At 59.5% G+C, this 57,671-nt stretch carries 51 protein-coding genes (1 of these 51 running past the window's edge); 37 read left to right on the top strand and 14 right to left on the bottom strand.

Annotation, left to right across the window (positions count from 1 at the left end):
* The 5 genes from KHO31_RS31925 to KHO31_RS31905 all read right to left on the bottom strand — a co-directional run.
* Window positions 1-1,602 carry the 5' portion of a hypothetical protein gene (locus KHO31_RS31925; RefSeq protein ID WP_236071611.1) on the bottom strand. 414 nt of this gene lie to the left of the window's left edge, so the window shows 1,602 of its 2,016 coding nt (coding positions 1-1,602); it begins with the start codon at window positions 1,600-1,602; its stop codon lies beyond the left edge, outside the window.
* Window positions 1,599-3,131, bottom strand: a complete 1,533-nt coding sequence (locus KHO31_RS31920; protein WP_211625182.1) for a tyrosine-type recombinase/integrase — start codon at window positions 3,129-3,131, stop codon at window positions 1,599-1,601. The genes KHO31_RS31925 and KHO31_RS31920 overlap by 4 nt, the downstream gene beginning before the upstream one ends.
* Window positions 3,132-3,133: 2 nt before the next feature.
* Window positions 3,134-4,351, bottom strand: a complete 1,218-nt coding sequence (locus tag KHO31_RS31915; RefSeq protein ID WP_211625087.1) for a tyrosine-type recombinase/integrase — start codon at window positions 4,349-4,351, stop codon at window positions 3,134-3,136.
* 129 nt (window positions 4,352-4,480) lie between these two features.
* The gene (locus tag KHO31_RS31910; protein WP_211625085.1) at window positions 4,481-5,452 is read right to left on the bottom strand and encodes a hypothetical protein; all 972 of its coding nucleotides are present in this window, start codon (window positions 5,450-5,452) and stop codon (window positions 4,481-4,483) included.
* A 216-nt stretch (window positions 5,453-5,668) separates the two neighbouring features.
* Complete coding sequence (locus tag KHO31_RS31905) at window positions 5,669-6,643, bottom strand: helix-turn-helix domain-containing protein (protein ID WP_211625083.1); 975 nt, start codon at window positions 6,641-6,643, stop codon at window positions 5,669-5,671.
* A gap of 93 nt (window positions 6,644-6,736) precedes the next feature.
* Here KHO31_RS31905 and KHO31_RS31900 point away from each other — a divergent pair, with 93 nt between their 5' ends.
* The 3 genes from KHO31_RS31900 to KHO31_RS31890 all read left to right on the top strand — a co-directional run bounded on the left by KHO31_RS31900 (window position 6,737) and on the right by KHO31_RS31890 (window position 10,379).
* Window positions 6,737-7,981, top strand: coding sequence for a DUF1479 domain-containing protein (locus KHO31_RS31900; protein WP_211625081.1), 1,245 nt, complete (start codon window positions 6,737-6,739; stop codon window positions 7,979-7,981).
* Window positions 7,982-8,059: 78 nt separating this feature from the next.
* Entirely contained in the window at window positions 8,060-9,307 is a 1,248-nt protein-coding gene (locus KHO31_RS31895) for an ABC transporter substrate-binding protein (protein WP_211625079.1), read from the top strand.
* Between the two features lie 55 nt (window positions 9,308-9,362).
* On the top strand, window positions 9,363-10,379 hold the full coding sequence (locus KHO31_RS31890; RefSeq protein ID WP_211625077.1) for an aldo/keto reductase: 1,017 nt from the start codon (window positions 9,363-9,365) through the stop codon (window positions 10,377-10,379).
* 94 nt (window positions 10,380-10,473) lie between these two features.
* Here KHO31_RS31890 and KHO31_RS31885 read toward each other — a convergent pair whose 3' ends face one another.
* Genes KHO31_RS31885 through KHO31_RS31860 form a run of 6 tightly spaced genes read right to left on the bottom strand, consistent with a single transcriptional unit; the run spans window position 10,474 to window position 15,767 of the window.
* The gene (locus KHO31_RS31885) at window positions 10,474-11,442 is read right to left on the bottom strand and encodes a Gfo/Idh/MocA family protein (protein ID WP_211625075.1); all 969 of its coding nucleotides are present in this window, start codon (window positions 11,440-11,442) and stop codon (window positions 10,474-10,476) included.
* Window positions 11,443-11,480: 38 nt separating this feature from the next.
* Window positions 11,481-12,332 (bottom strand): sugar phosphate isomerase/epimerase family protein, encoded by an 852-nt coding sequence (locus KHO31_RS31880; RefSeq protein ID WP_201087072.1) that lies wholly within the window; start codon window positions 12,330-12,332, stop codon window positions 11,481-11,483.
* Window positions 12,247-12,666, bottom strand: coding sequence for a Dabb family protein (locus KHO31_RS31875; protein WP_201087071.1), 420 nt, complete (start codon window positions 12,664-12,666; stop codon window positions 12,247-12,249). Before KHO31_RS31875 ends, KHO31_RS31880 begins: the two co-directional genes overlap by 86 nt.
* 2 nt (window positions 12,667-12,668) lie before the next feature.
* Window positions 12,669-13,838, bottom strand: a complete 1,170-nt coding sequence (locus KHO31_RS31870) for a dihydrodipicolinate synthase family protein (protein ID WP_201087070.1) — start codon at window positions 13,836-13,838, stop codon at window positions 12,669-12,671.
* 7 nt (window positions 13,839-13,845) lie between these two features.
* Window positions 13,846-14,625, bottom strand: coding sequence for a 3-ketoacyl-ACP reductase (locus KHO31_RS31865; protein ID WP_201087069.1), 780 nt, complete (start codon window positions 14,623-14,625; stop codon window positions 13,846-13,848).
* Window positions 14,622-15,767, bottom strand: a complete 1,146-nt coding sequence (locus KHO31_RS31860) for an acyl-CoA dehydrogenase family protein (protein ID WP_211625073.1) — start codon at window positions 15,765-15,767, stop codon at window positions 14,622-14,624. The genes KHO31_RS31865 and KHO31_RS31860 overlap by 4 nt, the downstream gene beginning before the upstream one ends.
* Before the next feature lie 213 nt (window positions 15,768-15,980).
* Here KHO31_RS31860 and KHO31_RS31855 point away from each other — a divergent pair, with 213 nt between their 5' ends.
* Window positions 15,981-17,513, top strand: coding sequence for an acyl CoA:acetate/3-ketoacid CoA transferase (locus KHO31_RS31855; RefSeq protein ID WP_211625180.1), 1,533 nt, complete (start codon window positions 15,981-15,983; stop codon window positions 17,511-17,513).
* A 53-nt stretch (window positions 17,514-17,566) separates the two neighbouring features.
* Here KHO31_RS31855 and KHO31_RS31850 read toward each other — a convergent pair whose 3' ends face one another.
* Window positions 17,567-18,250 carry a TetR/AcrR family transcriptional regulator gene (locus tag KHO31_RS31850; RefSeq protein WP_201087067.1) on the bottom strand — a complete coding sequence of 228 codons (684 nt, stop codon included), beginning with the start codon at window positions 18,248-18,250 and terminating at the stop codon, window positions 17,567-17,569.
* Window positions 18,251-18,462: 212 nt separating this feature from the next.
* Between KHO31_RS31850 and KHO31_RS31845 the strand changes: the two genes are divergently transcribed.
* The 23 genes from KHO31_RS31845 (at window position 18,463) to KHO31_RS31735 (ending at window position 43,023) form a co-directional block, all read left to right on the top strand.
* Window positions 18,463-19,971, top strand: coding sequence for an aldehyde dehydrogenase family protein (locus tag KHO31_RS31845; RefSeq protein ID WP_201087075.1), 1,509 nt, complete (start codon window positions 18,463-18,465; stop codon window positions 19,969-19,971).
* A 104-nt stretch (window positions 19,972-20,075) separates the two neighbouring features.
* A complete protein-coding gene (locus tag KHO31_RS31840) occupies window positions 20,076-21,749 on the top strand; it encodes a GMC family oxidoreductase (RefSeq protein ID WP_211625071.1) in 1,674 nt (557 codons plus the stop codon).
* 126 nt (window positions 21,750-21,875) lie between these two features.
* Entirely contained in the window at window positions 21,876-22,955 is a 1,080-nt protein-coding gene (locus KHO31_RS31835) for a sugar ABC transporter substrate-binding protein (protein ID WP_211625069.1), read from the top strand.
* A 62-nt stretch (window positions 22,956-23,017) separates the two neighbouring features.
* Window positions 23,018-23,971: an ABC transporter permease gene (locus tag KHO31_RS31830; protein ID WP_236071609.1), complete on the top strand. Its 954-nt coding sequence runs from the start codon at window positions 23,018-23,020 to the stop codon at window positions 23,969-23,971.
* Between the two features lie 16 nt (window positions 23,972-23,987).
* Window positions 23,988-25,487, top strand: coding sequence for a sugar ABC transporter ATP-binding protein (locus tag KHO31_RS31825; protein WP_211625065.1), 1,500 nt, complete (start codon window positions 23,988-23,990; stop codon window positions 25,485-25,487).
* 7 nt (window positions 25,488-25,494) lie between these two features.
* A complete protein-coding gene (locus tag KHO31_RS31820) occupies window positions 25,495-26,454 on the top strand; it encodes an ABC transporter permease (RefSeq protein WP_211625063.1) in 960 nt (319 codons plus the stop codon).
* 59 nt (window positions 26,455-26,513) lie between these two features.
* Window positions 26,514-27,263, top strand: a complete 750-nt coding sequence (locus KHO31_RS31815) for an electron transfer flavoprotein subunit beta/FixA family protein (RefSeq protein ID WP_201087061.1) — start codon at window positions 26,514-26,516, stop codon at window positions 27,261-27,263.
* Between the two features lie 22 nt (window positions 27,264-27,285).
* Window positions 27,286-28,218: an electron transfer flavoprotein subunit alpha/FixB family protein gene (locus KHO31_RS31810; protein ID WP_211625061.1), complete on the top strand. Its 933-nt coding sequence runs from the start codon at window positions 27,286-27,288 to the stop codon at window positions 28,216-28,218.
* Between the two features lie 23 nt (window positions 28,219-28,241).
* Complete coding sequence (locus KHO31_RS31805) at window positions 28,242-29,249, top strand: Gfo/Idh/MocA family protein (protein WP_211625059.1); 1,008 nt, start codon at window positions 28,242-28,244, stop codon at window positions 29,247-29,249.
* Complete coding sequence (locus tag KHO31_RS31800; RefSeq protein ID WP_211625057.1) at window positions 29,249-30,046, top strand: shikimate dehydrogenase family protein; 798 nt, start codon at window positions 29,249-29,251, stop codon at window positions 30,044-30,046. The genes KHO31_RS31805 and KHO31_RS31800 overlap by 1 nt, the downstream gene beginning before the upstream one ends.
* Window positions 30,047-30,246: 200 nt before the next feature.
* A complete protein-coding gene (locus KHO31_RS31795) occupies window positions 30,247-31,263 on the top strand; it encodes an aldo/keto reductase (RefSeq protein ID WP_211625055.1) in 1,017 nt (338 codons plus the stop codon).
* 132 nt (window positions 31,264-31,395) lie between these two features.
* Window positions 31,396-32,418, top strand: a complete 1,023-nt coding sequence (locus KHO31_RS31790) for a zinc-dependent alcohol dehydrogenase (protein WP_211625053.1) — start codon at window positions 31,396-31,398, stop codon at window positions 32,416-32,418.
* A gap of 40 nt (window positions 32,419-32,458) precedes the next feature.
* Window positions 32,459-33,937 carry a sugar ABC transporter ATP-binding protein gene (locus KHO31_RS31785; RefSeq protein ID WP_211625051.1) on the top strand — a complete coding sequence of 493 codons (1,479 nt, stop codon included), beginning with the start codon at window positions 32,459-32,461 and terminating at the stop codon, window positions 33,935-33,937.
* Window positions 33,938-33,939: 2 nt separating this feature from the next.
* Entirely contained in the window at window positions 33,940-34,932 is a 993-nt protein-coding gene (locus KHO31_RS31780; RefSeq protein ID WP_201086663.1) for an ABC transporter permease, read from the top strand.
* Between the two features lie 24 nt (window positions 34,933-34,956).
* The gene (locus KHO31_RS31775; RefSeq protein ID WP_211625049.1) at window positions 34,957-35,898 is read left to right on the top strand and encodes a substrate-binding domain-containing protein; all 942 of its coding nucleotides are present in this window, start codon (window positions 34,957-34,959) and stop codon (window positions 35,896-35,898) included.
* A 76-nt stretch (window positions 35,899-35,974) separates the two neighbouring features.
* The gene (locus KHO31_RS31770; protein WP_201086665.1) at window positions 35,975-36,490 is read left to right on the top strand and encodes a VOC family protein; all 516 of its coding nucleotides are present in this window, start codon (window positions 35,975-35,977) and stop codon (window positions 36,488-36,490) included.
* A 115-nt stretch (window positions 36,491-36,605) separates the two neighbouring features.
* Window positions 36,606-37,619 (top strand): zinc-binding dehydrogenase, encoded by a 1,014-nt coding sequence (locus tag KHO31_RS31765; protein ID WP_211625046.1) that lies wholly within the window; start codon window positions 36,606-36,608, stop codon window positions 37,617-37,619.
* A 142-nt stretch (window positions 37,620-37,761) separates the two neighbouring features.
* Window positions 37,762-39,060: an MFS transporter gene (locus tag KHO31_RS31760; protein WP_211625044.1), complete on the top strand. Its 1,299-nt coding sequence runs from the start codon at window positions 37,762-37,764 to the stop codon at window positions 39,058-39,060.
* A 13-nt stretch (window positions 39,061-39,073) separates the two neighbouring features.
* On the top strand, window positions 39,074-39,496 hold the full coding sequence (locus tag KHO31_RS31755) for a MaoC family dehydratase (protein WP_328822746.1): 423 nt from the start codon (window positions 39,074-39,076) through the stop codon (window positions 39,494-39,496).
* Window positions 39,497-39,643: 147 nt separating this feature from the next.
* The gene (locus KHO31_RS31750) at window positions 39,644-40,150 is read left to right on the top strand and encodes a heme-degrading domain-containing protein (RefSeq protein WP_211625178.1); all 507 of its coding nucleotides are present in this window, start codon (window positions 39,644-39,646) and stop codon (window positions 40,148-40,150) included.
* Window positions 40,151-40,180: 30 nt separating this feature from the next.
* Complete coding sequence (locus tag KHO31_RS31745; RefSeq protein ID WP_236071616.1) at window positions 40,181-41,047, top strand: enoyl-CoA hydratase/isomerase family protein; 867 nt, start codon at window positions 40,181-40,183, stop codon at window positions 41,045-41,047.
* A gap of 229 nt (window positions 41,048-41,276) precedes the next feature.
* The gene (locus KHO31_RS31740) at window positions 41,277-42,599 is read left to right on the top strand and encodes an IS5 family transposase (protein ID WP_200574010.1); all 1,323 of its coding nucleotides are present in this window, start codon (window positions 41,277-41,279) and stop codon (window positions 42,597-42,599) included.
* Window positions 42,600-42,729: 130 nt separating this feature from the next.
* Entirely contained in the window at window positions 42,730-43,023 is a 294-nt protein-coding gene (locus KHO31_RS31735; protein WP_201086672.1) for a hypothetical protein, read from the top strand.
* 450 nt (window positions 43,024-43,473) lie between these two features.
* On the opposite strand, the gene KHO31_RS31730 is transcribed toward KHO31_RS31735, so the two are convergent.
* Both KHO31_RS31730 and KHO31_RS31725 read right to left on the bottom strand, forming a co-directional pair.
* On the bottom strand, window positions 43,474-44,001 hold the full coding sequence (locus KHO31_RS31730; RefSeq protein WP_211625040.1) for a hypothetical protein: 528 nt from the start codon (window positions 43,999-44,001) through the stop codon (window positions 43,474-43,476).
* Between the two features lie 155 nt (window positions 44,002-44,156).
* Window positions 44,157-45,071, bottom strand: a complete 915-nt coding sequence (locus KHO31_RS31725) for a GlxA family transcriptional regulator (RefSeq protein WP_236071607.1) — start codon at window positions 45,069-45,071, stop codon at window positions 44,157-44,159.
* A 294-nt stretch (window positions 45,072-45,365) separates the two neighbouring features.
* Here KHO31_RS31725 and KHO31_RS31720 point away from each other — a divergent pair, with 294 nt between their 5' ends.
* The 10 genes from KHO31_RS31720 (at window position 45,366) to KHO31_RS31675 (ending at window position 57,420) form a co-directional block, all read left to right on the top strand.
* Entirely contained in the window at window positions 45,366-46,184 is an 819-nt protein-coding gene (locus KHO31_RS31720; protein ID WP_211625038.1) for an SIR2 family NAD-dependent protein deacylase, read from the top strand.
* Window positions 46,185-46,355: 171 nt separating this feature from the next.
* Window positions 46,356-47,285, top strand: coding sequence for a hypothetical protein (locus KHO31_RS31715; RefSeq protein WP_211625036.1), 930 nt, complete (start codon window positions 46,356-46,358; stop codon window positions 47,283-47,285).
* Between the two features lie 95 nt (window positions 47,286-47,380).
* Window positions 47,381-48,400 (top strand): helix-turn-helix transcriptional regulator, encoded by a 1,020-nt coding sequence (locus KHO31_RS31710; RefSeq protein WP_211625034.1) that lies wholly within the window; start codon window positions 47,381-47,383, stop codon window positions 48,398-48,400.
* A gap of 158 nt (window positions 48,401-48,558) precedes the next feature.
* Window positions 48,559-48,834, top strand: a complete 276-nt coding sequence (locus tag KHO31_RS39775) for an H-NS family nucleoid-associated regulatory protein (RefSeq protein ID WP_201086677.1) — start codon at window positions 48,559-48,561, stop codon at window positions 48,832-48,834.
* Window positions 48,835-48,901: 67 nt separating this feature from the next.
* Entirely contained in the window at window positions 48,902-49,906 is a 1,005-nt protein-coding gene (locus KHO31_RS31700; protein ID WP_211625032.1) for a dynamin family protein, read from the top strand.
* Between the two features lie 2 nt (window positions 49,907-49,908).
* Complete coding sequence (locus KHO31_RS31695; RefSeq protein WP_201086679.1) at window positions 49,909-52,164, top strand: dynamin family protein; 2,256 nt, start codon at window positions 49,909-49,911, stop codon at window positions 52,162-52,164.
* A gap of 13 nt (window positions 52,165-52,177) precedes the next feature.
* Window positions 52,178-53,098: a hypothetical protein gene (locus KHO31_RS31690; RefSeq protein ID WP_201086680.1), complete on the top strand. Its 921-nt coding sequence runs from the start codon at window positions 52,178-52,180 to the stop codon at window positions 53,096-53,098.
* Window positions 53,099-53,103: 5 nt separating this feature from the next.
* Window positions 53,104-56,415, top strand: coding sequence for an ATP-binding protein (locus KHO31_RS31685; RefSeq protein ID WP_211625030.1), 3,312 nt, complete (start codon window positions 53,104-53,106; stop codon window positions 56,413-56,415).
* Window positions 56,412-56,999: an HNH/ENDO VII family nuclease gene (locus KHO31_RS31680; protein ID WP_236071605.1), complete on the top strand. Its 588-nt coding sequence runs from the start codon at window positions 56,412-56,414 to the stop codon at window positions 56,997-56,999. Before KHO31_RS31685 ends, KHO31_RS31680 begins: the two co-directional genes overlap by 4 nt.
* A gap of 13 nt (window positions 57,000-57,012) precedes the next feature.
* Entirely contained in the window at window positions 57,013-57,420 is a 408-nt protein-coding gene (locus tag KHO31_RS31675; RefSeq protein WP_201086682.1) for an SMI1/KNR4 family protein, read from the top strand.
* Window positions 57,421-57,671 lie beyond the last annotated feature (251 nt).

Raw genomic sequence — 57,671 nt, 5'->3', positions numbered from 1 at the left:
GCCAAGCCCGATGCCAATAAAGCGTGGATCCGGGCGGCTCACTGCCATGAAACGCGTAACGTCGCAGAGCCCGTCGTTCCGTTCTTCAGCAAGCGAGCGCTTCGGCTGAACGAACAGGAATTCCCACGGTTGCAAGGCCCCGACTGCAAGTGGCAGCGGCGTTGTATCTGAGACCTTCGTCGGTGTCGTGGAGCGGATATGTTCCTCGAGCTCGTCGATGCGAAGGTAGGTGTGATGCCAGCCCATGCGCTCACGGACTCCGATGACCAGGCCATCAGCACGTCGGAAGCGCAATGCGATTTGCCCCTCGCGCATCCTGTCGAGCAGGCGTTTTCCGAACTGATATACCGCCATATCCAGCGCGACCGGACCATTCCGGGGTCTTTCTGCCTGATATCGCTGCAGGTCGATCAGCACATCAGGATCGAAGCTTTTCCGATAACGTTCGATGAACGGCTCGCGCTCGATGTCCAGCCAGAACGGGTTGCCCATCAGCCGCACATACGCTTCCGTGAACGGCACGAGGTCATCGGCCCGATACCAGGGCAGTAGCCGACCGGTCTCGCACTGCAACTTTAGCGTCGCGCGCAGCGGCTCCGTTAGCTTCGCGACGTGATCGAGCGTGTCGGTAAGCAATTGCCGGAACATGTCTGGCACAGGCTGGGCATTCTCGAACAGAACACGGCTATCCGACTCCTCGATCTGTTGCTTTTCGGCGAGGTGGCGAATCATGAGCGACGTTGAGATGCCACCGGATTCACTGGCAGGGCGCCCCTTCAAGTCGACGTAAGTTCGCTCACGCTGCCAATCAACCGGTAGCAGCGCGGCTTCACCTATACGAAGCCCCGTCACGATCATTGTCCGTATCGCGGCGAACCGCAGATCGTCCATGAACGTGCGCGGCTTTTCGGTCATCACGATGCGGGTCAGCTCCCAGAACGCCCGGCGCTCCGGCAACCGCTCCTCACGCTTGCGCGCCTCGAGGTCGGTGCGCAACTCCTCCTGCGACCAGGTATGCTTCGCCCTGATCGCACTTTTCATTTTCATGCGGGGAACCGCGAGCGACGAGTACAACTGACCAGCGTCGCAGAGATGCTGGCCGTCGAACACTATCTTGATGATGCCGGCCACCAGGTCTCCCAGCTTCCCTGTGGCCTGGATCTCCTTTCCGACGCGGATCGCCAGACGCAGATCGTCGACGGTCAGTTGCCATGGCTCCCTGTCCACGCATGTAGCGATTACACGCAGCGGACGTGCGATGGACTGCGAGACATACCCGGTGGTGTTCCGTTTGAACAGCAACTGTTCGGCGACTGCTGCCTTGACCAGGTCCTGCCATGAGGGAGACAGTGGTTGGCGTGCCAGTGGCGTCAGGTCGCGCTCGGCGCGCTCTGCGTTGATGATCGCCAGCGTCTTCGCATCAGCGCCAAGGTCTCGCAGATAATGCGTCGGTGGCGGCACGTCATTGGCAATAGCGGTCAGGTTCCAGCCGACACCGTCGCGTGCGACGCCTGTTTCATCGAGAGGCACGTCCCACGACAGGCCTTTCTCACGGGCTAGCGTTTTGCCTAGCTCGATGAACGCGCAGTAGTGTGGGTTCATCGGTCGTTGTCTTCCAGTTCTTCGATGACCGTCTGTATCTCGGCGATCGTGCGTTGCAGTTGAAGGTAGGCCGGCGATCTGGTGTCGCCACGGGAACTCTGGTCGAAGAACACAACCACTTCACGCATGGCGGCCAGCACCTGCTCATGCATCGACCTGTCGTGCAACGGCATGAACTTCCTGCATCCGTAGCACGACGTGACCGGGTTATAGGGGCAGGCCGGCTGTCCCGAAGAGCATCCGCCGATACCTGCAATCGGAATGCCGTGAGGCACACCAGCAATCTGTTGTTCACCTTTAAGAATGGTGAGCTCTTCCGGGAGGATGAACCGGTCGTGCGCAATTTTCGCCACGCGCCGGTATATGTCCGACGCGCCGAGCGCCCGGTTGACCCGTTCCGCGTGGGTGGCCGATGTCTCGTAATACACGAGTCCGGTCTGCACATGCGAATGGCCCATGAATTCGGCGAGTTCTTCGTGGCTTGCGCCGGCGTCAACGAGCCGCTGCGCAGCGGTATGACGAAGGTCCATGGCGCGAGCATCGTCGCCGATCAGACGTTCCAAACGGCGAGCGATGCGGGATCCGGCTTCATGATTCGAACTGACGCCGAAGACACGATCATTAGCATTGCGGCCCTGAGAGTCTGCATATGCAACCAACGCAATGAACAGCACCCCCCATTCCTGCTTCACACGACGGACCATCGGCCTCTTTCGAAGCTTTCCCTGTTGTTTGACCATCAGGAACGTGAGATGCACGGTCGGTTCGGTGTCGGGTTCCGGTTTCCAGATTCGTATGTCACGCATCGTCAGCATCGCGACCTGAATCGGACGCATTGCAAACTGATAGGAACAGAGCACCATCGCCGCGTCGCAGAGCGCCTCATACGCGAGCCTTGACCAGCCACTTGCCCTTACGAGGTCAGACGTTTCATCCAGATAGCGAACAATCGCGGCTTCCTCGTCGGCGGACAGGAACACATCGCCTGATCGCACACGGGCGTACTTGTCTGTTGCGGGGCCGGGCAGGGAAGTACTGACATAGGTCAGGTAGGACTCGGACCATCCACATAGTCGATGCCGGCACAGGAGACGCAGCACGGCCTTAACGAAGCGATAGGCGTGAACTGGGAGCTGACGGGCGCGCAGTGCCAACCATATCGCTGAGATGCCTGTCGGTCCGGCTTCGACGATGTGTTCGACGTCATGCACATCAAGATGCATTGCTGCGTTCAGAACATTGAAGCAGGTCGAGATATGCAGATCTTCGCCCAGCAGGAAGACCAGCAGGTGCTTCTGGAGAGCACTGTATGGCGGAGGGTAGCGGCTAAAGTCAAGCCGGAACAGTCGACCGTTGATGTGAAGCCCCAAGGCATCGCCTTGGCGAACTTCAGACAAGGAGCGGAGTTTGTCGTCGAAGTCGTCGTAGTAACGCACAACGGGCGGCAGTTGCGGCAACGAACTCAGCATGTGTTCGAGCGTCGATGGTTCGATTCGGGGGCGGATCTGGGCCGATGGAGCTTTCGGCATGTTCAACGGCCCTTCGGAAGCGAGCGCAACACGGCCACACGATCATCGAATTCGTCGCTCCATACGCTCGCGAGCCTGTTTTCGAAGACAGCCCGGGCATAGCGCGATGGCATGTCAGATCTTTTCGACCAGCCGAAGAATGTGCGCATCTTCTGTAGCGCTTCGGCCATCGCGTCGCCGCGCTCCAGTAACTGGTGAAGCCTCAACACGGCGCAGGTGTGGCGGAGATCGTGGCACGTCACAGTCCTTTTCCCGGTGCGATCGTAAAGTTCCTGCCGTATCTCGGAGGGCAGCGCTTTCGATATCAATGTAAAGATCTTTGTCAGCGACTCGGTGGACAGAGGGCCGCCAGTCTGTGCATTCAGCATGAACGAATGGGAAGGCCGGCCCCGATAATTTTCGCAATAGACCTGCACGAGGCGGGCAGTCGCGTCGGTGACAGGAATCTGCCTGATCGAATGAATGGTCTTGATGCTGGGTTTCGAGTAGCGGCTATCGCCGTCCGCTTCTTCATATCCATTCTGTCGGACGTTCAGCCAGTACCGTGTCTGATCAAGCTTGCGGTCATGGCTGCTCTTGATGGCATCCGCGGTCAGCAGCAACAGTTCGCCTCGCCGTAGTCCCTGATGGAGCATCAACACGAACGCGATGAAGACCCGCCAGCGCGTATGAGAACGTCGGAACGGATTGGTATCCGATTCCGGATCCAGTATCTGATAGAGGCTTTCGACCACGCTGGCAGGCAGCGATCGAAGAGTCTCAGTACGGCCGCCTTGCCGTATGTGCAACTGGCGGTAAAGCGTCGACAGCCGATGGATCCGCGCTTCAATCTGCTGCATGTTCGCGTCGTCAGACTTCGAAAGCCACGTGACCATTGACGTCACGAAACCCAGTCCGGTCCGCCACCGGTCCTCGTTGCTGCTGCCTGCGACAGGCTGGTTGCGCAAACTCACGAACCACGACTCGAGAATGTCGGCAAGCCGCGCTTCATCAAGACCGGCTAGCGCGTCATCGAGCGCATTTGCCTTGAACGATCGATCCGCGTGTTCGTACAGATTCTCGATGTACCGCAGTCGCATCGTCTGCGTCGACGTAGCCCACTGTGACGCAGCGATGACCAGCCAGACCGCGGCCCAGTATCGAGGAACATGATTGCTGTCGACCAGCAGAACGCCTTGGAGTGCTCGCGGCACCACGACGGCACCGATCTGAACGAACATGGAAATCCCCGCAACAGAATGCGCTCGCAAAACCTACCATATGCGCATGTCACGATTGCGGTATGTAACGTCGTGAGACCGTGCGCTGAGCAACGGCCCAGAACATACCAAAAGTGTTGCTAATTTCTTTTATGGAAAGTCCGGGATCAATCGGCGGGCAATGACTCTCCGCCTTTTTAGCAGCAAGGTGTGGCTGTGTTTCGACGGCGGCAAAAGGGCAGCCTCACCGGTGCGATTCAGGGGAGAATCTGAAGGGCAACGGTTCATCGCGATGTGGAACCAGTCGAGGATCCGGCCGCGAGCCAGCTGACTGCCCTCGACGGCCTTTGCAAATTCACCGGCCTCGTCGCTGATCACGGTCACGCGTTCATCGCTCGCCACACCGTTCCGGCTGAGGAACTGATCGAGTCGCGCTGCAGCCGAGGTGACTTCCCTGTACACATACGCATACAGTTTTGAAGGACCATCGGTGAACTTCGCCCGCCCGGCGACGATGTTCACGTGGCGGCCAGGGCCTCTCTCGGAGTCGCAATGCCGCAGCCACGCCGAGTCGACGCTCACGGCAGCGACATGGCTGGATTCGCGAACCTGTACGTCTGCAGCGGCCTGGAGCAACTTCGAGACGTCACGCTTGATGTCAGCGTCGAGCTGTTTTCCAGGAGTGTGAATCCGATCCCGGGTGCCGCTGAACGAAATGCCCTTGTCCAGCGGCAGCACTTCCTTGAGCATGGCCGTGGCCTGCCGGTATGGCAGATGGGCTGCCCACTTCGCCTGGAGGTATTCCAGCTCCGGCGTGACGCGCCCGGTTAGGGCTTTGGACAAGGGATGCACCACGCGCCGCGGCGTCCGCGCAGTCCGCTGGCAAGCACACAACCACAGCCGCGGACTCTTCACCGTCACTTTGCCGTACACGGTGCATAGCACGGTCGAGCGACTGTCCTTGTGGCTCAAGGCCGGGCCGCAGCGCCGACAATCGGTCTGGCCCGAGAGCCACCACTCCACCTGTTTCGAAACCAGCTCGGCCTGCATCTTTGCCAGCAGCGACCGCCCTTCCGCAAGAGTCACGCCCAGTTGGGCGAAAACTGCAGCCTCGGCGCTCAACCACCGCCAGAACTCCGTCACCGTCCCTGACCGTGTCGCTGTCCCCTTCGGCCAACCTTGCTTCGATGATCAACCGCATGGTTCGCTCCCACCATTGCGATACCGATCAGCGTACTCCACACGAAGCCGGTGCCGCGCCCGGATGCTCGAGCAGCCCTCCCTGGAAGACTCCCCAACTTTTGCTCGCTCTCTCATTTCACGTCAGCACATGCGCGACTAATGAGCGCTCGCTTCGCCATTTTTCTCGCCAGATGATTTCCGCTTTCTTTGAAGAGAAGGGGGCCGTTCGGTTAAGCGGGCCGCTGCGTCCTGATCCGGCGAACCCGCAGCCGCGAACTGCCGCCGATATTCAGCCGGCGTCGCTTGCTTGGCGGCCTTGAACTGCCGATTGAAATTGGCGACATTCGCGAAGCCCGAACGGGCAGCGATGACGGCAACAGGCAGAGAGGTGTCGGCCAGCATCCGGCACGCGTGCCCGATTCGAACGCGGGCGATATACCGTCCCACGCTCTCACCGATATGTTGAACGAAGTAACGTGTAAGCGTGCGTTCCGACAGGCTGGCCGCCGCACAGAGTTCTGATAGCCGCAGCGGTTCGGCAAAGCGCGCGTCGATCATCGAAAGGACACGGTTGATCTGCTCGGGCTCGTGGCCGGATGGGCCCATGGTAGCCTGATTGAAGGCACTCGGCGAGGCAAGCGGCTGGCCTGGTGCATCGGCGAGCGTGCACAGAATATCGAGCGCGGCACCCAGACGCTCGCGCGCCACTTTCGATAGCAATTGCTCCAGGCGGCCACGCATCCATTTACCCGCAGGCCGCTCGAAGGCCAGGCCACACGCGGCTCTGCGCAACAGTTTGCGCAGCGGTTCATATTCGAGGCAACAATCCGCCATACGCCGCGCCCAATCACCGTCGAACCAGATAACGATGGCGACCTGCGGCGCGGATGGCTCGATCGAACGATTCGACGCCCACGTATGCGGCAAATCCGGCGGCACGAGGACAAGATCCTCGGCTTCATAGTCGTTGACTGAGTCGCCGATGTAGCGCTTGCCATGACTGTTCATCGTCAGCGTTAACTCGTACTCCGGATGGTGATGCCATTCGAACGGAATACGCGGAAGTCGCCGATGGTAAACCCGGACCGAACAGTCCTTGCCAAACTCGACGTGCTCATAGGCTGGTTTCATGGCCGAAAGCGCAAATTAATCGACTGAATAGTATCACTATGGCACGTATGCGCATCATATGCTAGCGCATACGAATTTCATACGGAGACAATCATGGCACTGAAAATCGACGACTTGCCGAGCGCAATCCGGCAGGCAAAAAAGGCGTTGCGCGCGGCGTTGCCGAATTACCGGGAGGTCTTCGCCGAAGTGGAAGAAGCGCTCATTGCCGAAGCAAAGCGAATCGCGGCTCAGCGGGATCGTGGCGAAGACGTCATTCCCGAGATTCGGTTTTCCGACATTGCCGAACAACGTGTCACGGCGGATCAGATTGCACTCGTCAAGGCGCGCGGCGCATGCGTGATTCGTCAGGTCTTTCCTCGCGCACTCGTGCAAGGCTGGGATCAGGATATCGCCAACTATGTCGAGACCAATAACCTCGACAAACGCCTCGAAAACCGCGCCGAAGACAAATACTTTGGCCACTTGGCGTCCAGCAAGCCGCAAATCTATGGCGTGTACTGGTCGAAGCCACAAGTGCTGGCCCGTCAGTCGGAATCGCTGACCGCGGCGCGCGTGTTCCTGAACAAACTGTGGCGCAATGAGAGCGACGGACGGGTTCACTTCGATCCGGAAAATGTGCCTGTCTATGCGGACCGTCTGCGTCGCCGGCCACCGGGCTCGGCGTCGCTCGGCTTGTCGGCGCATTGCGACGGCGGGTCGGTTGAGCGCTGGATTGAAAGCAATTTTCGCAAGGTGTACCGCCGCGTGTTCGCCGGGAACTGGCGTGATTACGATGCGTTCGACGCGGCTTTCCGGCCTGACGTGGAAGAGATCGCGTCGCCAGCCGTCTGTTCGATGTTCCGCACATTTCAGGGCTGGACAGCATTGACGCCGCAAGGTCCGGGCGACGGCACGCTGCAACTCGTACCCATTGCGAATTCGATGGTGTACATCCTGCTGCGCGCGCTCCAGGACGATGTCGCCGAGGACGACCTATGCGGGGCCATGCCCGGACGGGCGCTCTCGATCAAGCCGGAATTTCATGCGCCCTTGTTCGAGGCGTTGTCGTCGATTCCCAAAATGGAAACGGGTGACACCGTATTCTGGCACAGCGACGTCATCCATGCGGTCGAAGACGAGCATAAAGGGGTGGGTTACAGCAATGTGATGTATATCGCCTCGGCGCCCGCGTGCGCCAAAAACGACGCTTACCTGAAGCGTCAGTTGCCGAGCTTCCTGAAGGGTGAGAGCCCGCCTGATTTCCCGACTGACCATTTTGAAGTCGATTTCACCGGCCGCGCGACGGCCGACGACCTGACACCGCTTGGCAAAGCACAACTCGGGTTTGATCTGTAGTTGAAATGGGCACGCACGCGCGGTCGCTCTGATTGCGAATGCGTTCCTCCATCCATAACGAAAAATTCGGAGACTGCAATGAAACGATCACTGACATCGGTTGCGACGGCTGTCGCGCTGCTCATGGCGGGAACGCATGCGGCACTTGCCGCCGAACAGCTTTCGGTACTGCACTGGTGGACGTCCGGCGGCGAATCGAAAGCGATCCGGGTGCTCAAGGATGATATGAGCAAACAGGGCTACGAGTGGAAAGACTTCGCTATCGCAGGAGGCGCGGGCGCGGCGGCCATGACAGCGCTGAAGACGCAGGTCATCTCGGGCAACGGGCCATCCGCAGCGCAGATCAAGGGTCCGCTGATTCAGGATTGGGCGGAGCAGGGCTCGCTGGTCACGATCGATCAGGCCGCGACCGATTGGAAAATGCATACGCCCGCCCAAATAGACAGTGCCATGAAGGCAGGCGGTCACTATGTGGCCGCACCTTTCTCGGTGCATCGAATCAACTGGTTATGGATCAACAAAGCGGACCTCGACAAAGTCGGCGGGACGCCGCCCACGACGTGGCCGGAATTCCTCGCACTCGCCGACAAGTTTCGTGCAGCGGGCATCACGCCGGTCGCGCACGGTGGTCAGCCCTGGCAGGACATGACTATCTGGGAGACAGTCGTGCTCTCCCAGGGCGCGGACTTCTACCGGAAAGCCCTCGTCGATCTCGATCAGAAAACGCTGACCTCGCCACAGATGGTGCAAGTGTTCGAGACCGTCCAGAAGATCCGGACTTACTTCGATAAGGGCTATCACGGCCGCGACTGGAACCTCGCGACCGCGATGGTGATTTCCGGCTCGGGCGGCATGCAGTTCATGGGAGACTGGGCGAAAGGGGAATTCGCCAACGCGAACAAGAAGGCAGATGTCGACTATATCTGCGCGGCTGCTCCTGGAACATCGAACGCTTATACGTACACAGCGGATGCATTCGTGTTCTTCCAGCAGAACGGCAAAAAGGACGCGACTCCAGGGCAGCTTGCGCTTGCCAAAACGATTATGTCCGTTGATTTCCAGCAGCAGTTCAGTCTCTACAAGGGTTCAATACCGGTTCGGCTCGACGTGCCCATGGACAAGTTCGATAGCTGCGCCAGGAAATCCCGCGCAGACGAGCAGGCCACGATCAAATCGGGTGGGTTCCTGCCGTCGTTGGCCTTCGGCGAACTTCAGTCCTCGGTCACCGCTGGCGCGATCACCGACGTCGTTACGAACTTCATGAACTCGAACGAGGATGCAAAAGAGGGCGCGCGCAAGCTTGCCGCTGCCGCGAAGGTCAAGTAAGAGCTGCGTGTTAGCTCATTGTGAAACGCAGCTTTACTCATGAAAGGGGACAAGTATGGATCCGGTAGCAAAGCGTAGATGGCCGCGCTCAGGGCTCGAGACAACCTTGATGGGCTTCGGCGCCGCGCCGATCGGCAACATCTTCAGGTCGATCAGCGAGGAAGATTCGGCTGCGTTGATCAAGGCAGCGTGGGACGCGGGCGTACGCTACTTCGATACCGCCCCGATGTATGGCCATGGGTTGAGCGAGGCGCGTTGCGGGCAGGGGTTGCGCTGGTATCCGCGTGACCAGTACGTGCTGTCGACCAAAGTCGGGCGCATTCTGAAGCCGCACAAGCGCGCCGAGATCAACTTCGAGCCGTGGGTCGACGGGCTGCCGTTCGAACCTGTTTTCGACTACAGCTACGACGGCACAATGCGCTCGATCGAGGACAGTCTGCAGCGTCTGGCGCTGGAGCACATCGATATCGCGCTGATTCACGACATCGACGTCTTTACGCACGGAGAGCGCCAGCCTGAGATGTTCAAGGCCGCGATGGCGGGTGCGTCGAAAGCACTGCTGAAACTCCGGGACGAAGGGGTCGTGAAAGCGGTGGGGCTCGGCGTCAACGAGTGGCAGGTCGCGCACGAAGCGATTCGCCAGCAGGATTTCGACTGCCTGCTGCTGGCCGGCCGCTACACGCTGCTCGAGCAGGACGCGCTGGACGGCTTTCTGCCGATGTGTGAAGAGAAGCACGTGTCAGTGATTCTCGGTGGCGGCTACAACAGCGGCATTCTCGCGACGGGTGCCGTGCCCGGTGCGAAGTACAACTATTCGCTCGCGCCGGAGCCGATCCTTGAGCGCGTACGCCAGATCGAGCAGGTATGTCGGGAATTCTCGGTGCCGCTCAAAGCCGCAGCACTGCAATTCGTCCTCGGCCACCCTGCGATCCCGACCAACATTCCGGGCGTACGTACGGTTGCGCAACTGGAAGACAACCTGCAGACCTTCCGGGTCGACATTCCACCGGCGTTCTGGACCGAACTGAAGCGCCGCGAGTTGATCCGCCAGGATGCGCCGACGCCTCAATAGCGTTTGCCGGCAGGCTACGCCTGGCGGTAGCGAATGCTGCCAGCGCGTCGTTCGCGATTACCCGTCGCGTCGCAATGTCTCGGTTACGCGCTGCTCAAGAAAGTATCTGATCGATGACCCACTGATTACCGAGTGAGTTTTCAAGCGTGAAAGCCAGGTTCGCGTTTTGTCCGAGCACTGTTCTCGCAAAGTCTTCGACCATCAACTGATATTGGTCTACGTCACCGAACTCAATGGTGCGTGTTTGACCTGTTTCATCGGACCGATGGCGAATTTGCGCCGGGCCATAGGTGCCCGGATTGAACGGTGCATCAACGCGTAACCAGCCTTTGGTTCCATGAAAGATCATGTGCTGCCGGCGCGACAGTTGCGTGCCGCAGTAGAACGTCATCGAGAATTCGGGGAACTCGGCGGTGCATCGCGCGAACCGGTCGGTGCCGAAGCGGGGATCGAGCAAGACCTCTGCATGGACGCGAGCCGGTTCAAGTCCTGTCGCGAGCCGCGTGGTCACGACCGGGTAGACGCCGATGTCGCGAACCCCGCCGCCACCGAGTGAAAGATTATTCTTGAGTGCATTGGGATCGTCGTTGAAGTAAGTGAACGACCCTTCGATCAGCGTGAGTTCGCCGAGCATTCCCTGAGCGAGGCTGTCGCGAACAAAGGCCCATTGTGGGTGATGCGCCACCATGAATGCTTCGCCGCATACAAGCCCTGTCCTATCGCGCAAGGCGATCAACTCGAGCACCTCGTCGGCATTCATTGCAATCGGCTTCTCGCACAGCACGTGCTTGCCACCGAGCAAGGCTTTCTTGCACCATTCGACGTGGCTGGCCGTTGGCAGCGGGATATAGATCGCGTCTACGTCGTTGCTTTCGATCACCACGTCATAGCTTGTCAATACATGGTCGATGCCATGCTTAGTCGAGAAAGACTGTGCGCGGTCGCGGTCGCGGCTGGCGACGGTGGTCACCCGTCCGTTGGACGAGCGTTGGATAGCCGGCACGACAAAGTTGTCGGCAATCTTTGCGGCGCCCAGTACACCCCAGCGAATCTTTTCAGTCATTTTTGTCTCCGTGTGTTCGTGTCGTTTGACGCGCACTGTCAGCAGACAGTCCGCAGACGTTCAGCGCATATTGCGAGTACTTCGTCCGGTGCGCGTTGCCACCAGTTTTGTGCGGAAAAAATCTCGGTTTCCACCAGTCCGTCGTATCCAGCGCCTTCGACGCATGACCGCACCGCCGGTAGATCGATGACACCGTCGCCCATCATTCCACGATCCAGTAGCATGTCACCGGTTTCGTGCAGCCAGTCGCACACGTGATACGCCAGAATGCGGCCCGCCTGCCCAGCTGCGGCAATCGACGCCTTCAGCTCCGGGTCCCACCAGCAGTGGTAAACATCAACTGCAACACCGATAAGTCCTGACCGGTCCGGGTCCACGGTTTCACAAATATTCACTGCCTGTGCGATTGTGTTGACCACGGCACGATTGGCTGCGTACATTGGATGAAGTGGCTCGAGTGCGAGCGGCACACCGCACTCGCGTGCAGTCTCCAGCAGCATTGAGATCCCGTCGACCGCCTGAGATCGCGCGCCTTCCAGATCGCGGCTACCCGGCACAATTCCACCGACCACTATCACGAAGCAACGCGCTCCGAGCACTGCCGCATCACGCAATGCGGCCCGGTTTGCTTTGACGTTCGCGCTGAATTCCGCGGAAGTCGCTGCCGGAAGATAGGTCGAGCGACAATAGCCGGTCACGGTCAGATCGAGCGCTCTGATCTGGCGGGCGAACTGCGCGACGTCGCCATCCTCGACCTCGCGGCGCCATGGCGCTATGCCGCCGAAGCCCGCGCGGGCAATACGATCAATCGTACGACTGAGTGGCTCCCGATGGCCCAGTGTTGCGGTATTGATGGAGCACAGGTCGAGTCTTCCCTGAAGGTTTCTCATGAGTTTCCAGATCGATATCGAAGACGAGCAGGCCTTGCGCACCGTCTTCAAGTGTCTCAAGAAGACGTGCGCCAATGGCCTGATGCGTGGGGTGCGCCAGATAGGCAAAGCAGTCGTCGCGGCTCGCGAAATCCATCATGAAGCCGTCAGAAAACGTCATGCCATAGCCTTCCGGCGACACGTTGGGCCCGCTCTGAAAGTTGGTGAAGGCAATGCCGGGCACTTCCGTTAATCGCCGGATCTGCTCAAAGAACGCGAGGCGGCGTGCCGGTGGCACTTCGCTACGGAACCGGCAAAACACCATGTGCCGCACGGGTCCCCTGGATCGGGCCATGATCAGTCTCCGCATCCTAGTGGCGCCATGACCTTCCGAATGCGACTGATCGCATCGCCCGGATCGCGCAGCAAGCCGGCCTGGTCTGCGAGGCGGAATACGTCGGCCAGATAAGCTGGCGGCCGCATACCGTGGTGACCGCCCGGCATGAAGAAGTGATCCTGGAAGCCATTCAGGTATGCAAGGAACACTACGCCGGTCTTGTAGTACTGCGTTGGCGCGCGAAAAATGTGGCGCGAAAGCGGGACCGTCGGCCCCAGCAACAGGTTATACGTATCGAGGTCACCCGCAGAGAGGGCTGTCAGCGCTTGAGACGCCGCTGGCGCAATGGCGTCGAAAATGCCGAGAAGCGCATGTGAGAAATGCGTGCCATCGCCGGCGATCAGCGCGGGATAGTTGAAGTCGTCGCCTGTGTACATCTTCACGCTTTGCGGCAGACGACGGCGGAACGTGATCTCCTTCTGCTCGTCGAGCAACGAGATCTTGATGCCATCCACTTTGGCCGAATTGGCCTCGATGATATCGAGGCAAACTTCGGCTGCATCCGGAAATCCGCTTGCGCCCCAGTAGCCCGCGAGTTCAGGGTCGAACATGTCGCCGAGCCAATGCAGAATGACCGGCTGATCGCACATGGCGAGCACTTCGCGATAGACGCGCCGGTAATCGTCCGGCGAGCGTGCCACTTTCGCGAGCGCGCGACTCGCCATCAGGATCACGCGTCCGCCCACGCGCTGCACGGCTTCAAGTTGCTCCGCATATGCACGAATCACCTGATCGCAGTTCGTCACCGAAGCGGGCGTCATGTGGTCAGTGCCGCAACCCGACGCGATGGCCGCCCCGGCAATATCGCGTGTGCCTTCGATGCTGCGTGTGATCAGTTCAAGTGCCGTGCTCCACGGCAAACCCATGCCGCGTTGCGCCGTGTCCATGGCTTCTGCGATGCCCAATCCCTGTTGAAGGAGATAGCGCCGGTAAGCGATCGTGCGGTCCCAGTCGATGGCGGGCTCGGCGTTTAGCTCCCCCGCGCGGAGCGGATCGGCGACCACGTGAGCGGCCGAGTACGCAATGCGGTTGAATTCACGCGCAGGCGGTCGTACCTCGAGTGGCGTGCCCTGCACGAGATACGTTTCCAGTGTGCCGGACGCAGCCGGAAGTCTGATTGACAGGTTCATAGGTAGCTCAGTATTTGGTGACGAGGAGGCCGCCGTCGATACGGATCGCCTGGCCGACGCTGTAGGGAAGGCCGCCGGTGGCAAGCGTTCGCACGGTGATTGCAACTTCCTGCGGCGTGCCCCAGCGTTTGATGGCGGTCAGTCCCTGTTCGATCTGCGTGTCGTAGCGTGCGCGGGACGGCGCGGTCATTTCGGTTTCGATCAGGCCGGGCTGCACCTCATACACGCTGATGCCGTGCTCCGCCAGACGCAACGAGAAAAGCGTGTTCGCCATCGAAAGCCCGGCCTTGGATACGCAATATTCGCTGCGCAAGGGCGAGGCCGCGATCGCGTTGGACGACGTGATGGTGATGATCGACGGATGCGGTGCAACGGGAGGTCCCGAGCGCGCAAGGCAGTGTTTCGAGAATGCCTGCATGAGAAAGAACGTGCCGCGCGTATTCACCGCGATGCAGCGGTCGAAACTTTCCGCTGTGACGTCGAGGAGGTCGCCGCGTGACATCACGGAAACACCCGCGTTGTTCACGAGGCAATCGATCTGGCCGTCGAGCGAGGCTTCGATAGCGGATAACGTGGCCGGATGCGAATCGATGTCGGCGAGGTCGGAGAGCGTTGCGATCGCGCGTGCGCCGGTTTGCTGAACCTCGCGAACGGCATCGTCGAGTTCATCCGACGCCACCGCATCGGTCAGCGCGATGTCGAAACCGGCGCGACCAAGTTCGATCGCGATCGCGCGGCCGATGCCACGTCGGCTACCTGTGACAAGTGCGATTGGGCGAGCGCTCATAATGAGGCTCCATTGGCAATCAGATCGCGTGCAATGATCGTGCGCTGGATCTGGTTCGTGCCTTCGTAGATCTGCGTGATCTTGGCGTCCCGATACAGGCGTTCGACTTCGTAGCCGCGAATGTAGCCGCTGCCGCCGAAAATCTGCACGGCGTTAGCGCTGTGCTTGACGGCGGTATCGCCGGCAAAGCACTTGGCCATTGAGCAGGCAATGCTGGGGCGATCGCCCGATTCGAGTCGTTCCGCGGCGTCGAGGACGAGCAGGCGCGCGGCCTGAATGTCCTTCGCCATATCCGCGAGCATCCATTGAATGCCTTGCAACTCGGCAATATGACTGCCGAACTGCTTGCGGGTTTGCGAGTATTCGAGTGCCGCTTCGAGCCCCGCCTGCGCGATGCCCACGGCAAGCGAGGCGATACCCACACGCCCCTTGTCGAGCGCGCTCATCATCATGTGAAAGCCGCGGCCTTCGGTGCCGAGCAGCGCATCGCGCGGCAACTTTACCCGGTCGAAATTCAGTTCGCCGACCTGCGACGCGCGCTGCCCCATCTTGTGCTCTTTGGGACCTTTCGATACTCCGGCCAACGAGCAGTCCACGATGAAGATACTCATGCCGCGTTTTCCCGCCGCGGGGTCGGTCCGGGCGAGCACGAATGCGACGTCGGCAACCGGGGCGTTGTGAATCCAGAGCTTGGCGCCGTTGAGTTCCCAGCCCTCGGCCGTACGGGTCGCGGTGGTACGGATGCCGGAGACGTCAGTGCCTGCGTCAGCCTCAGTGATGCAATAGGCCGGCCGTAGTTTCGCGCGCAAGAGCGGCTCCATGTAGGTCGCACGTTGCTCGCCGGTGCCGTGTGCGGAAAGAAGGGTGCCGACCAGTTCAAGGAGACCGCACTGGTCAGCGACGGAAGCGTAACCGCGCGACAGTTCTTCCATCACGAGTGCGTAGGCCGTGACGTCGAGTCCTGCGCCGCCGAATTCTTCCGGCACGGTGATGCCGAACAGGCCCAACTCGCCCATCTGGGCGTAGATCTCCGCTGGGAAGCGTTCCTCGCGATCCAGTTCCTCGGCGACTGGGCGAATCACCTCCTGCGCAAAGCGCCGGGTGGTTTCACGAATCTGCTGATGCGTTTCTGAGAGTTTCATGCTGTCTCCGTCCTCATGATCGGTACCTGTTTTATGCCTGGTTTGCGCTGGTGAAGGTAAACCCGAGCCTTGCGCATCACCGCTTGAATTACGTGATTTCCTGTGCCAACATTGGCATCAAGTAACCATCTGGATGGTTATTTAAAACCAACGAATGACCGATGTCAACGAGCTTTGTGGCCGATTTGATTGGAGGGTAGTTTGAAAAACTGGATGCAAGCCGAAGATGCGGTTGAGCAAATCTTCGATGGGGCGACCATTGCGCTGGCCAGCAACGGCGGCGGGATGCTTGAGCCGGACGCCGTGCTCGCGAAACTGGAGCAGCGATTCCTCGAGACTGGGCATCCGCGCGATCTGACGGTGGTCCACGCACTCGGAATCGGCGACGGCAAGGGCAGCGGTCTTGGGCGCTTCGCGCACCCGGGTATGGTGCGACGCGTCATCGGTGGACACTGGAGCTGGTCGCCGGCCATGCAGCAAATGGCGAAAGAGAATGCGTTCGAAGCGTATAGCTTCCCGGCGGGCGCAATCTCCACATTGCTGCGCGAGATCGGCGCAGGGCGGCCGGGGCTCGTCACGCACGTCGGTCTGCGTACGTTCGTCGATCCGCGCATCGACGGCGGCAAGATCAATGCGCGCGCTACCGAAGACCTCGTCGAACTGATTGAACTCGATGGGCGCGAGTACTTGCGCTACAAGCCGTTCAAAGTCGATTTCGCAATCGTCCGCGGTTCGTCCGCGGACGCGGCCGGCAATGTCACGTTACGTCGCGAGCCCGTTGACCTTGACACGTACGCAGCGGCTCTTGCTGCTCACAACTGTGGCGGCCATGTGATTGTGCAGGTCAAGGAGCGCGAGCCGGCAGGCTACGTGCCTGCGCGACTGGTGCGAATACCGGGTGTTCTCGTTGACACGCTCGTCGAGACGCCGGCGGCACCGCAGTGTGCGATCGCCGACTACGACTCCACGCTAAGTGGCGAAACGGTCGGAACCATTGCCGATGGCTTCTATGAAGTGCCCATGGGTATACGTCGCATCGTTGCGGCACGCGCCGCGGAGGAACTGCACGAAGGGCATTCGGCGAATTTCGGTTTCGGCATCCCAGGCGGTATTCCGGGTTTGCTGGCGCAACAGGGACGACTCGGCACGTTCTGGGGAACAGTCGAGCAGGGCATCCACAACGGCGCCATGGTCGACGGTCCCATGTTCGGCTCTGCGCGCAACGCGGAAGCGATTCTCTCAAGCGTCGATCAATTCGATTTCTACAGTGGGGGCGGGGTCGACATTTCGTTTCTCGGCATGGGCGAGATGGATGGAGACGGGAATATCAATGTCTCGAAACTCGGCTCGACGGTGGTAGGGCCAGGCGGCTTTATCGACATCACCCAGGGTGCGCGCAAGATCGTCTTCTGCGGCAGTTTCGAAGCAAAAGGCCTGCAGGTCGAGCAGGTGGGCCAGCGCGTGAATATCGTGTCGCCGGGCAGTGTGCCGAAGCTCGTCGAGCGCGTGCAGCACATCACGTTTAGCGGCGTGCAGGCGCGTATCGCGAAGCAGGACGTGCTGTATGTGACAGAGCGGGCGGTCTTCCGGCTCGAAGAGGATGGGGTTCGTCTGATCGAAGTGGCGGAAGGTGTGGATGTTGAGCGGGACGTGCTTGCGCGGATGGGGTTTCGCCCGCTTGTCGACGACGCATTGCTTGCGCGCGGTAAGGGCGCGGCGGACAAGCGGCGCGAGCAGCCGGCCTGATGAACGCTCACGCAATCGGGAGCGCCGCTGCTCGGCGCTCCGCAAGTGACCACTCAGGCGTGCACGAGCCTGAGAATGGTCTCGATGTTGAAGTCGAGCCTGGCTTTCAACGCCTCCTTGCTCATGAAGTCGATGTCGAAAATGAGGCCGCTGGTGTGGCGATTGGTGAGGTAGTAGTAACCGATCGCAGCCATCGTAATGTGCAGTTGCCGGGCGTCGACGCCGCTGCGGAATACACCCGCTTCGACGCCACGGTCGAGTATGCGTTGCAACATCGAGATGAAATCATGATGCAGTTCCTTGAATCGTTCGGACTTCTTCAGATGACGCGCCTTGTGCAGGTTCTCGCTATTCACGAGTGTCATGAATTCCGGGTTCTTCAGGTAGTAGTTCCACGTATGCGTGGCGAGCGCGACGATCGCATCTTCGGGAGAAAGATGATCGAGGTTGAGCTTCAGTTCGGCGGTGCGGATGTCGGCATAGGCGTCCTCGAGCACGGCAACGAACAGCTCCTCCTTGCTCCCGAAGTAGTGGTAGATCATCCGCTTGTTGGCCTTCGAACGTGTCGCGATGGCTTCCACGCGTGCGCCGGCAAGACCGAGTTTCGCGAACTCCATTTTCGCGGCTTCGAGAATACGCGCCCGGGTCACCTCGGGATCCCGCTGCCTCGGCGGCTGCGTCGCGCCCGTCTTGGCGGTTTTGGATGCCCGGCTGGGAGGCGTGGTCACAAGAGTCATGGTCGGTGATCGCTGCAAAGAGAGTCAGTGGGAGCGGCGTCATTCGCGGCCGCGTTGTGTCAGCGACTATAGACCAAAAAGGCATTGTCAGGAAGTAACCGGATGGTGCAGAATGGGCGCAAAAACGGGCAGCACATCGCATGGCCCACACAATTTTCCGCACGCACGACGCGCTTTCCGTGTCCGTGCAAAAGCAGATTCTGGAGGCAGGAATGAGTAACCTGAATGAACTCGCAGCAACGCTTCGTCTTCCGTCGGAACCTCTGCGCACGCCGATGTTCATCGACGGCAAGGACTATGTCGGGCTCGCTGGCGAATTCATGACGCGCAAGAGTCCGGGCCACGGCGTGCCGGTGACATCCACGGCGCGCGCATCTGTCGACGATCTGAATGTGGCGGTTGCTTCGGCGCGCCGGGCGTTCGACGACGGGCGCTGGTCGCGTCTGTCCGGTGAGCAGCGTGCAACGGTGCTGCTCAAAACCGCGAGTCTTATCCGGGACAACGTGGAGACGCTCGCGTACCTGGAAACGCTGGAAAGCGGCAAGCCGATAGGCCAGTCGCGCGGCGAGATCAACGCCGCGGCGGGCATCTGGGAGTACGCGGCGGGTCTTGCGCGTGTCGCGCACGGCGATTCGCATGACACCCTCGGCAGCGACATGTTTGGTCTTGTCGTGCGCCAGCCGGTCGGCGTGGTGGGCATCGTCACGCCATGGAATTTCCCGTTCTTCATTCTGTCCGAGCGCCTGCCGTTCGTTCTGGCGGCGGGATGCACCGCGGTTGTCAAACCCGCCGAACTCACCTCGACCACGACACTCAGGCTCGCCGCGCTTCTGACAGAGGCCGGCTTGCCGGACGGCGTCGTGAACGTGGTGACTGGGCTCGGCTCGAAGGTAGGTCAGGCGCTCGCGGAGCATATGGATGTCGACATGGTGTCGTTCACCGGCTCGACGCCAGTGGGCCGTTCGGTGCTGACGGCAGCGGGCGGCAACATGAAGAAGGTCGGGCTCGAGCTGGGCGGCAAGAATCCGCAGATCGTGTTCGCGGACGCCGATCTCGCCGATGCCGCGGACGCCATCGCCTTTGGCATCTGTTTCAACGCGGGCCAATGCTGTGTGTCGGGCAGCCGTCTGGTCGTGCATCGATCGGTGGAAGATGAGCTTGTCGCGCGGGTCAAGAGTGTGCTCGAGAAGGTGCGGGTGGGCGATCCGCTCGACGCGTCGAACCACGTTGGCGCTATCGTTGAAGCGCGTCAGTTCGACAAGATTTGCAGTTTCATCGAAGCGGGCAGCCGCGACGGCGCACAACTGGTGCATGGCGGCACGTCGAGCCAGGATGGCGAGCGCTTTTTCATCCAGCCCACCATGTTCCGCAACGTCGAACCGCACAGCGCGCTGGCGCAGGAAGAGATTTTCGGACCCGTGCTGTCGGTCACGCCATTCGACACCTTCGAGCAGGCGATCCAGATTGCGAACGGCGTGCCGTATGGTCTCGCGGCCAGCATCTGGACGCGCGATCTGCAGGGCGCGATCAAGAGCTTTCGCGACGTTCAGGCGGGCCGGATCTGGGTCAACTGCACCATCACCGGCGGCCCGGAAATGCCGATCGGCGGTGTCAAGCAATCGGGCATTGGCCGCGAGACGGGGCGTTACGGCGTCGAGGAGTACACCGAACTGAAGTCGGTTCATGTCCAGTTAGGCAACCGGCCGCGCTGGATCGCTTAACGTGGTCTGGTTCGAATCAAGCGGCCGCCAGGAGCCGTAAGCGCCTCATGAATTGCGGAGTCACGCGCAGCGTGTGACTGCAGAACACAGTATCGGAGACAGCAATGTATGACTATGTGATCGTAGGTGGCGGCGCGGCGGGTTGTGCGCTCGCGGCGCGTCTGAGCGAGGATGCGGGCAACCGGGTGCTGCTTCTCGAAGCTGGACCTGCCGATACGGATCCGTACATCCACATGCCGGTTGGCTTCTTCAAGATGACGGGCGGCCCGCTGACTTGGGGCTATCGCACGGCTGCGGCGGCCGAAACACAAGGGCGGCAGATTCCATTCGCGCAGGGCCGCGTGCTCGGGGGTGGCGGCTCGATCAATGCCATGGTCTACACACGTGGGCAGCCGTCGGACTATGACGGCTGGGAGCGCGATGGTTGCACCGGTTGGGGCTTTCGCGATGGCGTGCTGCCGTACTTGCGCCGCATGGAAGACAACGAGCGCCTGTGCAATGAGTATCACGGCGTTGGCGGCCCACTCGGTGTGTCGGATCTCATCAGCGTCAACGAATTGACCAAGGCTTTTGTGCTGGCTGGGCAGGAAGCCGGCATGCCACATAACAGTGACTTCAACGGCGCGCAGCAGGAAGGCGTAGGCGCTTATCAGGTCACGCAGCGCAACGGCAAGCGCTGCAGCGCGGCGGTCGGCTATCTGCGCGACGCTCGCACACGGCCCAATCTGACGGTGCGCACCGGCTGCCTCGTTTCGCGTGTGGTCATCGAAAATGGCCGCGCAATCGGCGTTGAATTTGCACCCGGGGACGATCGCTCGAACGTGACCATTGCGCGTGCTGAACGCGAAGTCATCGTGACCGCTGGGGCGATTGGTTCGCCGAAGCTGCTGATGCTCTCCGGCATCGGACGTGCGGAAGACCTGGAACGCGCGGGCGTGAAGCCCGTGCATGTGCTAAACGGCGTCGGGCAAAACCTGCAGGATCACTTCGACATCGATATCGTCTACGAGTTGAATGGTGCGTACAGTCTGGACAAATATTCGAAGAAACACATGATGCTGCTCGCCGGCCTCGAGTACAAACTCTTCAACAAGGGGCCGGTCACGTCCAACATCGCCGAAGGCGGTGCGTTCTGGTATTCGGACAGCAGCGTACCGACACCCGACCTGCAGTTTCACTTCTTGCCTGGTGCAGGGGTCGAGGCCGGCGTGCCGCCGGTACCGTCCGGTTCGGGCTGTACGCTCAACTCCTATTTCCTCAGACCGCGTAGCCGTGGCAGCGTCACGCTGCACAGTGCCGATCCCGCCGACGCGCCGGTGATCGATCCGGCTTATATCCGTGACCCGTATGACCTGAAGGTGGCCGTCGACGGTATTCGCCAGAGTCGCGAAATCATGAGTCAGAAGGCGCTGAGCAAATACATCAGGAGCGAGCACTTCCCTGGCGCAAACGTGCGCACGCAGGCCGAGTATGAGACCTACGCGCAGCAGTACGGACGCACCGGCTATCACCCGGTCGGTACCTGCAAGATGGGAATCGACGAATTGTCGGTCGTCGATCCGCAATTGCGCGTGTACGGAATCGAAGGGCTGCGTGTCGCCGATTCGTCAGTGATGCCGCGGATCGTGAGTTCGAATACGAATGCGCCCACACTGATGATCGCGGAAAAGGCTGCTGATCTGATTCGTGGTCTGGTGGCAACGCCGGCGCCCGTAGTGGGTCGGCTTGCTAGCACCTCAGGCCGTGTGGCGCACGAGGCCGCAGTGGCAGCGGTCTGACGAAAGACAACGAGGTTTGAAAAGGAGCACCCGGATAAACTGGGTCTTTCTAACAGATCAGTAAATATCCGGTTATTTATAATTACCCCTGATGCAAAGGGTCTTTTTTGGCTCGGAGGAGACATCATGTCGAAACAGGATCAACACACAGGCGTATCGCGTCGCGACTTTATCAAACTCGGCGCAGGCGCGGCATTCGCCGTCGCGGGCAGCGGCATGGCGGGCCTTTCGTTCGGCGCGGGGCAGACCACGCTCGCCTGTTCGTTCCGCTCGCTGACCAATCCGTATTACACCGCGTTCAACAAGGGCGCACAGGCTTTCGCAAAGAGCGTCGGTCTGCCGTACGTGCCGCTGACGACCGAAGGCAGCTCGGAAAAAGGCATCGCGGATATCCGCGCGCTGCTGCAGAAAACCGGCGGCAACCTGGTGCTGAATGTCGACCCCAACGACTCGGCCGATGCCCGCGTGATCGTCGAAGCCTGCTCGAAAGCCGGCGCTTACGTCACGACGATCTGGAATAAACCCAAGGACCTGCATCCGTGGGATTTCAACCCGAACTACGTCGCGCACATGTCGTTCGACGGCGTGGCATACGGCGAATCGACCGCGACTGAGCTGTTCAAGGCGATGGGCGGCAAGGGTGGCGTTGTGGCAATCGGCGGCATTTTCAGCAACGTGCCTGCCATCGAGCGCAAGGCGGGTCTGATGGCGGCGCTGAAGAAATTCCCCGACATCCAGTTGCTGGACTTTCAGGTGGCGGACTGGGATTCGCAGAAGGCCTTTCCGATCATGCAGGCATGGATGACCCGCTTCAATTCGAAGATCAAGGGTGTGTGGGCCGCGAACGACGACATGGCGTTGGGTGCAATCGAAGCGCTGCGCGCAGAAGGGCTCGCGGGACAACTGCCGGTCTCCGGCATGGACGGCACACAACCGGGGCTCGCCGCGATCAAGGTGGGCGAACTCGTGACGACGGTTGACTGGGATCCGTACTGGCTAGGCGGCATTGGCCTTTCAATGGGGCTTCATGCGCAGCAGAAGAAACTGGACGTGGCATCGCTGCCGAAGGACCAGCGCGAATCGTTCTGCAAGGCGACCCTTGTCACCAGGTCGAATGTGCAGGCAGTCATGGCGCGCGAAGCGGCGCCTAGCGCGGATTGGAACAGTCTTTACGCCCGCGTCGCGGGTCCCGTGGTGTATCGATGAGCAAGCTAACCGCAGCGCCTACCCGGCAGGCCGTAAGCACAACAACAACCGGGATCGGATTCATGTCGATGCATTCCCTGCTGCAGCGCTTTGCGCCGCTGCTGGTTTTGCTGGCGCTCGGCCTTTGCATCGGCGCGGTCAATCACGATTTCTTCGATCCGATGAATCTGGCGCGAATCGCGATTTCTGCTGCGATTCCGCTCACCATCGCGCTCGGCGGCACGTTCGTGATTCAACTCGGCAGCATCGACCTGTCGGCGGAAGGGATTGTCGCGGTGTCCGCCATTACGGTGTCGATGCTGGTCGAGAACTCGTACAACGACAATCACTATGGCCTGTGGGTGCTGGCCGTCGCGATTGCCGCTGGCGCGGTGCTGGGGTGCGCCAACGGCATGCTGCACGTGTTCCTGCGTATTCCTTCATTCATTGCCACGCTCGCGGTCGGCTTTGTGGCAACCGGAATCGGGACGGCATGGCTATCGGGCAACACGATCCGCGTGAGCGACATGGCACTGCGTTCGATTGCGATTACGCGTTACCTGGGCTTGCCGTTGTCGGTATGGATCGGCTTGCTCGCGCTCGCCGTCGCGTGGTTTATCTACCGGCATACGTTGCTCGGACGTCACACGCTGGCAATCGGTGGCGGTGAGGATCTCGCGCGTCTGAACGGAGTTCGAGTGCGGCGCGTGCGAATTGCGATCTTTGCACTGGCGGGCGCCTTCTATGGCGTGGCCGGCATTCTTGCAGTCGCGCAATATGGGCAGGGTCACGCGCTCATCGCTGACGGCCAGTTGTTTGTTGCGATCACGGCCATCGTGGTGGGGGGGACCTCGCTCGCGGGCGGTAACGGCAGCCCGTTGAACACACTTATCGGTACGTTGATCGTCGTGGTGCTCGGCAACGGCATGGTGCTACTCGGCGTGCCGCCTTATGTGCAGCAGGGCATTCAGGGCGTGCTGATTATCGTTGCAGTCACGCTTGCGCTCAATCGCTCGCACCGACGCATCGTCAAGTAAGCCTGGGAGATTCAACATGCTGAAACTCAAGAACATCACGAAACGCTTCCCTGGTGTCCTCGCTCTGGATGACGTATCGGTCGAAGTCCGACCCAATGAAATCGTTGGCCTGATTGGCGAGAACGGCGCGGGCAAGTCGACGCTGATGAAACTGTTGACCGGCGCGTACCACCAGGACTCCGGCGAAATCACACTCTCCGGCCAACCGCTCGTGATTCGCAATCCACGCGATGCCACTGCGAAAGGTATTGCGATGGTGTATCAGGAACAGTCGATCCTGCCTAACCTGACGATTGCCGAGAACCTGTTTCTTGGGCGTGAGGAAAACTTCACGACGTTCGGCCGCATGAACTGGTCGAAGCTCAAACGCGCAGCGCAGGCTGAACTCGCCACCGTGCATCTCGACATTGATCCATTGACGGTTTGTGAGGACCTTTCATTCGGGCAACGGCAGATGGTGGAACTGGCGCGTGCGCTGTCGCTGGCGAGCCGCACCGGCGGCACACCGATCATTCTGCTCGACGAGCCGACTTCTGTTCTGGAAGCCGCAGAGATCGAGATTCTGTTCAGGCTGGTGCGCGAACTCAAGTCGCGCGCCTCGTTTGTGTTCGTCTCGCACCGTCTGGACGAACTGCTTTCGCTGAGCGACCGCGTGTACGTCATGAAAGACGGCAAGGTGGTGGCGGAGATGGCTTCGGCTGATGCCTCGGTCAAGCAGCTTCATGAACTGATGGTGGGCCGCTCGATGCACGGCGAGTACTACCGCGAGAATTTGCAGAAACCGTGCCGCGCTGAGGTGGCGCTGTCGGTCTCGCATGCGTCGCTTGGTCATGCGTTGAACGACGTGTCGTTTGAAGTACGACAGGGCGAGGTCTTCGGTGTGGCGGGCGTAGTGGGTTCGGGGCGTGAAGAACTGTGCCGGGTGATCGCCGGACTGGAAAAACTCGATTCCGGCGAAGTGCGGATTTGCGGCACACTGCTCAAGCCACAGGCGAATCACGCGGTTGCGTTGGGGGTCGGCTACGTGCCGCGCGAGCGCAAGGTGGAAGGGCTCGTGACGCAGATGAGCGTCGCGGAAAATCTAACGTTGCCACGACTGGGTGCCGTGAGCCGGGGCGGCGTGGTGCGCAAAGGGAGTGAGCGCAAGATTGCCAACGAGTGGATCGAGCGTTTGCGTATCAAGACGCCGGGGCCGGATGCTTCTTGCCGCAATCTCTCGGGTGGCAACCAGCAAAAGGTCGTGCTGGCGAAATGGCGCTTTGCCGGTAGCCGGATTCTCGTGCTTGACCATCCGACCCGCGGCCTCGACGTCGGCGCGAAGGAAGAGGTCTATCAACTTATTCGCGAGTTGACGGCTGAAGGCGTAGCGGTCGTGCTGACAGGCGACACGCTCGAAGAGATTCTCGGCCTGAGCCACCGCATTATGGTGATGCGCGATGGCCGCGCGCAAAGGGTTCTGCCGTGCGAAGTGGGCTCGAAGCCTTCGCAGGTTGAAATCGTCGAACATATGGTGTGAGGCTGCTATGTCATTACTGAAATCACCGTCGCGGGCGACGCTTCGCGACAACGCACCATTCGCTGCGTTAGTGGCGTTGTACGTGTTGATCGAAATCGCGCAGCCAGGTTTTATGGCGCTATCGACGCAACTCGGGCTGCTCGCGGACAGTTCCACGCTGTTCATCATGGCCGCCGGTACGACCTTTGTCGTGCTGCTGGGCAGTATCGATTTGTCGCTACAGTCGGTTGCATCATTGGCGAGTGTGATGGTCGCGCTGTTCTTGCCTCGCTACGGTGCGTGGGCGGCGGTCATTGCACTCGCGGCGTCCTTCGCGATTGGCCTTTTGAGCGGCGTGATCCAGACCGTGCTGCGCATTCCTTCTTTCATTGCGACGCTTGCAATCAGTGGCATTGCATCGGCCGCAGCGCTCACGCTGTCGGGAACGCGCTCCATTGCGATCAGCGACGATATGCGCAACGCTTCGCTAGGCTGGACGACGGGGACCTCGTTCGGCATCCCGCATGAGATTCTGCCGGCCGTGGCGGTGTTTGCGTTCTGCTGGTTTTTGCATCGCTCGACGATTTTCGGTCGTCACACCGATGCGATCGGCGCAGGCGAGCCAGCCGCTATTGCGTCGGGCGTGCGAGTGTCCGTGACGAAATGTTTGGTCTTTGCGACGTCGTCCTTCTTCGCTGGCCTTGCTGGCGTCGTGATGGCGGGGCGTCTTGGGAGCGGTTCGCCCACGCTGGCCAATCAGTTTCTGTTGCCGGCAATCGCGGCGGTGATCGTTGGCGGAACGGCATTGACGGGTGGATCGGGCGGCATTGTGCGCACGCTGATCGGTGCGTTGCTGGTGTCGGTGGCGCGCGTGGGCATGACCTTTGTCGGCATTAGCGTGTTTGCACAGCAGATCGTATTCGGCGTGATTCTGATTATCGCGGTGACAGTGGCGTTCGATCGCTCGAAGGTGCTGGTCATCAAATAAGTTCACGAATGGTCAGTTTCGGCTGACATGAGAAATCTGGCGGAGAAGGGTGGTTACGAATGAAAGTGCTAATAGCAGTGAAGAGAGTGGTCGACTACAACGTGAAAGTCCGGGTCAAGTCGGACGGCACGGGCGTCGACATCGCGAACGTGAAGATGTCGATGAATCCGTTCGACGAAATCGCGGTCGAAGAAGCCGTTCGTCTGAGGGAAGCGGGCGTGGCGACCGAAGTGATCGCCGTGTCGGCGGGTGTGACGCAGGCGCAGGAAACGCTGCGCACGGCGCTGGCGATCGGCGCGGACCGCGCGATCCTGATCGAGTCGAACGAAGAGTTGCAGCCGCTGGCGGTCGCCAAGCTGCTCAAGGCGCTGGTCGACAAGGAACAGCCTGGGCTGGTCATCCTCGGCAAGCAGGCCATCGACGACGACTCGAACCAGACCGGCCAGATGCTGGCTGCGCTGGCGAATCTGCCGCAGGCCACGTTCGCCTCGAAGGTTGTCGTGGCCGACGGCAAGGCGACGGTTTCGCGTGAAGTGGATGGCGGTGCGGAAACACTGTCGCTGACGCTGCCGGCCGTAATCACGACCGACCTGCGTCTGAACGAGCCGCGCTACGTGACGCTGCCGAACATCATGAAGGCGAAGAAGAGGCCGCTGGAAGTCATCAAGCCGGAAGACCTGGGCGTTGATGTGACACCGCGTCTGAAGACGCTGAAGGTTGTCGAGCCGCCGAAGCGCTCCGCCGGTGTGAAGGTGCCGGATGTGAAGACGCTGGTCGAGAAGCTGAAGACCGAAGCCAAGGTGCTTTAAGTAAAACGCGGAGACGGACGAAATGACGAATCTGGTAATTGCGGAACACGACAGCGCGTCGATCAAGGCTGCGACGCTGAATACGATTGCCGCAACGCAGAAGATTGGTGGCGATATTCACGTGCTGGTGGCAGGTCAAAACGCACAGGCCGCAGCGGATGCGGCAGCGAAGATCGCGGGTGTTTCGAAGGTGCTGCTGGCTGACGCGCCGCAACTCGCAGCGGGTCTGGCAGAAAACGTTGAAGCGACGGTTCTGAACATTGCGAAGGACTATTCGCACATCCTCGCGGCAGCGACGGCCTACGGCAAGAACATCGCGCCGCGTATCGCAGCGAAACTCGACGTCGCACAGATCAGCGACATCACGGCAGTGGATTCGGCCGATACGTTCGAGCGCCCGATCTACGCCGGTAACGCCATCGCAACGGTTCAATCTCAGGACCTGGTCAAGGTCATCACGGTCCGCACGACCGGTTTCGACCCGGTCGCAGCCGAAGGCGGCAGCGCAACGGTCGAGAAGATCGAAGCTGCAGCCGACACCGGCCTCTCGCAGTTCGTGAGCCGTGAAGTGACGAAGCTTGACCGTCCGGAACTGACGTCGGCGAAGATCATCGTCTCGGGTGGCCGCGGTCTGGGCAACGGCGAGAACTACACGAAGGTTCTCGAGCCGCTGGCGGACAAGCTGAACGCAGCACTGGGCGCATCGCGCGCAGCTGTCGATGCGGGCTTCGTGCCGAACGACTATCAGGTTGGGCAAACGGGCAAGATCGTCGCGCCGCAACTGTACGTGGCCGTCGGCATCTCGGGGGCGATCCAGCATCTGGCCGGAATGAAAGACTCGAAGGTCATCGTCGCCATCAACAAGGACCCGGAGGCGCCGATCTTCAGTGTCGCCGATTACGGTCTGGTGGGCGATCTGTTCGACATGGTGCCTGAGCTGACCGCGTCGGTTTGATGCGACACTACAAGGAACCCGAAATGCGTAAGACCCGGATTGCGATCGTAGGCGTCGGGCTCGCCGCCACACCTCACGCGCTTGCACTCAACGATCTGCGCGACGAAGTCGAGGTGGTCGGCGTGCTCGGCCGCTCGCGCGAGCGGCTCGAGACCTTCGCGAGGCAGTACGGTTTTCCGCTCGGCGAATCATTCGAGGCTGTGCTTAAAGATCCCGGCGTCGACGCCATTCTGGTGCTGACACCGCCGCACACGCATCTTGATCTCGTCCTGCAAGCCGCGGCGGCTGGCAAACACGTGCTGTTGGAGAAGCCACTCGACATCTCGACGCAACGCGCGGAACGTCTGGTACAAGCGTGCCGCGACGCCGACGTGCGGCTCGGTGTCGTGTTTCAGAACCGCTTTCGTCCGGCGGTGCAGCGGCTTGCCGCTTTGGTGCAGGAGGGCTCGCTCGGCCCACTCGCCTATGCCGGACTCGATCTGCGATGGTGGCGCCCGCAGTCATACTACGATGAACCGGACCGGGGCACCTACGCGCGCGATGGCGGCGGCGTACTGATGACGCAGGCGATCCACTCGCTCGATCTGCTCATGTGGCTGGCAGGTGACGTGTCATCGGTGACAGGCGCAACGGCGACGACACTGCTGCACTCGATAGAAGCGGAGGACTTCGCAAGCGCCGCACTCAGATTCGAAAGCGGCGCGGCCGGTTACGTGCTTGCCACCACCGCTGCGTTTCCAGGCTTTCCAGAGCGCATCGAAGTGGTCGGCAAAAAGGGCACGGCAGTGCTCGAAGGCGGCGCTTTGCGCGTGTTCTTCCAGGATGGCAGCACCGACGAATTTCATGATCCGTCTTCGTCGGGCTTCGGCGCGAAGCCGATGGATTTTTCTCACACCGCGCATCGCGACTTGATCAGGGATTTTTGCGCCGCTATCCGCGAGGATCGGACCCCCGCCATCGTTGGCGACGATGCGCTGCGCGTGCAACGGTTGATCGAACGCATCACCCTTCGACATGGAGACCCGTCCTGATGCCGATCGACGGAGAAACGAAAATCGTCGCCATCGTGGGTGATCCCATCGCGCAGGCGAAGTCGCCCGAACTGTTCAACGCACTGTTCGAACGGCACGCCGTGAATGCGGTGCTGATTCCGCTGCACGTGCCGCCAGCGAAACTTGGCGCAGTGCTCGACGGCTTGCGCGGCGTTGTCAACCTGGCGGGCGTCGTCGTCACGGTGCCGCACAAGATTGCTGCTGTCGCCTATGCCACGGATTTGTCCGCGGCGGCCCGGCAGACGGGCGGCGCGAACTGTCTGCGCCGCGAGACGGACGGCACGTGGTCCGGAGCCATGTTCGACGGTATTGGTTTCGTGAAAGGTCTCGACGCCTGCAAGCATGTCGTACGTAACAAGTCGGTGCTGCTGGTCGGAACCGGCGGGGCAGGCGCGGGCGTCGCACACGCGCTGGTCGATGCCGGGGTTGCATCGCTTGATCTGTTCGACAGCAATACGGAATCGCTGCAACGGCTTGAGGACGCCCTGCGTTCGCGTGGCGGCACGACGCTTATACGTCGGAGCACACCGTCCGCACAGCCGATGCACGACCTTATTGTGAACGCGACGCCGTGCGGGATGCACGCTGGGGATCCGCTGCCGATCGACCTGACTGGCGCAGGTCCGGACGCGGTGGTGGCGGACCTCATTATGAAACCCGCGCAAACGCGCCTGCTGGAAGGCGCTAAGGCACGCGGCCTCGCTACGCATTTGGGCCGTCACCTGCTCGAAAGCTCGGTGGCAACAATGGCCGCTTTTCTACGGCTTGTGCCCTGATCGCCCATACGCCAGGGTTGCTGTGGCAGACGCTCCTGGATGTTTCGCATAAAGCCGCTAAAAGTCAGGGAAAACCCGCTTGATGGATGCTTCACTGCGGCCCAATATCACCGTTAAGTAACCATCCAGTGAGTTACTAAAATTCGGATCAGATGAATAATTCAACTCATGGCAGCAACCACCTTGCATGGGAGACAAAGATGGATCCGGTAGCAAAGCGTAGATGGCCGCGCTCAGGGCTCGAGACAACCTTGATGGGCTTCGGCGCCGCGCCGATCGGCAACATCTTCAGGTCGATCAGCGAGGAAGATTCGGCTGCGTTGATCAAGGCAGCGTGGGACGCGGGCGTACGCTACTTCGATACCGCCCCGATGTATGGCCATGGGTTGAGCGAGGCGCGTTGCGGGCAGGGGTTGCGCTGGTATCCGCGTGACCAGTACGTGCTGTCGACCAAAGTCGGGCGCATTCTGAAGCCGCACAAGCGCGCCGAGATCAACTTCGAGCCGTGGGTCGACGGGCTGCCGTTCGAACCTGTTTTCGACTACAGCTACGACGGCACAATGCGCTCGATCGAGGACAGTCTGCAGCGTCTGGCGCTGGAGCACATCGATATCGCGCTGATTCACGACATCGACGTCTTTACGCACGGAGAGCGCCAGCCTGAGATGTTCAAGGCCGCGATGGCGGGTGCGTCGAAAGCACTGCTGAAACTCCGGGACGAAGGGGTCGTGAAAGCGGTGGGGCTCGGCGTCAACGAGTGGCAGGTCGCGCACGAAGCGATTCGCCAGCAGGATTTCGACTGCCTGCTGCTGGCCGGCCGCTACACGCTGCTCGAGCAGGACGCGCTGGACGGCTTTCTGCCGATGTGTGAAGAGAAGCACGTGTCGGTGATTCTCGGTGGCGGCTACAACAGCGGCATTCTCGCGACGGGCGCCGTGCCCGGTGCGAAGTACAACTATTCGCTCGCGCCGGAGCCGATCCTTGAGCGCGTACGCAGGATCGAGCAGGTATGTCGGGAATTCTCGGTGCCGCTCAAAGCCGCAGCACTGCAATTCGTCCTCGGCCATCCCGCTATCCCGACCAACATTCCGGGCGTGCGCACGGTTGCACAACTGGAAGACAACCTTCAAACCTTCCGGGCTGAGATTCCAGCGGAATTCTGGGCCGAACTGAAGCGCCGCGAACTGATCCGGCAGGATGCGCCGACACCTCAATAGCGCTTGGCTGCAGACCACTGCCGGGCAGTAACGAGCTGTCCGGCTCGCGACAAACTCACGAGCATCACCGCCACGGTTAGCCATGGCGGAGGGGCCGTGTCGTCCTCGCGTTTTATCGTCAGAGAGAAAGTCATGAAAGCAGCTGTACTCGTCGCACCCAGGCAGTTCGAGTTGCGTGACGTGCCAGTTCCTGAATGCGGCGCGTCCGATGTGTTGATCAAGGTAGAACGCTGCGGTATCTGCGGCACCGACCTGCATATCTATCACGGCAATTATTCGGTCGATCGCCTGCCATTGATTCCCGGCCATGAATTTTCCGGGACGATTGCGGAGATGGGTTCGGATGTGAAAGGGCTGCGCGTCGGTCAACCGGTGACGGCCGATATCAATCTTGGTTGCCGCAGTTGTTTTTACTGCCGCAAGAATGAAATTCTCAATTGCACGCAGATGGTTCAACTCGGGATTCATGTGAACGGCGGCATGGCCGAGTACGTGCGGGTGCCGGCTTACGCTGTCGTTCCGTTGCCGGCGGCGATGCCGATCGAAGAAGGCGCGATGGTCGAACCGCTGTCGTGCATCGTGCGCGCGTTTCGCAAGAGTCACCTGCGGCTCGGCGAGAGCGTACTGGTCATCGGCGCAGGTCCGATCGGCCAGATGCACTTGCAGCTCGCGTTGCGTTCAGGCGCGGCACCTGTGATCGTGATCGAGCCGAACGCGCAGCGCGCGCAACTCGCAAAAGATCTGGGCGCGGACTTCGTCGTGACCGACGCAGCGCAGTTGGAAACCACCGTGCGGGCTGCAACCGATGGGCGCGGCGTAGACGTCGCGATTGAGAGCGTCGGCTCCACTGAACTGTATGAGCGTGCATTGGCGTTGATCCGCCCGGGCGGGCGCGTGATCGCCTTCGGCCTTGCCAAGCCGGGCCACACGTTCCGAATTTCGGCGCTTGATTTCGTTCTGCGCGAGCAGGGCGTACAGGCGAGCGTCGCGGGAATGGGCGACGACATGCACGAGGCGGCTACGCTGCTCGGCTACAAACGTATCGACGTCGCGCCGTTTCTGACGACGATCTATCGGCTCGACGACGTGGAACATGCATTCGCGCGGCTCGCTGAGGACAGGAGCGTGTTGAAGATCCAGTTGCAAGTCGCCTGAACGACCGATCTGCTCGCGTCGTCAACTCAAGAGGTGCGCTATGAATGCCCTTGAAGTACGAGGAATCAGCAAGACTTACCCGGGTGTCCGTGCCCTTGATCAGATTGCCTTCACCTGCGGCAAAGGGTCGGTCCATGCATTAGTCGGCGAGAACGGGGCAGGCAAGTCGACGCTCATCAAGATCCTGAGTGGCGCAGTCGCACCGGACGAAGGTGAGTTGCTGCTCGACGGACAACCCTACACGCCGGAGTCGCCGAGCGAAGCCGCCGAAGCGGGCGTATCGACGATCTACCAGGAGTTCAATCTGATACCGGGATTGAACGTTGCAGAGAACATCTTCCTGGGGCGTGAGCGCATCGAAAACGGACTGCTTGACAGTAAGTCCATGCGCAAGGAAGCACAGGCGCTACTGGAGCGCATCGGCGCGCCAATCGATGTGCGCAGACGTGTCGGCACTCTGTCGGTCGCCGAGCAGCAACTCGTGGAAATTGCGAAGTCGCTGGCGATATCCGCGCGTGTGCTGATCATGGACGAACCATCGGCCACGTTATCCGACCACGAAATGACCTTGCTCTATAACGTGGTCAGAAAGCTCTCCAGCGAGGGGGTGGCGATCATCTATGTGTCGCACCGGATGGATGAAATCTTCGATCTCTGCGATACCTGTACCGTGATGAAAGATGGGCGGTCAGTATGCACGCGCCCCGTCGCCGAACTCAGCCGGGATGCGTTGATCCAGCTTATGGTGGGCCGTGAACTCGATACACGCTTTCCCGATAAGCGGCCGTTGGCAACGGGCGAAATCGTGCTCGAGGTCGAGGGTCTTCGCCTCGAACAACGCGTGCGGGACGTCACCTTTAACGTTCGTGCGGGAGAGGTGGTGGGCCTGGCCGGCCTCGTCGGTGCAGGCAGGACAGAGGTGGCACGAGCCATCTTCGGCCTCGAGAACGTCACGGGTGGCCGCATTTCGCTCCGAGGCCAGAGTCATCGGCCCGAAACACCGTCGCAGGCAATCGAGGCAGGTATCGCACTGGTTCCGGAAGATCGTAAGACACAAGGTCTCGTGCTGGGACTAAGCATTCGCGAGAACGCCATTTTGCCCACGCTGAAAAGCATTTGCCGGTTCGGCTTTGTTGAAGGCCGCAAGGAGCGGGCGCGGGTTGCAAAAGTCTGCAAGCAACTGGCGGTATCGGCATCGAGCGTAGAAGTGCCGGTCATGACGCTTTCCGGTGGTAACCAGCAGAAGGTTGTTTTTGGCAAGTGGATGGCGCATTCCTTTTCGCTGCTGATTCTGGACGAGCCGACCCGCGGTGTCGACGTGGGTGCGAAGACGGAGTTCTACAAGCTCATCGATGAAATTGCACGTTCAGGTAAAGCGGTACTTCTGATTTCTTCGGAATTGCCGGAATTGATCGGCATGGCCGATCGCATCGTCGGCGTGCGCGACGGCGTGGTCACGGGTGAGGCCATGGCGCTCGGAGCAACCGAAGAGTCCGTTCTACAAATGATTGCGAGGTAATCATGGCCATTGCCGAATCACTATCGAATATCAGTTCCAGCGAGCGTTTCTCGAACAACGCATACCGGCGCATCGAGCTTGTTCAGCGCTACGGCATTCTGGCGATCTTTCTGTTGCTTTGCGTCACGGCCGCATTGTCGTCACCGTTCTTTTTAACGCCGGAAAATCTGCTCAACGTAGTTAGACAGGTATCGGTAGTTGGCCTGACTGCTCTTGGTATGACCTTTGTCATTTTGACCGCCGGCATCGATCTATCCGTCGGCTCGATCCTCGCGTTGACGACACTTGCCGTTGCTGGCCTGAAACCCTATGGACCTGTCGCATCGCTTGCCGGCGGACTTGCTGTGGCGCTGGCTTGCGGGTGGCTGAACGGTTTTATCACTACGAAAGGCCGCATTCAGCCGTTCATTGTCACGCTCGGCATGATGACGGCGCTCGTTGGCGTCGGCCTCGCCTATTCCGATGGGCAGCCGGTGATCGGCGTGCCTGTCTCGCTCGGATGGATTGGTCGCGGTCGGCTCGGCGGTGTCCCTGTGCAGGCCATTCTGTTCATCCTGATGGCGCTGGCTTCTATCGTGATCCTGAAGAAGACGCGCTACGGACGCCATATCTATGCGGTCGGCGGCAACATTGAAGCAGCTCGCCTCTCGGGCGTCGCAGTGGATCGGGTTCGGGTGATCGCTTACTGCTTGTCCGGTCTTTTCGCTGGACTCGGTGGCATTGTCATGGCGGCGCAATTGAACATCGGCGAGGCGAATCTCGGGAAAGGCCTCGAGCTCGATGCCATCGCAGCTGTGGTGGTGGGAGGGACAAGTCTTGCCGGTGGCGCCGGCGGCATTGGCGGGACGATTATCGGCGTGCTGCTGATCGGCGTGCTCAACAATCTGCTCAACCTTCTTAACATTCCCGCTTATACACAATTGATCGTGAAGGGCGCCATCATCGTGATAGCCGTCCTGATTCACGCTCAGCTTAGTCGTTCCAGGGGCCGATAGGTCACCCGACAAAAAGGAGACAGAATGAAACCCTCAAAAATCGCGCTGGCGTTAGCTGCGGCGGCATTGTTGTTCGGTGGCATGAGCACGGCGTGGGCCGCGCCGGACACCATCGGATTATCGCAGGAGAGTCTGGACCATCCGTGGCTAGCAACCCAGCGTAAGCAGATCGATGCAGCTTGCAAAGCTGCTGGTATCAGGCTCCTTGCCACCGATGGACAAGGAAATGTAGCGACGCAAATTGCCGGCATTGAGGACATGCAGTCGAAGGGCATCAAATTGTTGCTGGTTCAGGCGGGCAAAGCGGAAGGGTTGCGTCAGGAATTGGAGAGTCTGAAAGAGCGCGGTATTCCGTACATGTTCGTTGGCAAGCCGATTGAAAATGCCGGCGCGATCACCATGGTCTCCGGAGACAACCGCGCCTTGGGTGCCGACGCGGGCCAATTCATTGTCGACAGCCTGACTCAGAAAAACGGCAAGCCCAAGGGCAATCTCGTCGTGCTCGAAGGTATACCTGGCGATGAAACATCACTCAACCGGGTCGGCGGAGCTGTGTCCGTCGTTAAGAAGTATCAGGACATCAAGATTGTTGCCTCGCAGCCCGGCGATTACCGCAGGCCTAAAGCTTATTCGGTCATGCAAAACATCCTTCAGGCACACCCGCCAGGCACGCTGGATATCGTATTCGCCGCAAACGGGGAGATGGCACTAGGTGCGATTCAGGCGATCAAGGAAAGCGGGCGGTCCAAGGAGATCAAGGTAGTTGGACTCGATGGGCAGAAAGAAGAGTTCGATGCCATCCGGGCGGGTGATGAAGCAGCCACCTGGCTGTACCCGCCGGCCGGCACGGAGGGTATGGCGGTTGCGCTCAAAGTCCTTAAGGGCGAAAAGGTGCCGCCCAAAGTCCTCCTGCCGACGGTGCGTGTCACGAAAGACAACGTGAACTTGGTCCAGCCGGCGTTTTAGCCGTTATTGGCTTCGCGGCACCCTTTGCAAGGGTGAATCAATCGGCCTTGTCACGGGTACCAGCAAACGGAAATACATGATGAAAATTTACGGCATGGAGCATGTAGGCTTTACGGTCCCCAACCTTGACGAAGCAGTGCACTTCTTTCAAACGGCTTTGGGTGCGGTCACCGCTATGGAAACGGGACCGGTCGTGGTGGATGACGCGTTCATGGCGCGGCGCCTCGGTGTGCCCGAACATTGCCGCATCGAAAACATCAAGGTGTTGCGCTGTGGATATGGCGCGAATCTCGAGCTGTTCGAATACTCAGGCGAGACGCAGCAATCAGCACTCAGGCGCAACAGTGAAGTGGGTGGTTTCCATCTTGCCTTTCAGGTCGACGATGCCGTTGCTGCAGCCGATAACTTGAGAGAGAAGGGTGTGGACGTGCTGGAGGGACCAACCTACGTCGATGCAGGACCGATGAAAGGTCTTACGTGGGTGTATCTGCGCGCTCCGTGGGGGCAGTTCCTCGAACTGGTAAGCCGAAGCGGCCCGCTCGGATATGAAGATGCTGGCGGCCCGACCCTTTGGGCACCGCAATCCGCATAGAACAAGTTCAGGTTTCGCTCCTGATGTCCCGTTCGACGAGCATCGCCGTTCGTCTTCGGAAAATCGGTAGCAAGACCTGCATAGCGGTGCTGATTGCCGCGCTGGGAGACATCATATGCAAGAAATGGAAATCTGCTTTCCGGGGAAGGAGCAATTCATCCTGCAGCCCTGTGAGCCGTCGGAGGCGCTGCTTCCCAATGAGGTGCGTGGGCGCACGATCGCGACGCTCGTTAGCCCCGGGACGGAACTGGCATGGGCGACCGGAGAGGATTTTCCGATCAGGCCGGGTTATTCCGCTGTGTTTGAGGTTCAGGAACGTGGTGCGGACGTTTCCATCGCGTCTATCGGTGATCTCTTGTTCTGCATGGGCAGTCACCGGAGTTACCAGCACGTCGACGTTGCCCATACAGTCGCGATACCCAGCGAGATCAAGCCGGAGACTGCACTGCTCGCACGCCTCGTGGGCGTATCGATGACCACGTTAATGACGACCAAAGCGCGGCCTGGAGACCCCGTAGTGATTTGCGGCGCGGGACCGGTCGGCTATCTGGCCGCGCACATTTTCCGGATTGGCGGCTACGACGTCACGGTCGTTGAGCCCGATGCTAAACGACGCGCTCAGGCGCAGGACTCGGGGCTGCGATCGGTCTTTGCGGCGTTTCCATTTGAGCGACCGGAACTGGCAGGTCAAGTCGCGCTGGTGGTCGATTGTTCGGGGCACGAGCAAGCGGTTCTGGATGGCTGTCGCATCGTACGGCAGAACGGCGAGGTCGTACTGGTCGGGGTCCCTTGGCGGCGTCAGGCGGATCTGTCCGCTCATGAATTGCTTAACGCAGTGTTCAATGGTTTTGTGGAGTTGCGTAGTGGCTGGGAATGGGCCTTCCCGCTAGTCTCCCGGAGCTTTAAATGGGAGGAGCTTCGGGAGGGCTACAACAACAGTTCACAGAGCATCATGGCCGGCTTTCGCAAAGCGATGAAGTGGCTAGCAGAGGATCGTATTCCGTTGGAAGGTATGGTGCGGATCGAAACACCGGATGAGCCGGAAAAAGTCTACCGTGCGCTGCTGGAGCGGAGCGTTGATGAACCGTTTGTGGTTCTCGATTGGCGTGAACTTCACACCCGCTACTGAGTTGGCAGTTAATCCATTGCATGTCGGCAGATTGCAAAGCATCAAGACGAAAGAGTAATACGACGCCATATCACTTCGTTTGACCCTGCACGTAAATAGTCCGTCTTCGCAGGGTCTTGCACCGATTTTTTGGAGATCACGAGTGGATAGGTCCAACTACAGATGGCGTATTTGTGCGCTACTTTTCTTCGCGACAACGATCAACTACCTCGATCGGCAGGTTCTTGGGCTACTCAAGCCAGATCTCGCCGTTCGCTTTCACTGGACTGAAACCGACTACAGCTACATGGTGGTCGTCTTCACGGCGTGCTATGCATTTGGACTTATCCTGTCCGGAAAACTGATTGACAGATTTGGTGTCAAGGTCGGCTATGGGGTCTGTGTACTGATCTGGAGTGTCGCCGCCTGTGGCCATGCTCTTGTACGCAACACGCTGGGATTTGCGTTTATGCGCTCGCTTCTTGGGCTGGCCGAGTCTGGAAATTTTCCATCGGCAGTGAAGTCGGTATCGGAGTGGTTTCCCCGAAAAGAACAGGCTTTGGCAGTAGGAATCTTGACGTCCGGGACCAGTATCGGCGCAGTGGCGGCGCCTGCCATTGTTCCCTGGCTTGCCGCGTCATATGGTTGGCAGGCTGCGTTTTTAGTGACCGGGTTGACCGGGTTCATCTGGCTTGGCCTCTGGTACATCATGTACTACGCGCCGCAGAAACACGCGAAAATCACGCAGGCCGAATTGAAGTATATCGAGGACGACCGCAGAGAGGACGAAGATACCGGCAAGTCAGTGAGTTGGTTCTCCTTGCTGCGTCTGCATGCGACTTGGGCCTTCATCGTAGGGAAATTGCTCACGGATCCGATCTGGTGGTTCATGTTGTTCTGGCTCCCTTCCTATTTCTCGTCCCGCTATCACCTTGATTTAAAAAATCTGGGGCTGCCACTTGTCGTTGTGTATGTGGCTACCTCGATTGGAAGTATCTCCGGAGGGTGGCTGTCTTCACAATTGATCTCCCGAGGTTGGACCGTTCAACGTGCCCGGCAGAGTGTCATGCTCGGACTGGCGTTTCTGGTGGTGCCCATCGCCTTTTCGCCATGGATCGACAACATGTGGGCAATGGTCGGGCTGCTTAGCCTTGCAGCCGCAGCGCATCAGGGATGGTCGGCGAATCTCTTTACGACCGCGTCTGACATGTTTCCCAAAGTGCTGGTCGGGTCGGTGGTCGGCATCGGTGGCATGGCGGGCGCAATCGGGGGAACCCTTTTCCCATTGTTCGTTGGAGCGCTTCTCGATCACTTCAAGGCGCTTGGCGCTATCAACTCGGGATACAACATATTGTTCATCGTTTGCGGCTCGGCGTATCTCGTGGCGTGGGTCGCGATGTTCCTGATCCGGTCGTCAAAGGCGCGCGTCGACTTTTCTTTGGGGCAATCGCTTGGGCAGTGATTTCTATCTGGAAGTGGGTGACGTGGTCGTTTTGACCAAAGAGGTGACGGCTGGCGCCATTGACGACTTTGCGCGGATAAGCGGTGACTTCTCTCCGGCTCATATGAGCATGGAGATCATGTCCAGATCGCCCTACAAAACGCGCATTGCGCACGGTGCTCTGCTCGTTGCATGGATGTCGCACTGTTCGACCGAGGTGGTTGAGCGTCTATCGGGATTGCGCGACGCGGGGGAAACGCCCGTCTCGCTTGGCTATGACCGGGTTCGTTTCCTCAAGGCTGCGCTTATCGGCGACGTTCTGACTTATACGTATCGCGTGCAGGCAGTAGACCTGGAGAGGCGGCGTTCGGTGTCGAAGCTGGAGGTGGTCAATCAGGCGGGCGAGGTGGTCTGCGTGGCTGAGCACATCCTGAAGTTCGTCCCGCTTGTCGGCTAAACGCTATCTGGCTCCCGCCTCAAGTTCGCAGACGAGCGCTGCGCTGTCGCGCTTTTGGAATTGCTGTGCGTTGTCATTCCCACGCTTAGCTCGACTGTTTTTCCATTAACTTCCACTGGACGGCGGACGCGCTCCGTTTACTTCGATATGAACATTGGCAGAGACCTTCAGCAGATCGCACAGCAGGAAAAACTGCTTGTTGCACCTCGTTTCGACGCCGATTTTGGCTGGCAGGTTGGGACGCATCTGCACGAACTCGCAAAGGCTCGAGGACTGCCGATTGCGATCGACGTGCGTACTTTCGGGCAGTCCATCTTCTACAGTGCTCTTACCGGGGCGACTCCTGACAATGCGGACTGGGTGCGGCGAAAAAGTAACACCGTCGCGCAGTTCCGATGCAGCTCATATGCGGTCGGTCTGCGTCTGGCCGAATCCGCCTCGACGCTTGGCGACAAATTTGGTTTGTCGAACGCTGATTACGCAACACACGGTGGCGGCTTTCCGCTGACCGTGCAGGGCGCTGGTGTTATAGGTTCGATCACAGTGTCTGGTTTGCCGCAGCGCGACGATCACGGATTGATCGTCGAGGCATTGTGCGCGCTGCTTGGCCACGATTACGCAACATTGCGGCTGGTACACGAGGAAGGCGAATAAGACTCCCAGCCGGATTGTTGCTTGGTTTTCGTGTTTCCGGGCGCTAACGGGGAAGCCCGTCACTCACTACTAGCGGCCCGGTTTCGCAAGCTTCGACTAAACACCGCAAAAGAACTTTCCATTCTAATGTCGAGATCCAGCATCCACTTCCACATTGACAATCGCGTCGCCACGATCACGCTCGACTGCGTCGCGCGGCACAACGCCCTGTCGTTGGCAATGCTCGCCGAGATTGATCTTGCTCTCGCGCAGATCGAGAACGCGAGAGACGTACGCGTGGCGGTGATCCGCTCGGAAAGTACACGTTTTTTTTGCAGCGGTGCCGATATCGGAGAGTGGGGGGATGTTGACCCTGAAGGTATGGGCAGCCGTTTCATTCGGGCCGGAAACCGCGTGTTTCGGCGTATCGCGGAACTCGACGTTCCGACTATTTCGGTGCTTTCTGGCAGTGCGCTTGGTGGGGGCTTGGAACTCGCGCTGTCCTGCGATTTCAGATACGCGTCTACTGACGCGATGCTTGGCTTTCCCGAGGCGTCTGTAGGTGCGATTCCAGGCTGGATGGGATGCCAGCGGCTTTCGGACTTGATCGGCGCCAGCCGCTCGCGAGAACTCGTACTGCTCGGCGAGCCGATCACGGCTGCACGGGCCGCCGAATGGGGAATTATCAACGAGGCACTGTCGCGCGAACAGCTTGATGTGCGCGTATCCGAAATCTGCGCGCTCCTTCAGTGCCGGTCCAGTGCATCTCTTTCAGTTGGCAAGCGGCTATTGCGCCTGGTCGAATCGGGTCAGGCCGAGATTGCACATGAATTCGCGGCCTCGGTGTGCAAAGGCACGCCCGACGCCGCAGAAGGTGTCAGGGCCTTTCGAGAAAAGCGGCATGCCGAATTTCGCTGAATGCGTCTAACCAGACACGCGTAGGGCAGCGAAGAGTGCTTCCACCGAGTTGTTCAAACCGCTAGTTGCCCAAATGGTGCGTAAAGATAGATCTATTGAGATAAGTAGTCGACCCTGAACAATTCGGAGAGCCTCGTGCGGCGGAGATTTGAGGCCGAAATGGTGTTGTGAGATTTGCAGGAACCTGGCACATTAACGCGAGAATCCTGCATTTTTCGACGAGGTGCAGATGGGTCCAAAGACGCCTGTGCCGGAGGGAGATTTCTTCCGGCAACCGCTGCGAGAACAGATCAACCTGAAGCATCCGTTGGTCGGTTTGGCCGACCTGATCAACTGGGAACGATTGGGCGCATCAATGAGCGAGAGCTTCGTGTCGCGCAAGGGTCGACCAGCGAGTTCGCCGCGCCTGATTGCGGGGCTGCTGTATTTGCAGCATGCGTTCGATCTGTCCGACGAAGAGGTCGTCTGGCAATGGGTGGAGAACCCGTACTGGCAGGTGTTCACCGGCGAGACCTATTTGCAGACCGAACCATCGATCGACCCGTCGAGCCTGACGCGCTGGCGCAAACGACTGGGCGAAGCCGGCGTTGAAGAGTTGCTGGCCGAGACGATCGAAGCAGCGAAACGTGCCGGCGTGATCAAGGCCGCGAGCGTGAAGCGGGTGATCGTCGACACAACGGTGATGGAGAAGGCGGTCGCCCATCCAACCGATTCACGATTGATCGAGCGGTGTCGCGAACATCTGGTGAAGGCTGCGGCGCGACACGGCTTGAAGCTGAGGCAGAACTACAACCGCGAGGCGCCGCGTCTGGCGCTGCAGATTGGCCGCTACGCTCACGCGAAGCAGTACAAACGCATGAGGAAAGCACTGCGCACGCTGCGTTCACGCGTTGGACGGGTGATGCGCGACGTGGAGCGGCAGGTCGCCCAGGTGGCCGACCCAGGCCGCGCTGCATTGATGGAGCTGATTGCGCGCACGAAGCGCATCCTGGCGCAGAAGCCGAAAGACAAGAACAAGCTTTATGCGCTCCACGCGCCTGAAGTCGAATGTCTGGCCAAAGGAAAGGCCCGCAAGCCGTACGAATTCGGAGTGAAAGTGTCGATCACGACGACTCACAAGGAAGGACTGGTGGTTGGCATGCGCTCGATGCCGGGCAATCCGTACGACGGTCATACGTTGGCTGAGGCACTGGAACAGGCGGCAATCCTGTGCGACGCCACGCCGGAAGTCGCCATCGTCGACCGTGGCTACAAGGGTGTCGCGGTCGACGGCGTGAAGATCTATCACCCGGGCTTGCGGCGGGGCATCACACGCGGACTGCGCGCGATGATCAGACGGCGAAGTGCCATCGAGCCAGCCATCGGTCACATGAAGGCTGACGGAAAACTCGACAGGAACTGGCTCAAGGGTGCGCTGGGCGATGCGATGCACGCGGTGCTGTGCGGCGCCGGCCACAACCTCCGCATGATCCTGAGGAAGCTGCGGCTTTTTTGCGTCTTTATTCTCGCTGCTTTGGTCAACCGCTGCATCGCCGCCGACGTGATGGTGTGACGTCGGCCGCGCGGGAAATGAATTGTTCAGGGTCGACTAAGTATTCTTATCAAAATAGCGCGATTCCTGTGCCAAACTGGCCTCTATGAAAACGCGCCTGACCCCGACCCCTTCACCCGAACCGCGCCCCGTGGATTTCCCCGACGCCGATGAACTGGCGATGCTGCGCGCCTGGTACGCCGGCATGCCGGTCCGCAAGGCCGTGGAACGCTACCTGTCGGACCGTATTGGGGCAGGGCAGTCGGTCCGCGGCGTCCTCGGCGGAATTCGCCGACGGCTGGCGAAGGTTGCGCGGCAGGTTGGGCAGCCGGATCTCGCCGCCATTCTTGGGCTCCCTGACGGTGAGCGTTTGCGGGAGGCGAAGACGACCGTAGAGGCGATCGAACTCTTCCGGTATGCGCATGCCGACTCGGCAGATCAGTAAAGACCTCGGCACCTGGCTGTCGCCGCGCGCGGTCACCGGCTTGTCTGCGCATAGCATTTCAACACCGAGAGACTGGCCCGTCCAGATTCGGCGCGGGCACCAGTGGTGGAACGCATTCCCGACCTCGAGACAGCCGGTGCACGGCTGTCCTGCAGTACGCTACTGATTCAATGCCCATCCAAAGTCCGAGGAGGACCGCATTCGGTCGTCTCCGGCGAACGCGGTGGTTGAGGCATGTTTCCATCTGGAAGGCGAAGTGAACGTGTCGACGAACGAGTTATCGCTCGACTCGCTCGCGAAGGTAACAGCTAGTGCGTCAGGTTCGGGCTAACGGCTCACTCTTATGGTTCAAAGCAAAGTCTGAATAATGCAACTAACTGTCTGTGTCTGCTCGATGCTTATCAAACCGAAAACCAAGTCTATAAAGACCGGGCTATGCAAGCATGACAGTCACGTCGCCGCGGCCGTTAGAACGACGCGCCGCGGCGCCACGCGAACCGCACCGACTTTCTGGCGCGCGCGTTCATGCATGAGTCGCGGAACGATGACTGCATGGGCTAGGGTATGGAGTGCGGTTTCTACCGGACGAGTGCCTGCCATCGCCCAGAGTCCGGATCGGACGGCGGGCAAGCGGCGCTCATCGCCGGAAAACAACGCGGCTTCGACGCGTGCTGCATTTGCCGACGCTCGAATAGCTTCGTTGGCGCCCACGCAGTTCCAGCAGAATGATCCCAACGCGTTCGACGAGGACTTGACCAGGTGGATGATCATGCCGGCACCGTCGCCGTCCCGCTGCCGGGCGATCTCCCAGGAGAGCAATCCGTCGAGTGTCGGCAGATTCGGAATCCACGTATTGACCTCGGATTCGACAAAACCCCACAACCGCAGGCCGATGCGCAACGCGGCGCCGTCGGCGCGCACCGGCTGACTGCCGCGACGTGCCGCGATTTCAAGTGCGTTTGAATTGAGATTTCGCATACTGTCGCTCTCCTTGCTGTTCAGTAGATTGATAGTGTGGCGGCCCATGGAGTCAAATCGTGTCCGATAGATCCGCAATGTCTTGCATGCCTGCAAAAAGCGGTCGATCGCCGTCGCGTTTTGAACCTGATCGATCGCTTCTGAGGGACGCGCTGTCACCAAGCGCCTGATGGACGTTTGCTCGCACGGTATTCGGTGGGGGTTACCGCCAGGTGCTTGCGAAAAAGCTTCGCTAGTTGCCCACCGCTGCCTACGCCGCAACGACGGGCAATCTTGTCGACCGGAAGCGTCGTCTCGATAAGGAGTCGGCAACTCCTATCAAGCCGGACATACGCCAGATAATCCGACGGCGTCACGCCCATTTCCGCCTTGAAGCGTCGCAGGAAATTACGCTCGCTCATGGCCGAGAGTTGCGCTGCTTCGTCAATGGCAACCGGCCGGCCGCTGTTTGCCTCGAGCCAGTGCGCGGAGTCCCGGATTCGTTCGCTGACGGATGGCGAGGCCGTTCTACGCAGGGTCGATGTGAAGTGCGTCGTTGCGGGCGGCGCGACGCACTCGGCGGTTTTACGCGCGATCTCCGCGCCGAGATCATCCTGGATGACACTCAACGCGGTCTGCAGTGGGTTCGATACGTCAAGTGACGCTTGCGGCTCGAGGCCTGGGCGACGGCTGCCGTATGGCATGGACCCGTCGTCGCGTCCGCTATTGGATGGATGGGCAAACCCGGCTGCTTCGAGCAGGAACCGCCCCTCCGCGATAGGGAGCACCAATTCGCTGCGGCAATACGCGCGGCGCAGCCACGTCAGCAACCGCTCATCGCCAGTCGCGTTATGTACCCCTTCGCCGCCTGCAATGAACAGCGCATCGAAGTTGTCTGCATGGCGGAGCGCCTCCACACTGTCAGTCCAGACAAACACGAGCGACGAACTGGCGATGCGGCCGCCGGTCGTTGATAACAGCCGTACGTCATAGCGTGTGACACTGTGTGGCACGCTGTCAGCAAGGGTATTCGCCGAATGAAATGCTTCGACGATAGACGCCGCCTCGGGGAGCGCAAAGCCGTTGAACAAGGCAATGCCAATGTGCTTCACTGTGTTTGTATCGAGCAGTTTCGTGTCCTTTCAAAGCGGAGTTATCTTGAACACCGGCGTGGTTCGACGTCGGCACGGCGAGAAGATAGCGGCGCTTTCGGACAACGGCTGTCCCATGCATTTTTTGGCGGCACGCCGTCGTATCGAGACATTGATTGTCCCAATGGCGCGCTAGCATGACGGCCAATGGCACTGGTGTCGCGTTGAGCGGAACCTGGGCGCGAATACCGGATGGGACGGTATTCGTCATTCAAAGACTTGGAGGGAACCTCAATGCAGGACGTGCGCGTGCAGCAAGCCGTCGCGTGGCTACGCGACGCAGATGGTCTGCTCGTCACGGCGGGTGCGGGGATGGGCGTCGACTCGGGCTTGCCGGATTTTCGCGGCAATGCGGGATTGTGGCGTGCTTACCCGGCGCTTGCCGAGGCAAAGCGGGATTTTCAGTCCATTGCGAACCCACGCGCCTTCGAAGACGAGCCGGAGCTCGCGTGGGGCTTCTACGGACACCGCCTGCAACTTTATCGCGAGACCGAACCGCATCCAGGCTTTGCGATTCTTAAACGTTGGGGCGAGCGCGCGGAGCGCGGTGCGTTTGTCTTCACGAGCAACGTGGACGGACACTTCCAACGGGCGGCTTTCGCAGAGGGCCGGACCGAGGAGCATCACGGCTCGATTCATTACTTGCAGTGCACCGAACCTTGTTCGTCGCGTATTGATTCGGCGGCGGACTTCGTGCCGCAGGTAGACGAGCGCGCATGCCGCCACACCGGTCCGTTGCCGCGGTGCAAACACTGCGGCGCGGTGTCGAGGCCGAATATCCTGATGTTTTGGGACTCGGCGTGGCTGTCGTCCCGTGCTGACGCGCAGGCGGCGCGCCGTGCCCGGTGGCTTGCGTCGGTCAAGCGCCTCGTTGTTCTGGAGGTGGGCGCGGGCACGGCACTGCCTACGGTTCGGCGCTTCAGCGAGCGGCACGGCCCTCGCGTCATTCGCATCAATGCCCGCGAGCCGCTGATCGATCCTGCAATCGGGATCGGTTTGGAAGGGCGCGCGCTAGACGTATTGACGCTGATAGACGCGGCACTAGGCGCATAGCGATAAGGATCAGCCGCTAGCCGATCGCACAACGCATCGGGACATGCTGTGTTTCGAGGCTCTGCCTAAAGAAGTCACCTCTGACGCCGATATAAGGCTGTCGCGGCGCAATGTAAGGACCGCAAGATCCGCTCGCCATGCGACGTATTTGATCAGAGAGGCACCAACCAGATGAACCAGAAACAATTTCTAGACGACGCCGAGGTCGCTGAATTCGTCACGTGGCTCGCCGGCTTTGCAGGCCGCGTGCCGATCGAGTTGGACATCGGCAGTTCGGCGCGCGTGCCCCAGGGCGTTGTCAAGACCGTGCACGGCTTTGACGGCGTCATCGACACCTATGTCTGGCGCGCTGACTGGACCGATGATAGGGGATCGTCAGTGAAATCGCTGTGCTGGGATAGCACGGCGCGCAGCCTCAAGCGTCTCGCAGAGACATTGAGGGCGGCGCTGGCAAGCGAGTCGGACGAGGCCGCGATGCGAGCGTGCCACGCGATCCTTGAGTGGGGCGGCGAGCGGAATATCAGCGTCGGTGCGCGGCCATTCCTTGAGGCAAAACGCGCGAGCGGACAACTCGTCACCTATCTCAAGGCAGCGCGTGAGGCGTTTCGCCTGAGCAGCGGGCGTCTCGACCAACTTGGTGCGATCGAAGACGTCAACTCGATGCTGACCAAGGTCTATGCATTGGCATCGGATGATGGGCTGCCGATTTACGACTCGCGCGTGGCGGCCGCAATGGCCTCTCTCGTCGAACTATTCCGCATCAAAACTCGGCGTGCATGGCGGCAGGTTCCGGCTCGGCTTCTGTTCCCGACCATGGACGCCTCCGCGCGCCGTAAATTGATCGGCCTGCATACCGGGCCGCTGATTTCCAAAGGTGCCTTGATGCACTACACCCAGCCCGACATGCCGGCCCGTTGGGCATCGGCCAAGCTACGGCTTGGCTGGATCGCGGAAGACCTGCTCAGACAGGCTCCGCAATTGTTGAGCGCACAACCACACTCGCGCCTCCATGCATTTGAAGCGTCGCTATTCATGATCGGCTATGACGTGCGATGCCTCGCCGGCAATCTGAACGGCACGCAAACCATTGACGCCAAATAAGAAATCCAATCTTTGGTGCATCCGCTTAAGATTCGCCGCGCGTCGCCGTTAACCAGGATGTCATGCAGCCTACAACTCATCGAACGTTCTCCCGCATGGATATTCTTGATAGCAAGATCATTAGCGTATTGCCCAATGCCGGGTCGAGCAATCAGTATCTCAGCACGCCAGCGGTCCACAAAAGGCTGGAGATCATCGAGTCTGACGCGCCCGTTATCAAAACGGTGCAACGGCGTCTGGAGAGGCTGCAGCTCGAGGGCATCGTCGACATGGAGAAACGCGGCGCGGCCTGGTACTGGCGCAAAGGCGCCGGCGCGGGCGGCATGGCGGGGAAATCCGGCGCGATCATGACGCGAGAGGAGGCGCTGGCCCTGCATATGCTACGTAGCTTCACGTCGCGGCAGATCCCGACCCTCGTCGCCGAAGCGCTGGCCGACCTGTTCGAGGTCGCGGACAAGCGTCTCGAAGCGGCGGTGACGGAGGACGAGCGCCGTTACAGACGATGGGCGGACAAAGTCGCGGTGGAGAACAGCGGGTTCGCGCTGCGCTACCCGCAGATCGATGCCGAGATCTTCGCCATCGTTTCCCAGGCACTCTTTCACGAACGCAAGCTCGAAATCGTCTACCGCCCGCGCTCCAATGTGACCAATGACAAGTGCAAGGTCATCTTGCCGCTCGGCCTCGTCGAGGTAGGCGGCCTTGTCTACCTGATCGGCGGCACGGAAGGCCGTCCGAATCCGACGATGTACCGGCTGGACCGTCTGGACAGCGCGAAGATGATGCTGGAGTCATTTTCGTATCCGCGCACCTTCAAGCTTGACGACTATGTGAAGCAGCAGCGGCAGTTCGACTTCATGGTCGAAGGCGAAGTCACGCTCACCTTGCGGTTCCTGAATGGCGCCGGCAATCACCTTCTGGAGACGCCGTTCGCTACGGATCAGAAGGCCCGGCAGACTGACGATGGATTCGAAGTGCAGGGTACCACGGTGCTGAGCCAACGCCTGCGCTGGTGGTTGCGTTCGTTTGGGCCGTACGTGGAAGTGATCGGGCCGCAGAGTTTGCGCGCGGAGTTTGCGCAGGAAGCACGCGCGCTGGCGGAGATCTACCGGCAGTAATTCAATCCCGACGCGCCGGCCAATCCGATTTTAAATTCGAGCGGGACTCGAAATGTCCCGTCTCGTCGTTATTCTCCGCGACAGATTAAAGAATTTTCAGAAGCAGTCGATATTGCGGCGTGAGTGGCATTTTTAATCTCCTATAAAGGCGGCACAAAATGGCAAACTACCTTGAACTCAAAGCGCAAGCCGAATCTCTCGCTGCGCAAGCTGAAGAAGCGCGACTCGCGGAATTGCAGGCTGTGCTCGATGAGGTCCGTGCGCGCGTGATTGAATACGGGCTTACCGTCGAGCAGGTGTTTGGCGAAGAAGCCTCTTCCGACGAGGAAGAAGAAATCGCGGTCGCACAAGAAAGTGTGCGAAATCCGGTGGCAGTTAAAACAGCGCTGAGCCCCGCAGCAGAGTGGCCCTTTCCCACCGGGAGCCGTCCCTAGTCCAGCCGATTGTGCTTTAGCGCATTGTCGGGCTGGTGCTAGTGATGTTGATGGTGACGGTGAGAATATGAAAAGACCCGCGCAGGAGAGAGCGCGTACGCCGGGGAAAAGAAAGGCCGCGTCCGCTACGAAGGATCTGTTCGAGGTGTTAGTCGCCGCGCCAATGAGTGCTGGCAAGTCCTCGTTCATCAACGCTTTGATTGGCGATGAGCTATTGCACGTCGCCAATGAAGCTACGACCGCGTGTCTGACGCGGGTTGAGCACAGGAAAGGGGTCAAGTCTTTCAGAGGGGCCTGCTATCTCGACTCGGGTGCCGTATTGGCCACGCAACGCGATGCTTCCGCCGAACTGCTTCGCGACTGGAATTCGGATGGCCGTGTCAAGCGTATCGAGCTCAAGGGCAGCTTTAATGTTGCGCCGCGTCCGGCTTCCGGGCTCATCATTTATGACACGCCGGGACCGAATAACAGTCAGAACGAACGGCATGGCCAATTGATGCGGGAGGCCGTGCAGAACATCCCGTTCAAGGCGCTGTGTTATGTGCTGAACGCCGGTCAATTGGGCACCGTCGATGATCGCGCGTGCCTCGAGATGTTGCGTAACGGATTGGCAGACGATCCCGCGCACGAGATCTACTTCGTTTTGAATAAGATCGATTTGCTCGATCCGGAGAAGGGCGAAGATATCGGCGAACACGTCGAGCGCGTCCACCAGTATCTGAGCGACGCCGGTTTCCACGATCCCATTGTCATTCCCACTATCGCCGACGCTGCACTCTACGCGAGGAAAGCGTTGAATCGATTGAGCATGACGCGTCCTCAGCGCTCGAAGCTGCACCAAACACTGGATGAATTCAGCGACCGGAAGCGCGCGCTGATCCATGTCACGACCGCGCCCGCTGCCGTAAAAAAACGGCTGTTAAAAGAACTGGACGAACTGGAGCAACGCAGTGACGCGATTGCATCCAACGAGGCACTCGCAGAAGAGAACGAACTGAAGCAACTGATCACCTACAGCGGGCTCAGGACGGTAGAGCTGCTCATTCAACTTCAACGCCGTTTGGCCGAATAAAAATGAATAAGATCGAAATCATCCACAATCCGTTCATCGTCGATACCCAGTTTCTTGCCAATGGCCAACCTCCTGCGGAAGGTTGCAAGCTGGCGAGCTACAAGGAAATGCGCCTTCAGGTGTGGGTAGAGAAACTGTTCGACGAATTGAGTGTTCTGTTCAACGGCGACAAGCATTTCGACGTCACCTTCACAGGTGTGGAATCGGACTTTCTGGATGTGGTTGCAGCGGCTGACGTGGCCAATGCGGGTGGCATGCAGGTGACTGTGAGCTGGAATGAAATCGACTCCAGCGAGGTTCGTCTTGAAAGAATCCGCCGTCTGATGGACGAAGCCACCGAACACCCGGAGTTCAACCTTTTCATCTCCGAGAACGAAGAGGCGAAGCGATCGTTTGATGAAGCATTCAATAAGGATTTCGACGTCTACGTCGTCGCCACCATGTCGTCGGGGAAATCGACGCTGATCAACGCGATGCTCGGCCGCGATCTGCTCCCCGCTGCCAATGAGGCGACCACGGCGACGATCGCACGAATCACCGACAACGATTCGATGAAGCAGCGCTTCACGGCCCAACGCCTGGGCGCACAAGGGCAGGTGCTGGCGAGTTCCGAGAACGTCACGGCGGAAACGATCAAAGACTGGAATACCTCCGCGGATACCAAGCTCATCGATATTGAAGGCAATATCGAAGGCATCGAAGAGCGCACATACGTGCGGCTTGTGTTGACCGATACACCCGGCCCGAACAACAGCCAGGACGAAGAGCACCAACGCACCACGATGGGCTTTGTGCAGGATTCGCGGCGCAATCCGTTGATTCTGTACGTGCTCAATGCCAGCCAGCTCGGCACCAATGACGACAAGCATCTGCTCGGTCTGGTGGCTGAGACGATGCGCAAAGGCGGCAAGCAGAGCAAGGATCGCTTTATCTTCGTGATCAACAAGATGGATGTGTTCGATCCTGAGAACGGTGAAGACCCGGCATCGGTCCTGACGCGTGTCAGGCAGTATCTCGGTAGCAACGGGATTCAGAACCCGACGATCTACCCGATTTCGGCAAACCTGGCGAGACTGATTCGCAAGCCCAGCGATGGCCATACGCGTAAAGAACGTAACGACTACAAGAGCATGGCGGATCTGTTCAGCGAAGAGCCGCGCATGGACATGTTGCAGTACATGCCGATTACGTCGCGGGTGAGACGCAATCTGGAAGAGAAGAATCTCTCCAGCCTGCTGCTGGGCAGTGGTTTGCCGGCTGTGGAAGCGATGATCGATGAGTACATCGACAAGTACAACTTTCCGCATCGCGTTAAGCGTGCTTACGATGCGCTGACCAAAGCGATTGAAGTGGGGCTCAACGAAACCGGGTTGATCGAGCAACTGGATCAGGATGAAGCGACGCTTCGCCGGGTCGAGGGGGAGATCGCCGTGTTGAAGGCGCGCCAGGAAAAGGGGTTTGAAACGGATGCCTACAGAGAGAAGGTTCAGGCGGAGGGCATGGAGCTACCCCCCGCTGTGGAGGCTGGCCTTGTTGAAATCGAGGGCAACGTTGCCGGAATGATCCGCGCGATGGAACGCGATTTCCAGCGTACGGCTTTGGTTACAGAAGCAGAAGCGATGGTCGAAAAGGCTGAAGAGACGCTGAGATTCGAGTACAAGAAGCTCATCAACGAATATGAGGCGCTGTTTGTATCCAGCCAGCATCTCATCGGCGAAGAACTTCAGAGGAATTACGAGCGATATATACAGGCACTGTTCGCGGGGACCCAGGACTTGAATTTACCGGTTCTCGAAGGCATCAGGAAAAAAATGGGTGACATTTCGCTGAATCTCACGCTTCAGCGCGACGATATTAAAGAGCGGCGCGTGGTCAAGTGGCAGCGAGAGGAGCGCGACAGTCGCTGGTACAACCCGTTTTCCTGGACAAGAAAGAAGACCGTGAACGTATACGGCGACGAGGAATACGTTGATCTCGGTGAGTTCTGGAAGGAGCGCTTGACCCAGGTTGAGACGGCCTTCACGGGCCTGATACGGGCTGCGCGCACCGAAATCGACAGCGGAAAAAATAAACTGACCAATCGCTTCGTCGAGTATATGAACAACGAGTTCGAACCAAAGTTCAATGAGTTGTTGGACTCGCTGAGAGGGAAGATAGCTGAGCGCAAGGAGCGGGAGCTTGCTCTCGAAGAGGCTAGGGTCCTACATGACTGGATCCGGAGTTTCAAGTCAAAACTTGATCAGACTTTGGCCGTTTGAACTCGGGGAACTCATGAGCACAATAGACACAACTATCGCAAAGGCCCGCCAGGAATTCCTCTTGGCGCTCGACGAAACGCAAGTCAGTGGTGAATTCTTGAGGCAGTTTCTAGCGCAGGCGGAAAACGCTACGCCCAAGCTGCTGGATTCCTATGCCGCGGACGAGATGCTCGCAGAAATCGACCCCGTGCAGTTCAAATGGGACGTCGGTTACTACAGCCGGCAGAAGCGTTGCGCGAAACAAAATTTCTCCAAAGAGCGTCTCGAACACCTGATCGCGGTTCGCGAGTATTTTCGGCAGGAAGGCTATAAAGGCTTCGTTCCGCCGTCTGTTAGCAGTGCGGCCTCTGGTGTGAGCGAGGGCCCTCAAGCAACGCGCTTTGAAGACACGCCTTCGTCCTATCAGCCCTCTAGCAATCTGAAGAAGTTCGTCGATGAAGGAGATTTGTTGACCGTTCAAACAGCGTTGCGACTCGAACTCAACAATAACCGGCTTAGCAGACAGGATCTTCAGAACGCGTCGGCTTGGACGAAAGGACAAGCACCAAACCTATTTGAGCCCTATGCGGAGAAAGCCTTCGCACGCGCGATCGACCCGGACCAGAGTCAGTGGCTACCGGCCTACTACGACAACCAGACCGTCTATCTGAAGACCAACTTCTCAGAGAAGCGTTTCCTCCACCTCGTGGAGGTCCGGGAGCACCTGCGTCAACTCGGCGTGGAAGGCTTCGCTCCCATCGCTACACCGAGCACACCGAGCCCCCAACCAGCCCCACGCCCGCGCGCGGTCTTGCCCACGGCGAATCAGCCACCATCCACGCCGAGCCCCGAATCAAATACGGCGCGCCCGGAACTCAATCCAATCTTCAAAATTGCCCTTCTATTCGGCGGCGCGCTCGCGGCGGTGGTGATCTATCTCTCGCTGGTGAAATAAGCTCAATGACTCTGACATCCGTACGCCAACCTGAGATCGAGATTCCCTCAATCAATCAGGACACCGCGGCCACGCTCGAAGCCGGGCGGTCCCTGATCAACCGCAGCTATCTGGCGGAGCTGGAGCATTATTCCGTTCATGCCTTCGCCGAAAAGGGCGTCCCACTCAACCGCGCCAGCGACGTGCGGATCTTCCGCATCGAGCGGATCGTCCAGGGCAACAAGCAGTCGGTGCTCGAAAGTACCACCGCGGCCTACACGGCATTGGGCGCTGCGGGCTATTCGGTGTTTCTGTTTCTGCGCTCGGATGGTGTCGAAACGGAGGTGTTCATCGGCGCGCGAGGTGAGCCAGGAAGAATGCTTGGGCAAAACGCCGGCGAACTCTTGCGTGAGACCTTCAAAGGTCATTTTTCGGGTAGTTCGCTACTCCCGCTCAATGTCCAGGAGGTCAACGCGTTACTCGAGAGCGTAGCGGCCGAAAAGGACAATACGGCTGCGAGCATCACCGCTGTCACGGGCGTGCCGGCACTGTCGACGGAAAATCGCGAACACTTCATGCAAGGGCTCGAACGCTTTATCGATGCCGCCGAAAGTCGCGTCTATCAAGCGATCATTCTGGCCGAGCCGGTTTCCTCGCAGAATCTCGACCTGATCCGCACCGGGTACGAGCAGGTAGCGACCCAGCTTTCGCCACTGTTGAAGCAGCAGGTGTCGTTTGGTGAGCAGGAAAGCGACAGTGTCGGTCAGAGTATCAGCGAGGGGTTGAGTCAGTCCCTGGGGCAAAGCCTTGGCCTGACGGAAACCAAAGGCACCTCCGAAACGATCGGCACGAGTACAACGGAGACTACCGGCACGTCGAGTTCACTGAGTTCGCAAACTGCGGCAGCCAAGGCCGCGTCGATCGGCGGCTCCGCGGCGAGCCTGGTGATTGGCGCGGCCGCGATCGCTTCGGGGCCGTTCGCACCGTTGGTGATGGTCGCGGGTGGTTTAGTTGCGACGGCGGTTACTACCGCATTCAATGAGCAGCAGACCACCGGCACGAGCCAATCCACGTCGAATGGCCGTAGCGAAAGCCACGGCACGTCGTGGAGCGAAGCGGCCTCCAGAACGACTTCGGACACCAGGACGACGAGTACGACAGACACCCGCTCGCTCAATAAGACCAACGGTTCGAGCCGGCAAATGTCGATCGAGGCGACCGACAAGACAATCGAGCGCCTGTTGTCGAAGATCGACCACCACCTCGAACGTATCGACGAGGCCAAGACATATGGTGGCTGGAATTCCGCAGCGTATTTTATCGGCGACAGCACCGCGTCTTCCGAATCTCTTGCCAGCATTTTTCTCGGGTTGATCCGCGGCAGCAAATCGAGTCACGAGAATTTTGCGCTCACGACCTGGCAATCAGGCCGCAAGAAATCAATCATCGATTGGCTGACCGCGTTGAGCCATCCACAACTACGGCCCAATTTCTCAAAGACGGTGCCGATCAGTTACCTGACGCCGGCCACGCTTGTGTCGGGTAAGGAACTGGCGATTCAATTGAGCCTGCCTCGCCGGTCGACTTCCACGGTCGCAGTGCTGGAAACGCAGGCGTTCGGACGCAAGGTGCAGCGACTCGACGGAACGTTCGCCGAAGCGGGTGCGGGAAAAACGCTCACGCTCGGCAACATTCGCCATCTCTGGGAAAACCTGCCACAAACTATTTCGCTGAATCTGAACCAGCTCTCGAGCCATGTGTTCGTGAGTGGCTCGACTGGCGCCGGGAAAAGCAACACGCTCTATGAAATGCTCAGCCAGATCGAAGCCGCGGGCGTGCCGTTTCTGGTAATCGAGCCGGCGAAGGGCGAGTACAAACACATTTTCGGCCAACGCCCTGACGTCAGCGTGTTCGGCACGCATCCGGCGCACAGCGAACTGCTGCGGATCAATCCTTTCAAGTTCCCCGTGGCCGTTCATGTGCTTGAGCACGTGGATCGGTTGGTGGAGATTTTCAATGTCTGCTGGCCGATGTACGCAGCGATGCCGGCGGTGCTCAAGGACGCCATTCTGCAGGCATACGAAGAGTGCGGATGGGATCTCGAATCGTCGGCAAACCGCCACAGCGATAGCCTCTTTCCGACGTTCGCCGATCTGCTCATTGCGCTTGAAAGCGTGATCACGGCATCTGCCTATTCGCAGGAACTCAAGGGTAACTATATCGGCTCACTGTCGACGCGGATCAAATCGTTGACCAACGGCTTGAACGGCCAGATCTTCGTCGCCGACGAGATCGACAGTGCCACCTTGTTCGACAGCAACGTGATCGTGGACCTGAGCCGCGTTGGTTCATCGGAAACCAAGGCCCTGATCATGGGCATTCTGGTGATGCGCCTGAGCGAATACCGGATGGCTAACGGCGGCATGAACCAGCAGCTCCGCCATGTCACCGTTCTCGAGGAAGCGCACAACATACTCAAGCGTAGCGCAGGCGAGGGGAGTACCGAAGGGTCGAGCGTGATCGGCAAATCCGTTGAGATGCTGACCAACGCGATTGCCGAGATGCGGACGTATGGTGAAGGTTTCATCATTGCGGATCAATCGCCGCACGCAGTGGATATTGCCGCGATCCGCAACACCAATACGAAAATCATCATGCGCCTGCCGGATGAAATGGACCGGCGCCTGATCGGCAAATCAGTTGCGCTGCGCGATGACCAGCTTGAAGAGATCGCGAGACTGCCGAAAGGCGTCGCCATCGTCTACCAGAACGACTGGCTGGAGCCGGTGCTTTGTCAGGTCAAAAAATTCGCGGGCCGTGAGACGCCTTACGCCTACCACCCGGCGGACAAAGCGACTTCAAGCCGAAGCGCGTTCAACGAACAGGTGCTCAAGCTGCTACTGGCGACGCGTATTCGTAGCGCTGACGCTGCCGATCTGAACCTGATCGAAGCGGGCATGCGCAGCTTGCCTTTGCTTACGCGAAGCAAGATACCCCTCTATCAGGCCCTCAATGAGTCGAAGCGTGAGCAGCCGCTTACGCTGTGGAAACCGGAGCGCTTTGGATTCACCGCGGCGCTGATCGTGGATGTTCTGGGTTGCCGATCTGGCGTCCAACAGGCCATTCAGGCAGCGCCTCACGTCAACGTACTAGGTGGCTTCAACGTACTACGTGACCTGCTGGGCGCGTTGCTGTCCCCGCTCGCCGACGGTCTGACAGGTGAGCTGGCGTTTGCCGCCCAGCAGTGTCTGATGAAGGATTACAGCATGCAGAAAGGAAGCCATCTTGAGATCTATGCCGGTTGGCGAGCTAGTGTTGAAAAAGGGAGTGTCCTGTGAATTTAGAAACCTTCGCGCTTGAGCAGACCGACGCCTCCAACAAGTTGGTGGAGCTGGCTCGCGAGATGCCCGACTTGTGCCTGGATGTCGTCGAGCTCGACAAACCTCTTTTCCTGACCCAGGAAAACCGTCTTGAGCTCCCGTCGCTGAGCGGCGAAACTCGTGAGAAACTGAAGGGGGATGGCTTTCCGGAGAGCGTCCTGGACGCGATTGGCAGTGAGGCCGAAGGCCAGATCTACGACAATGCCAATCTCGAGGCAACGAAAGTCAATGACAAGGATGCATTGATTCGTACGGACATCGACTACGATAAGGTGGACCTCTTCGGCAAGACCAACCTTGAACGGATGAAGGCTGGCCGCGCGCCGCTCGATGCCAATGGCCGGCCGATTGAATTGCACCATATCGGCCAGAAGCAGGACTCGCCCCTTGCCGAACTTACCTGCGCGGAACACCGCGGGAAAGGCAACGATAACGTTCTGCACAACAAGCTGAAGGAGTCGGAAATCAATCGGGAGGATTTCGGCAAGGAGCGGGAAGAGTACTGGAAGGCCAGGGCCGCACAGATCGAGTCACAAAGCTAACTTTGAGTTCATTATGCAAAATGTCAAACAACTGGTTGAACGCCATCAGGCCAATACCCGTCCGGCAGACCCGGCAAGCATCCAGGCGTTAGAGCAGAAGCTGCCATTTTCTTTATCGAGCGAATACAAGTCCTTCCTCTCGGACTTCGGCGTGATTGTATTCGGCGCCTACGAGACCTACGGCCTCGGCGTCCCGGCAGACCACTACCTCAATGTGCTCAATGCGTACAACGACCTGAGCCGCGATGCCAGCTATCCGGCGAATGCGGTGCCGCTGCTGGAGATTGGCGACGGTCAGTACTATCTATACGACGACAAGGCGCAGCGGATCGTACTGTGGGCCACGCCGAATGGTGGTGTCGTCCGTGTGCTGGATGAAGGCCTGGAAGCGTTTCTGTCGCAGAAGATTTTCGGCGAATAGTTCTGATGAAAACGTGTCCGGCCAGCGAGAGGTATGGGCACATTCTGCCGGGACACGATTTGTCTCTTTGCAGGATTAGCATGAGTGCCCCTTCTTTTATGGCCGGTCGCTGCTGATATGCCAACTGTACTCGAACATATGGCAGAGATTTTTTTGGTTGGCGGTCGCGGCAACCAGCGCATCGCCATGTCGTCGGACCTGATCCGCGACCGGTAATCAAAAAAATGTTTGTGCTAAACCGCTCCACAGGC

Source organism: Paraburkholderia domus (assembly GCF_905220705.1).
GTDB classification, from domain to species: Bacteria; Pseudomonadota; Gammaproteobacteria; order Burkholderiales; family Burkholderiaceae; genus Paraburkholderia; species Paraburkholderia domus.
Note: the sequence above shows the minus strand (reverse complement) of the source record. Positions and strands in the feature narration are given on the sequence as shown.

Coding starts and splice junctions, on each gene's coding strand:
- KHO31_RS31920 (WP_211625182.1), bottom strand. CDS start 3,131: ATGCCGAAAGCTCCATCGGCCCAGATCCGCCCCCGAATCGAACCATCG.
- KHO31_RS31915 (WP_211625087.1), bottom strand. CDS start 4,351: ATGTTCGTTCAGATCGGTGCCGTCGTGGTGCCGCGAGCACTCCAAGGC.
- KHO31_RS31905 (WP_211625083.1), bottom strand. CDS start 6,643: ATGAAACCAGCCTATGAGCACGTCGAGTTTGGCAAGGACTGTTCGGTC.
- KHO31_RS31900 (WP_211625081.1), top strand. CDS start 6,737: ATGGCACTGAAAATCGACGACTTGCCGAGCGCAATCCGGCAGGCAAAA.
- KHO31_RS31895 (WP_211625079.1), top strand. CDS start 8,060: ATGAAACGATCACTGACATCGGTTGCGACGGCTGTCGCGCTGCTCATG.
- KHO31_RS31890 (WP_211625077.1), top strand. CDS start 9,363: ATGGATCCGGTAGCAAAGCGTAGATGGCCGCGCTCAGGGCTCGAGACA.
- KHO31_RS31885 (WP_211625075.1), bottom strand. CDS start 11,442: ATGACTGAAAAGATTCGCTGGGGTGTACTGGGCGCCGCAAAGATTGCC.
- KHO31_RS31880 (WP_201087072.1), bottom strand. CDS start 12,332: ATGAGAAACCTTCAGGGAAGACTCGACCTGTGCTCCATCAATACCGCA.
- KHO31_RS31875 (WP_201087071.1), bottom strand. CDS start 12,666: ATGGCCCGATCCAGGGGACCCGTGCGGCACATGGTGTTTTGCCGGTTC.
- KHO31_RS31870 (WP_201087070.1), bottom strand. CDS start 13,838: ATGAACCTGTCAATCAGACTTCCGGCTGCGTCCGGCACACTGGAAACG.
- KHO31_RS31865 (WP_201087069.1), bottom strand. CDS start 14,625: ATGAGCGCTCGCCCAATCGCACTTGTCACAGGTAGCCGACGTGGCATC.
- KHO31_RS31860 (WP_211625073.1), bottom strand. CDS start 15,767: ATGAAACTCTCAGAAACGCATCAGCAGATTCGTGAAACCACCCGGCGC.
- KHO31_RS31855 (WP_211625180.1), top strand. CDS start 15,981: ATGCAAGCCGAAGATGCGGTTGAGCAAATCTTCGATGGGGCGACCATT.
- KHO31_RS31850 (WP_201087067.1), bottom strand. CDS start 18,250: ATGACTCTTGTGACCACGCCTCCCAGCCGGGCATCCAAAACCGCCAAG.
- KHO31_RS31845 (WP_201087075.1), top strand. CDS start 18,463: ATGAGTAACCTGAATGAACTCGCAGCAACGCTTCGTCTTCCGTCGGAA.
- KHO31_RS31840 (WP_211625071.1), top strand. CDS start 20,076: ATGTATGACTATGTGATCGTAGGTGGCGGCGCGGCGGGTTGTGCGCTC.
- KHO31_RS31835 (WP_211625069.1), top strand. CDS start 21,876: ATGTCGAAACAGGATCAACACACAGGCGTATCGCGTCGCGACTTTATC.
- KHO31_RS31830 (WP_236071609.1), top strand. CDS start 23,018: ATGTCGATGCATTCCCTGCTGCAGCGCTTTGCGCCGCTGCTGGTTTTG.
- KHO31_RS31825 (WP_211625065.1), top strand. CDS start 23,988: ATGCTGAAACTCAAGAACATCACGAAACGCTTCCCTGGTGTCCTCGCT.
- KHO31_RS31820 (WP_211625063.1), top strand. CDS start 25,495: ATGTCATTACTGAAATCACCGTCGCGGGCGACGCTTCGCGACAACGCA.
- KHO31_RS31815 (WP_201087061.1), top strand. CDS start 26,514: ATGAAAGTGCTAATAGCAGTGAAGAGAGTGGTCGACTACAACGTGAAA.
- KHO31_RS31810 (WP_211625061.1), top strand. CDS start 27,286: ATGACGAATCTGGTAATTGCGGAACACGACAGCGCGTCGATCAAGGCT.
- KHO31_RS31805 (WP_211625059.1), top strand. CDS start 28,242: ATGCGTAAGACCCGGATTGCGATCGTAGGCGTCGGGCTCGCCGCCACA.
- KHO31_RS31800 (WP_211625057.1), top strand. CDS start 29,249: ATGCCGATCGACGGAGAAACGAAAATCGTCGCCATCGTGGGTGATCCC.
- KHO31_RS31795 (WP_211625055.1), top strand. CDS start 30,247: ATGGATCCGGTAGCAAAGCGTAGATGGCCGCGCTCAGGGCTCGAGACA.
- KHO31_RS31790 (WP_211625053.1), top strand. CDS start 31,396: ATGAAAGCAGCTGTACTCGTCGCACCCAGGCAGTTCGAGTTGCGTGAC.
- KHO31_RS31785 (WP_211625051.1), top strand. CDS start 32,459: ATGAATGCCCTTGAAGTACGAGGAATCAGCAAGACTTACCCGGGTGTC.
- KHO31_RS31780 (WP_201086663.1), top strand. CDS start 33,940: ATGGCCATTGCCGAATCACTATCGAATATCAGTTCCAGCGAGCGTTTC.
- KHO31_RS31775 (WP_211625049.1), top strand. CDS start 34,957: ATGAAACCCTCAAAAATCGCGCTGGCGTTAGCTGCGGCGGCATTGTTG.
- KHO31_RS31770 (WP_201086665.1), top strand. CDS start 35,975: ATGATGAAAATTTACGGCATGGAGCATGTAGGCTTTACGGTCCCCAAC.
- KHO31_RS31765 (WP_211625046.1), top strand. CDS start 36,606: ATGCAAGAAATGGAAATCTGCTTTCCGGGGAAGGAGCAATTCATCCTG.
- KHO31_RS31750 (WP_211625178.1), top strand. CDS start 39,644: ATGAACATTGGCAGAGACCTTCAGCAGATCGCACAGCAGGAAAAACTG.
- KHO31_RS31740 (WP_200574010.1), top strand. CDS start 41,277: ATGGGTCCAAAGACGCCTGTGCCGGAGGGAGATTTCTTCCGGCAACCG.
- KHO31_RS31730 (WP_211625040.1), bottom strand. CDS start 44,001: ATGCGAAATCTCAATTCAAACGCACTTGAAATCGCGGCACGTCGCGGC.
- KHO31_RS31720 (WP_211625038.1), top strand. CDS start 45,366: ATGCAGGACGTGCGCGTGCAGCAAGCCGTCGCGTGGCTACGCGACGCA.
- KHO31_RS31715 (WP_211625036.1), top strand. CDS start 46,356: ATGAACCAGAAACAATTTCTAGACGACGCCGAGGTCGCTGAATTCGTC.
- KHO31_RS31710 (WP_211625034.1), top strand. CDS start 47,381: ATGGATATTCTTGATAGCAAGATCATTAGCGTATTGCCCAATGCCGGG.
- KHO31_RS39775 (WP_201086677.1), top strand. CDS start 48,559: ATGGCAAACTACCTTGAACTCAAAGCGCAAGCCGAATCTCTCGCTGCG.
- KHO31_RS31700 (WP_211625032.1), top strand. CDS start 48,902: ATGAAAAGACCCGCGCAGGAGAGAGCGCGTACGCCGGGGAAAAGAAAG.
- KHO31_RS31695 (WP_201086679.1), top strand. CDS start 49,909: ATGAATAAGATCGAAATCATCCACAATCCGTTCATCGTCGATACCCAG.
- KHO31_RS31690 (WP_201086680.1), top strand. CDS start 52,178: ATGAGCACAATAGACACAACTATCGCAAAGGCCCGCCAGGAATTCCTC.
- KHO31_RS31685 (WP_211625030.1), top strand. CDS start 53,104: ATGACTCTGACATCCGTACGCCAACCTGAGATCGAGATTCCCTCAATC.
- KHO31_RS31675 (WP_201086682.1), top strand. CDS start 57,013: ATGCAAAATGTCAAACAACTGGTTGAACGCCATCAGGCCAATACCCGT.